Raw genomic sequence first — 55,427 nt, forward strand, 5'->3', positions numbered from 1 at the left:
TGTCGTCGACCAACCGTTGTACCGAGGCGCCTGGCTCGACGCTGCGTTCCAACACGCGGTTGAGCAGGTTCTCCACCGCCCAGGCCAATTCCCCCAACACCAGTGCCCGGACCATGCGACCGCTGCCCTTGAGGGTATGAAAGGCCCGGCGCAGTTCACCCAGGATGCCTTGATCGTCGGGCCGCGCCGTCCACCGGGGCAGGTACTCGCGCAGCACCTCCAGCACTTCCTCGGCTTCTTCGAGGAAGACTTCACGCAGCTCGTCGTCCACCGGATGTTCGTCCACCGGCGGCGGCAACAGGCTACCCGGCGTGCTGCGCGCCGGGGGGTTGACCGCCGAGACCGGACTGGCCAGCACCTCGGCCAGGGACTGCACGGTCTGCGGGTCATCCAGCTCCTGCAAGTCCTGCATGAGCTGCGCCTCGTTGGGGCTCAGCACATCGTCGAGCAATGGCACCCGGGCTTCGTCGGGGAAATAACCGAGGACCGCCAGGCTTCGCTCCACCTCATCGAGCAGCGACTCACCGGGATTCTGCGGGTCGTCGTTCAAGCGCTCCAGATAGTATTCGAGGCCACTGATCACATCGGCCAGGTGGTCGAGTTCTTCCCACCCCGGCTGGGCCCGTTCCAGCAGCAGATGATCGCGGATGAAACCGTTGCAGGCTTCCACCAGGCCCGCTGCGCGCCCCAGGGGAATCATCGCCAGCGCGCCACGGACCTGAGTGAGCAGGGCGGGCAAGCCCTGTAGCTGCTCGCTGTTCCAGTCGGCCTCGATGTAGTCGACGATCATGTCCTTGGCCTGTTGCAGGCAGGTGTGGGCTTCCTTGATGACGATCTGGTGGATCTGGGTCAGGTCGATGGTGGGCAGCGGGTTGTCTTCCGGGCTTTCGGGCTCGACGGTGCCGACCATGCCGGCCAGGGTGGCCTCGACGTAGAGCAAGGCGCCGGCGACGTCCATGAGGGTCGCGTCATCGGGTTCGCGCTGACCTTGGGCGAGGCTCAGGACCACCGCCAACTGATCGATGATGACCTTGCGCGGCTGACCGAAACCGAGCACCGCCAGGGTATCGGCGATCTGCCTCAGGGGCGCCAGCAGGCTGTCCAGCTCCGAGGCGTGCTGGCGGTCGCTGCGCACGAACAGGTCCAGCCGCTCCTTGACTCGCACCAGTTCTTCACAAAGTGCGGTGAGCACGGAACGCATGGCATCGCGGTCAGGGCCGGCCAGGCGCGCGCGTTCTTCGTCGACCATGGCGCTGTCGGGTAGCGCGTCTTCCAGTGAGTAGCGTTCTTTCATGATCTGCATCTGCCCGCTGGGATGTTCAGCCTTGGCAATATAGAACAACAAGCTCTTGAGCAAATGGGGCGGCGCCGGTTGATTGATGCCCGGCATGCCCTGCTCCAGCAGGCGCTTGAGCTCCTTGTCGGTTTCCTTGAGCAGGCTGCGCAGCGCCGGGCTGTTGGCGATGCGCCCCTCGCGCATGCCTTCGACCAGCGCCGAGGCCACCTGCCACAATGCATTGAGCGGCGCTCCGGCGCACAGCCCTTCCAGGCGGTGGAAGACTTTGGTCAGGTAGCCCAGGTGTGTGGCGTCGTCCTGTTCGCGCAACAGGCCCACCAGGGCCATCTGCAGGGTCTGGCGCAGCTTGCGTAACGTGTTGGGCAACTCCGGCGGTTCGAGCCGCTTCAGGGCCGCGTCGCTCAGTGGTGCGATTTCCGGCAGCTCGGGACTGAACAGGCTGGTTTCCGACAGCAGGCCCTCGCCCCGGGCGCTGCGCAGGTCGTTGATCAGCGGCAGCACCACCAGCGGCAAATCGCGACGAGCGCCCTGGACGCGATCCAGGTACGTCGGCAATTGCCCGAGGGCCTGGCTCAACAGGCTGATGGCCTCGTCGCGATGGGCAATGCGGTTGTCGCGCAAGGCGGCACACAGTTGCTCCATCTCTTCGGCCAGCAAGGCCGCGCCATAGAACTCGACCATCTGCAGGCCGCCATGCACCTGGTGGATGCAGGCAAGACAGTGTTCCAGGGCATCCACCGCCTGCGGATCGTCCACCAGCCGGTTGAGGGCCAGATGGGCCTGTTTCAGCGTTTCGGCAATCTCGCCCTTGACCCATTCCAGGGCCACGTAGTCGTGCCGATCACCCATAACCACTCCCAATCGACAGAACCGTCACACCTTGTCCTCGTCCACCTCGGGCGCTGCCGGCAAGGTGAAGCCCGACACCGAGCGACGCAGCTGACTGGCCATCTTCGCCAGGTTGCCGATGCTCTCGGCGGTAGCAGTGGAGCCGGACGATGTCTGCGTGGTGATCTGCTGGATCACGTTCATCGTCAGGGAAATCTGCCCCGCCGAGGTAGTTTGTTGCCGCGCTGCGTTGGAAATGCTCTGGATCAGCGCCGCGAGGGTCCTGGACACGCCTTCGATTTCCTCCAGGGCCACTCCGGCATCCTGGGCCAGGCGGGCGCCGCGCACCACTTCGCTGGTGGTCTGCTCCATGGAAATCACCGCTTCGTTGGTGTCGGCCTGGATCGCCCGCACCAGCGTTTCGATCTGCCGGGTTGCTGCGGAAGAACGCTCCGCCAGCCGCTGCACCTCGTCGGCCACCACTGCGAACCCGCGCCCGGCGTCGCCGGCCATGGACGCCTGGATGGCGGCGTTGAGGGCCAGGATGTTGGTCTGGTCGGCGATGTCGTCGATCAGGCTGACAATGTCGCCGATTTCCTGAGAAGACTCGCCCAGACGCTTGATGCGCTTGGCGGTGTCCTGGATCTGCTCGCGGATATTGTCCATGCCATGAATGGTGTTGTGCACCACCTCGTTGCCCTTGTTGGCGATCTCCACGGAGCGCTCGGCCACCGCCGACGACTCGGCGGCGGTGGCCGAGACCTGGTCGATGGACTGAGCCATTTCATTGATTGAAGTCGAAGCTTCGCTGATTTGCTGGGCCTGGTGTTCGGAAGCCTGGGCCAGGTGCATGGCGGTGGCCTGGGTTTCCTGGACCGCCGCGGCGACCTGGCCGGCGGTGAGATTGATGGTGGCGACCAGGTCACGCAGCTGGTCCACCGAATAATTGATGGAGTCGGCGATGGTACCGGTGAAGTCCTCGGTGACCGACGCCGTGACAGTCAGGTCGCCGTCGGCCAGATCAGCGATTTCGTCCAGAAGACGCATGATCGCGTTCTGGTTGCGCTCGTTCTTCTGCGCGGTTTCGTGCAGTTGGCGATTGGTTTCCCGGACCATGACCAGGCCGATCAGGATGATCGACGTCAGCGCCAGCAGGCCCAGCACGTAGCCACCGATGGTGTGGACGGAGCGACCTGCGGCGAGGTTCTCCAGCGCCGTGGTCAAGTGCGAAGCTTCGTCGAGCAGGGTCTGTGACAGGTTGAAGATGTTGCCTGCCGATTCGCGGACCTTGAACAGCTCCGGGGAGGTTTCGAGGATTTCGTCCACCGAGCCCGAAACGAACTCGAACAGCTCGCTGATTTCAGTGAGGCGTGCCCGGGCGTCGCGGTCCTGGACCTGAGAAATCTTCAAGGTCGGATCACCTTGCAGCATGCCGTTGAGTACCTGGCCGAAACGTGCGGCATCGCGGCCGAAGGTGTCGGCGGCCTGGCTGGCGTTCTCATCCCCCGCCAGTACGGTGTTCACTGCGCCAAGAATGCGTTCGGCCAACAGCGACTGGCGCTGGGCCATGGCCACTTGGCCAGCCGGCGCGCCACGTTGCAACAGGATCTCGACGACTTTCTCGTACTCGACCTGCAACTGCGGCACGGTTTCGGCCAGGGTCGCCGCCACCTGGTGCAACGACAGCACGGTCTGCTCGCTGGACAGAATGGCGTCGGTGTTCTTGAGCAGGCGCTCCCAGTCCAGTTGTACGGCGCGCAATTGGGGCCGCAGGGTCGAGGGCGCCGGCGGCAGTCCGGTCACCGGGTCGCCTTGCTTGAGATAACCCCAGCGCTGGGCGAAATCGTTGCGGGCGTCGCTCAGCAGCTTGAATGCCGCTGCCTTGCCGGCGGCGGCCTCGGTGGCGTTTTTGGCAATGCGCTGGGACAGCACGCGCAACTCGCCGGCATGGCCGATGTACTGCTTGTCGTAGGTCGACTGGGTATTGAGGTAGGCGAAATTGGCGAACAACAGCATGATGAAGACGATCAGCGCGACGAACAGCACGATGATCTGCGATCGACTGCGCGACGCTTCCAGTGGCTTGCCTGTGCTTGCTTTGATCATCGGTTCTCCAACTCACCACTGCTTTTTTGTGGGAGCAAGCTCGCTCCCACAGGAGGCTGCGCTGTGTCTGTTAAATCGCCACATCCATGAACCCCGCCGACCGCGTCAACGCGAAAGGACTGAACACCTGCCACTGCCGCTCGCCGCGAAACCGGCCCTTGACGAAAACCGCTTCCGGCCCGTCGAGATCGCCAACAGGCGTGGGCTCCAGGCTGTCCTGGGCGAAATGCTGCAGCCCGAGGACTTCGTCCACTAGCAACCCGGCAAATATCTCGTCGTGATCCACCACCAGCACCCGCCTTTGCTTGCGCACGGTCGACAGTTCATGACCGAAAAAACCGCACAGGTCCATCAGGGGCAACAGTCGGCCACGCAGGTTGGCCACGCCGCGCACCCATGGCTTGACCCCGGGCAGATGCGTATGGCGCGGCTCATGCAGCACTTCGCTGACTTCATCCATGGGGGCCACGTACCAATGCTCGCCCAGGCGAAAGCCGATGCCACTCCAGCTGTGGCGCAGGATCGGCTGGGACGGCAGGTCCGCGGCCAGCGACCGGCAGCGCCGGTCAATCTGCGCCAGCAGTTCGAACGCGGTCAGGGATGGGCTCATGGCCGCAGCGTCAACCCGCCAGTACGTTGTTGAGGGTCTTGATCAGGGTGTCTTCATCCACCGGCTTGGTCAGGTAATCCTTTGCACCCTGGCGCGTGCCCCAGACCTTGTCGGTGTCCTGGTCCTTGGTGGTGATGATGATCACCGGGATATGGCCGGTTTCCGGGTCCTTGGTGAGCTGGCGTGTCGCCTGGAAACCATTGAGGCCCGGCATGACGATGTCCATCAGCACAGCGTCGGGCTTTTCCTGGCGAGCCAGGGCCACGCCGTCGGCACCGTTCTCGGCTTTCAGGACCTGATGGCCGTGCTTTTCCAGCATGCCGGTCAGCTTGTACATTTCGGTCGGCGAATCATCGACGATCAGAATTCGTGCCATGGTGTTCCCCATTCTTGTCGACCCCAGGCCCAACGGCCGAGCGTCATTTAATGTGCCTGGTGCGACTGGGCGGCGGCAAAGCCCGGGACATGGGCCTGTATCGCGCCCAGCAGTTCTTCCCTGCTGAAAGGCTTGGTCAAAAACTGATCGGAACCGACGATGCGTCCCTTGGCCTTGTCGAACAGGCCATCGCGGGACGACAGCATGATCACCGGCGTGGCCTTGAACGCACTGTTGTTCTTGATCAGGGCGCAGGTCTGATAACCGTCCAGACGCGGCATCATGATGTCGACAAAGATGATGCCCGGATGATGGTCGGTAATCTTGGCCAGGGCATCGAAGCCGTCGACAGCCGTGATCACTTCGCAACCCACGTTGCGCAGTAAAGTTTCGGCGGTGCGGCGGATGGTCTTCGAGTCGTCGATGACCATGACCTTCAAGGCGCTGGGTTGCTGTTGCGTAAGATGCTCTGCCATTGCCACTGCGAACCGGTTTTTAACGCGTAAATGCGACCGACGGCGCAAGCCCTTGATGTTCAAGGCCCGCGCGCCACATGGCAGCCTTTTTAGCACAGTCTCCAGCGCCGGGCTATCGGCCGCTCGGTGCGATGGTTTTTCCTTGACCGCCAATTCGCCGGGCGCCACTCTGACGCCACTTTTTTACATCATTCGTGTCCATCAGATTTCGAGGAACCAAGCCATGAGCGTACGCGTCGGCATTGTCATGGACCCTATCGCCAGCATTTCCTACAAAAAGGATAGCTCGCTGGCCATGCTCCTGGCCGCTCAAAAGCGCGGCTGGGAGCTGTTCTATATGGAGCAGCGCGATCTCTACCAGGCCGAAGGCCAGGCGCGGGCGCGGATGAAGCCGCTGAAAGTCTTCGCCAACCCGGAGAAATGGTTCGAACTGGGCGCCGAAAGCGATGCTTTGCTGAGCGATCTGGACGTGATCCTGATGCGCAAGGATCCGCCGTTCGACATGGAGTTCGTGTACTCCACCTACCTGCTGGAACAAGCCGAAAGCGCCGGCGTGCTGGTGGTCAACAAGCCCCAGAGCCTGCGCGATTGCAACGAAAAGCTGTTCGCCACGCTGTTCCCGCACTGCACGCCACCCACCATCGTCAGCCGGCGCCCGGATGTACTGCGAGAATTCGCCGATCATCACGGCGACGTGATCCTCAAGCCGCTGGATGGCATGGGTGGGTCTTCAATCTTCCGCCACACCGCCGGCCATCCGAACCTGTCGGTGATCCTGGAAACCCTGACCCTGCACGGCCAGCAGCAGATCATGATCCAGGCGTACCTGCCGGCCATCGTCGATGGCGACAAGCGCATCCTGATGATCGATGGCGAGCCGGTGGACTATTGCCTGGCACGCATCCCGGCGGCGGGCGAAACCCGTGGCAACCTGGCGGCCGGTGGTCGGGGCGAAGCGCGCCCGCTGACCGAGAAAGACCGCTGGATCGCTGCCCAGGTCGGCCCGACTCTGCGGGAAAAAGGCCTGCTGTTCGTCGGCCTGGACGTGATCGGCGAACACCTGACGGAAATCAACGTCACCAGCCCGACCTGCATCCGCGAGATCGACAACGCCTTCGGCACCGACATCGGCGGCCTGCTGATGGATGCCATCGATCAGAAGCTCAAGGCTCGTTGATCCGGATCTGATGAAGGAAACCGACATTGCGTTATCATGCCCGGCCTGAAAAAAACGCGATGCTGGTTTCCTTGTCATGACCCTCCCATCCGATCTGCCCCAAGAACTCGCCCATCGTGGCGTGCGCCCGGCCGATCGCCTCGGTTTTACTTTATTCCTGGCAGCGCTGATCCACCTGGCCCTGCTGCTGGGCGTCGGGTTTGCCACGGTCGAGCCCAAGCAGATCAGCCAGACCCTGGAAATCACCCTGGCCACCTTCAAGAGCGAAACCAAGCCCAAGCAGGCGGACTTCCTGGCCCAGGATAACCAGCAGGGCAGCGGTACCCTGGAAAAGAAGGCGACCCCCAAGACCACCGAGATCGCGCCCTTCCAGGACAATCAGGTGCAAAAGGCCACCCCTCCCCCGGCAGCCAAGCCGGAAGTGCAGGAAGCCGCGCCGAAGGCGGCCGTGACCACTGTAGCGCCGAAACCGAAAAAAGCCCCGGTCAAGGAAGAGGTCAAGCCCGATCCCAAGCCCCAGGCACCGGCACCGACCTTCGACAGCGCCCAATTGTCCAGCGACATCGCCAGCCTGGAGGCCGAACTGGCCCAGGAGCAGCAACTCTATGCCAAGCGCCCGCGCATCCACCGCCTGAGCGCCGCCTCGACCATGCGCGACAAGGGCGCCTGGTACAAGGATGAGTGGCGCAAGAAAGTCGAGCGCATCGGCAACCTCAATTACCCCGACGAAGCCCGACGCAAGCAGATCTACGGCAACCTGCGGCTAATGGTTTCGATCAACCGCGACGGGTCCTTGTATGAAGTGCTGGTGCTGGAGTCTTCCGGCCAGCCGTTGCTGGACCAGGCGGCCCAGCGCATCGTGCGCCTGGCCGCGCCGTTCGCGCCGTTCACCGGGGACCTGTCGGACATCGACCGCCTGGAAATCATTCGCACCTGGAAATTTGCCCGGGGTGACCGGCTTTCGAGCAACTGACCCACCGCAAAACCTTTGTGGGAGCGGGCTTGCCCGCGAAGACGGTGGCCCAGTCACAAGATAGCCATCGACTGTACTGACCCCTTCGCGAGCAAGCCCGCTCCCACAGCGGGATGAGGACCCACTGCTGCATTTCCTGCACATCCCCAGCTTGTCAGTTCCGCCCTGCACCGCCACACTAGCGCCTATGAAAAATGTCAGCCCCACCTACCTCAAGCATCATTTCCTGATTGCCATGCCGCACATGGCCGATCCGAACTTTGCCCACACCTTGACCTATATCGTCGAGCACACGGCCAATGGCGCCATGGGGCTGGTGGTCAATAGGCCGCAGGAGCTCAACCTGGCGGACATTCTCGAGCAGTTGCGCCCCGATGTAGAGCCGCCATTATTGTGCCAGCACGTCCCGATTTTCATCGGTGGCCCGGTACAGACTGACCGCGGCTTCGTGCTCCATCCGTCGGGGCAGAGTTATCAGGCCACCGTGGAGCTTGATGGCATATCGCTTTCCACCTCCCAGGACGTACTGTTTGCCATCGCCGATGGTGTCGGCCCGGAAAAGAGCCTGATCGCCCTTGGTTATGCCGGTTGGGAAGCCGGGCAACTGGAAGCCGAACTGGCCGACAACGCTTGGCTGACCTGCCCGTTCGACGCCGACATCCTGTTCAATACCAGCAGCGAACTGCGCCTGGAAGCGGCGGCGAGCCGGCTGGGTATCAACCTCAGCCTGCTGACCAGCCAGGCAGGCCACGCCTGATGGCCCTGCGTTTGCTGCTGGGCTTCGATTACGGCACCAAACAGATCGGCGTCGCGGTCGGCCAGGTCGTTACCGGTCAGGCCCGCGAACTGTGCACGCTGAAGGCGCAGAACGGAGTGCCGGACTGGAATCAGGTCGAAGCGCTGATCAAGGAGTGGAAGCCCGATGCCGTGGTGGTCGGCCTGCCGCTGAACATGGACGGCACGCCCAGCGACATGTGCGTACGCGCCGAAAAGTTCGCCCGCCGGCTCAACGGCCGTTTCAACCTGCCTTTCTATACCCACGACGAGCGTCTCACCACGTTCGAAGCCAAGGGCGAGCGCCAAGAGCGCGGAGGGCAGAAAGGCAGTTACCGCGACAACCCGGTGGACGCCATCGCCGCCGCTCTGCTGTTGCAGGGCTGGCTCGACGCCAATACCGCCCTGTTCGACACCTGATTTTTGAAAGCGCCGCCAAGGCGCTTTCTTTTAGCGATGAACCGCGCCACTCACACCGGCCCGGAAACCTGAAGGAGCCAGCATGAGCCTGCCCAATCCTGCCGAACTGATCAGTCAGATGGCGATCCGTCTCAAGGCACACCTGGAACAACGCGGCATCAACGAGCCGCGCTATATCGGCATCCGCACCGGTGGCGTTTGGGTCGCCCAGGCCTTGCTCGAAGAATTGGGCAGCCAGTCGCCCCTGGGCACCCTGGACGTATCCTTCTACCGCGACGACTTCAGTCAGAACGGCCTGCATCCGCAAGTGCGTCCTTCGGCGCTACCCTTCGAGATCGAGGGCCAGCACCTGGTGCTGATCGACGACGTGCTGATGAGCGGCCGAACCATCCGCGCCGCCATGAACGAATTGTTCGACTATGGCCGCCCGGCCAGCGTGACTCTGGTCTGCCTGCTGGACCTGGACGCCGCCGAACTGCCGATTCGCCCGAACGTGGTCGGCGCGACGCTGACGTTGGCCGCCCACGAGCGGGTCAAGCTCTTGGGCCCGGCGCCGCTGCAACTCGAACTGCAAGACCTCGCCCTTTAACTGCCCTTGTAAGAGTCCATCGCGATGACGCCTCTCGAAACCAAGCGCCCGCTGCAGCTCAACGATCAGGGCCAGCTGCGGCACTTCCTGTCCCTCGACGGCCTGCGCCGCGAGCTGCTGACGGAAATCCTCGACACTGCCGACTCGTTCCTTGAGGTCGGCGCCAGGGCGGTGAAGAAAGTCCCGTTGCTGCGCGGCAAGACCGTGTGCAACGTGTTCTTCGAAAACTCCACCCGCACCCGCACCACCTTCGAGCTGGCCGCCCAGCGGCTGTCGGCGGACGTGATCACCCTCAACGTGTCCACGTCTTCGGCGAGCAAGGGTGAAACCCTGCTCGACACCCTGCGCAACCTCGAAGCCATGGCTGCGGACATGTTCGTCGTGCGTCACGGTGATTCCGGGGCGGCGCACTTCATTGCCGAACATGTCTGCCCGCAGGTGGCGATCATCAACGGCGGCGACGGCCGTCACGCCCACCCGACCCAGGGCATGCTGGACATGCTGACCATCCGCCGCCACAAGGGCGGCTTCGAGAATCTCTCGGTGGCCATCGTCGGCGACATCCTGCACTCCAGGGTGGCCCGCTCCAACATGCTGGCCCTCAAGACCCTCGGCTGCCCGGACATCCGGGTGATTGCGCCCAAGACCCTGCTGCCCATCGGCGTCGAGCAATACGGCGTGAAGGTCTACACCGACATGACCGAAGGCCTCAAGGACGTGGACGTGGTCATCATGCTGCGCCTGCAACGTGAGCGCATGACCGGCGGCCTGTTGCCCAGCGAAGGCGAGTTCTACCGCCTGTTCGGCCTGACCACCGCCCGACTGGCCGGGGCCAAGCCCGATGCCATCGTCATGCACCCGGGACCGATCAACCGCGGCGTGGAGATCGAGTCTGCGGTGGCCGACGGCCCGCATTCGGTGATCCTCAACCAGGTGACCTACGGCATCGCCATTCGCATGGCCGTGCTCTCCATGGCCATGAGCGGACAAACGGCCCAGCGCCAATTCGACCAGGAGAACGCCCAGTGAAACTCAGCATTCTCGGCGCACGCGTGATCGATCCGGCCAGCGGCCTGGATCAAGTGACCGACATTCATATCGATGCCTGCAAGATCGCCGCCCTTGGCGCCGCACCGGCAGGCTTCACTGCCGCCCAGACCCTCGATGCCAGGGGCCTGGTGGCCGCGCCCGGCCTGGTGGACCTGAACGTCGCCCTGCGCGAGCCCGGCTACAGTCGCAAAGGCACCATCGTCAGCGAGACACACGCTGCCGCCGTCGGTGGCGTGACCAGCCTCTGCTGCCCGCCACGGACCAAACCAGTCCTGGACACGTCGGCCGTGGCCGAACTGATCCTCGACCGCGCCCGCGAAGCCGGCAACACCAAGGTGTTCCCCATTGGCGCCTTGAGCAAGGGCCTGGAAGGCGAGCAACTGGCCGAACTCATCGCCCTGCGTGACGCCGGTTGCGTGGCCTTCGGCAACGGCTTGAACAACTTCCGCAACACCCGCACGCTGTGTCGCGCCCTGGAATACGCGGCGACCTTCGGCCTGACGGTGATCTTCAACTCGCAGGATAATGACCTGGCCGACGGTGGGCTGGCCCATGAAGGCCCGACCGCCAGTTTCCTCGGCCTGCCCGGCATTCCGGAAACCGCCGAAACCGTGGCCCTGGCCCGGGACCTGCTGCTGGTGGAACAAAGCGGCGTACGCGCCCACTTCAGCCAGCTCACCAGCGCTCGTGGCGCGGCGCTGATCGCCCAGGCCCAGGCCCGTGGCCTGTCGGTCACCGCTGATGTGGCGCTGTACCAGTTGATCCTGACCGACGAAGCGCTGATCGACTTCAACAGTGTCTATCACGTCCAACCGCCCCTGCGCACGCGCGCCGACCGGGATGGCCTGCGTGAAGCCGTGAAGTCCGGCGTGATCTCGGCCATCGCCAGCCATCACCAGCCCCACGAGCGCGATGCCAAGCTGGCGCCGTTCGGTGCCACTGAGCCTGGCATCAGCAGCGTCGAACTGTTGCTACCGCTGGCCCTGACATTGGTGGAAGACGGTTTGCTGGACCTGCCGACCCTGCTGGCTCGCCTGAGCACCGGCCCGGCCCAGGCGCTGCAGCTGCCGGCTGGCAAACTGGCCGTCGGCGCGGCGGCGGACCTGGTGCTGTTCGACCCGTCCGCATCGACCGTGGCCGGCGAAGCCTGGCGCTCCAAGGGTGACAACTGCCCGTTCCTGGGCCATAGCCTGCCGGGTGTGGTGCGCTATACCTTGATGGATGGACGCATTACCCACCAGGCCTGATACCGCGTCGCCTGCTTCGCGAGCAAGCCCGCTCCCACATTTGATCATAGGGTGCTCACAAGATATGTGATCACTGAAGATCCAGTGTGGGAGCGGGCTTGCTCGCGAATAAAGGCGACTCGGTCTTCCCGCCTTACTGAAAAGCCCCTCGCTTCTGCGCATTACGAATCGACACCTGATCGTTCAGCGTCCAGAAGTCATACAACACCCCCAGGAAGAACACCCCGCCGGTCAGCAGGTAGACGATACCGCTGAGCCACTTGCCCTGATACATGCGGTGCACACCAAAAACACCGAGAAACGTCAGCAGGATCCACGCCACGCTGTATTCGATCGGCCCCGGAGTGAAGCGCAGGTCCGCTTCGCGGTCCATGGACGGTATCAGGAACAAGTCGATCAGCCAGCCAATGCCCAGCAAGCCCAGCGTGAAGAACCAGATCGTGCCAGTCACCGGCTTGCCATAGTAGAAGCGGTGGGCACCGGTGAAACCGAAAATCCAGAGCAGATACCCGATGACTTTGCTGTGGGTATCGTGCGCTGTGCCCTGCTGATAGCTGTTCATGAATGGCCTCTTTTGCCTCGATAGATAAATTTGTTGGGACTTTTTGTGACTTTTTCGTGTCGAGCCGACAAGCGGTGCCTGATGATGCGCGTCGGCGAAAGCCCCGGAATACGGGGGTTCTGTCGGACAATCCGTACAAAGTGCCGCAATTACCCGCTTTTTAGCGTCCTTTTGAATCGACAAACGGCCTCGGAATCGCAAAAAAAGCTGTTATAAAGTTGCGCGCTAACCTTTATGAGCCCTGCCTAATGCGTCCATTTTTCAAGACATGGCTGACCCTTTGCCTATTATTGCCCCTGGCCGCCCACGCCACCAACCGTGAGCAACGTCTTCCCAACATCAATGGCTTCACACCCAAATCCCATGTTTCTGCTCCGTCGAGCAAGAACCGGCAGAACACCCAGCGTGTGAGCACCGCCAACAGCAAGCTGGTGCCGCCCATGGCCGCCAAGACAAGCAGCAATGTCCTGAGCCGCGCCGTGAACGTGCTTGGCACCCCTTATCGCTGGGGCGGCAGCAGTCCGAGCAAGGGTTTCGATTGCAGTGGATTGGTGAAATACGCCTTCAACGATGCCACCTTCGACCTGCCACGCACTTCCAATGCAATGGCCAGCGGGCATGGGGAGAAAGTCGATCGCAAGGACCTCAAGCCCGGCGACCTGATTTTCTTCAAGCTCAAAAGCCGCCGGGTCAATCACGTAGCGATCTACCTGGGCAACGACCGCTTTATCCATGCGCCGCGTCGTGGCAAGTCGGTGACCATCGATACCTTGAACAAGCCGTACTGGGACACCCATTACGTGGTGGCCAAGCGGGTCTTGCCGAAAGAGCCGGCGGGAATGCGGGTGGTCCAGCGCTGATTCCCCCCTTTGTGGCGAGGGGATTTATTGTGGCGAGGGGATTTATCCCCGCTGGGCTGCGAAGCAGCCCCCAAATGGCGAGCTGGAAAAAGGTGTAAGCCTTTGCATTGTTGGGGGCGCTTCGCGCCCCAGCGGGGATAAATCCCCTCGGCACAGCAAGCGCGCCAGCCCCCTTAGAAATTATCCGGCGTGCGCGCCCTCTCCCGCGCATGCTCCCGGCTGATCAGCCCCTTGCTCACCAGATCCTTCAAGCACATGTCCAGGGTCTGCATGCCCAGCGAGCCGCCGGTCTGGATGGCCGAGTACATCTGCGCCACTTTGTCTTCACGGATCAGGTTACGGATCGCCGCCGTGCCCAGCATGATTTCATGGGCCGCGACGCGGCCGCCGCCGATCTTCTTGATCAGCGTCTGGGAGATCACCGCTTGCAGCGACTCCGACAGCATCGAGCGAACCATGGATTTTTCATCACCCGGAAACACGTCCACCACCCGGTCGATGGTCTTGGCCGCCGAAGTGGTGTGCAGGGTGCCGAACACCAGGTGCCCGGTTTCAGCAGCGGTCAGCGCCAGGCGGATGGTTTCCAGGTCGCGCATTTCCCCCACCAGGATCACGTCCGGATCTTCCCGCAGGGCCGAGCGCAGAGCCGTGGAAAAACCCTGGGTATCGCGGTGCACTTCCCGCTGGTTGATCAGGCATTTGCGCGGTTCGTGGACAAATTCGATGGGGTCTTCGATGGTGAGGATGTGATGGTGCTTATGGGTGTTGAGGTAATCGATCATCGCCGCCAGCGTGGTGGACTTGCCCGAACCGGTTGGCCCGGTCACCAGAACCAGTCCCCGGGGCGCTTCGGTCACCTTGCGAAACACATCGCCCATCCCCAGGTCTTCCATGGTCAGGACTTTCGACGGAATGGTCCGGAACACCGCTCCCGCCCCACGATTCTGATTGAAGGCATTGACCCGAAACCGTGCCACACCTGGTACTTCGAAGGAAAAATCGGTTTCCAGAAGCTTTTCGTAATCGACTCGCTGCCGGTCGTTCATGATGTCGTAGATCAGCTCGTGGACCTGTTTGTGGTCCAGCGCCGGTAGGTTGATCCTGCGCACATCGCCGTCGACGCGGATCATTGGCGGCAGCCCGGCAGACAGATGCAGGTCCGACGCCCCCTGTTTGGCGCTGAACGCCAGCAGTTCGGTGATATCCATAGCGCTCCTCAATTCCAGTAGAATGCCGCGAACCTCAGACCCGCTGGCGCTTCTTTATGTCCACCATAGCAGACAACATCGCCCAGGTAGTTTCACGGATCCGCGCCGCGGAACAAGCCGCTCAACGTGCCGAACACAGCGTTCAGCTGCTGGCGGTAAGCAAGACAAAACCCGCCCAGGCCCTGCGGGAAGCCTATGCCGCCGGCTTACGGGACTTCGGCGAGAATTACCTGCAAGAGGCACTGGGCAAGCAGGCCGAACTGACCGACCTGCCCTTGATCTGGCACTTCATCGGCCCCATTCAGTCGAACAAGACGCGCGCTATTGCTGAACATTTCGCCTGGGTGCACTCCGTGGATCGCCTGAAAATTGCCCAACGCCTGTCCGAACAGCGCCCGGCCGAGTTGCCGCCGCTGAACATCTGCATCCAGGTCAACGTCAGCGGCGAAGCCAGTAAATCCGGCTGCACCCCAACGGACCTGCCAGCCCTCGCCGACGCCATCAGCGCGTTGCCGCGCCTGAGACTGCGCGGACTGATGGCCATTCCTGAACCCACCGAAGATCGCACGGCCCAGGACGCTGCCTTTGCCGCCGTCCAACGCCTGCAAGCCAGCCTCGACCTGCCACTGGACACCCTGTCCATGGGCATGAGCCACGACCTCGAATCCGCCATCGCCCAGGGCGCTACCTGGGTCCGTATCGGCACGGCCCTGTTCGGCGCCCGCGATTACGGCACCCGCTAACCCATGCCGACTCAACTCTTCAATCAAGGACCTGTCATGAGCAACACGCGTATTGCCTTCATCGGCGCCGGCAACATGGCCGCCAGCCTGATCGGCGGCCTGCGGGCCAAGGGTCTGGATGCCTCGCAGATCCGCGCCAGCGATCCCGGTGACGAGACCCGCGCCCGAGTGAGCGCCGAGCACGGCATCGAAACCTTCGCCGACAACGCCCAGGCCATCGACGGCGTCGACGTCGTCGTGCTGGCGGTCAAGCCACAGGCGATGAAAACCGTGTGCGAAGCCCTTCGCCCGAGTCTCAAGCCTCATCAATTGGTGGTATCGATTGCCGCCGGCATCACCTGCGCCAGCATGAACAATTGGCTCGGCGCCCAGCCGATCGTACGTTGCATGCCGAACACCCCGGCGTTACTGCGCCAGGGCGTCAGCGGCCTGTTCGCGACCCCGCAGGTCTCTGCCGGACAACGCCAGCAGGCGGAAGAACTGTTGTCGGCTGTGGGCCTGGCGCTGTGGCTGGAGACAGAACAGCAACTGGACGCGGTCACCGCCGTATCCGGCTCGGGCCCGGCGTATTTCTTCCTGCTGATCGAAGCCATGACCGCCGCCGGCGAGAAGCTTGGCCTGCCTCGGGAAACCGCCGCCCGGCTGACCCTGCAGACCGCCCTTGGCGCCGCGCATATGGCCGTGTCCAGTGATGTGGACGCCGCCGAGCTGCGCCGTCGCGTGACTTCGCCCGCCGGCACCACCGAAGCGGCGATCAAATCGTTCCAGGCCGGGGGCTTTGAGGCCCTGGTGGAAAAAGCACTCGGCGCCGCCGCGCATCGCTCGGCCGAGATGGCCGAACAACTGGGCCAATAAAGGAGCCATTCATGATCGGATTGAACACCGCAGCGGTCTATGTGCTGCAAACCCTTGGCAGCCTGTACTTGTTGATCGTGCTGCTGCGCTTCGTGCTGCAGCTGGTGCGCGCCAACTTCTACAACCCGCTGTGCCAGTTCGTCGTCAAGGCTACCCAGCCGCTGCTCAAGCCGCTGCGTCGGATCATTCCGAGCCTGTTCGGCCTGGACATGTCGTCGTTGCTGCTGGCGATCCTGGTGCAAATGGCGCTGATGGCCCTGACCCTGCTGTTGACCTACGGCACCACTGGCAACCCCCTGCAGCTGCTGATCTGGTCGATCATTGGCGTGACCGCATTGTTTCTGAAGATCTTCTTCTTCGCCCTGATCATCAGCGTGATCCTGTCGTGGGTCGCGCCGGGCAGCCACAACCCGGGCGCCGAGCTGGTGAACCAGATCTGCGAGCCGGCCCTGGCACCGTTCCGTCGCATCGTGCCAAACCTCGGCGGCCTGGACATCTCGCCGATCCTGGCGTTCATGGTGCTCAAGCTGATCGACATGCTGGTGATCAACAACCTGGCGGCGATCACCATGATGCCGGAGATCCTGCGCGTCCTGATCTGATGGGGCGCACCTCCTCTGTGGCGATGGGATTCATTTGTGGCGAGGGGATTCATCCCCGTTGGGCTGCGTAGCAGCCCTGAAACCTGTGGTCTCGGTGTGTCAGGCTGACTGCGTTCTTCTAAGGGCCGCTTCGCGGCACAGCGGGGATGAATCCCCTCGCCACAGATTAATACCCGTGCAAGAAGACACACCCCCGCCTTTGCTTGCCGCTAACCCCAGCGGTCTTTAGACTTACGCCTCATTTCAACGAGAGCAGGGTCGATGCCAGCTGTCTTTCCCCCCGATTCCGTTGGTCTGGTGACGCCGCAAATGGCGCATTTCAGCGAGCCCCTGGCCCTGGCCTGCGGCCGTTCGTTGCCAGCCTATGACCTGATCTACGAAACCTACGGCAGCCTCAACGCCACGGCCAGCAATGCCGTGCTGATCTGCCATGCCTTGTCGGGTCATCACCACGCCGCCGGCTACCACAGCGTCGACGACCGCAAGCCTGGTTGGTGGGACAGTTGCATCGGCCCCGGCAAGCCCATCGACACCAATCGATTCTTCGTGGTGAGCCTGAACAACCTCGGCGGCTGCAACGGCTCCACCGGTCCCAGCAGTATCAATCCGGACACCGGCAAGCCCTTCGGGGCCGAATTCCCGGTATTGACGGTGGAAGACTGGGTGCATAGCCAGGCCCGTCTGGCCGATCGGCTCGGCATCGCCCAGTGGGCCGCCGTCATCGGCGGCAGCCTGGGTGGCATGCAGGCCCTGCAATGGACCATCACTTACCCGGACCGCGTGCGCCATTGCCTGGCAATCGCCTCGGCCCCCAAGCTGTCGGCGCAGAACATTGCCTTCAACGAAGTGGCGCGCCAGGCGATCCTCACCGACCCGGAATTCCACGGCGGCTCCTTCCAGGAACATGGTGTGATTCCCAAGCGCGGGCTGATGCTTGCACGGATGGTCGGGCACATCACCTACCTGTCCGATGACTCCATGGGCGAGAAATTCGGCCGGGGCCTCAAGAGCGAGAAGCTCAACTACGACTTCCACAGCGTCGAGTTCCAGGTCGAAAGCTACCTGCGCTATCAGGGCGAAGAGTTCTCCGGGCGTTTCGATGCCAACACCTACCTGTTGATGACCAAGGCCCTGGACTACTTCGACCCGGCGGCAAACTTCAACGACGATCTGGCGAAAACCTTCGCGGGCGCCACCGCCAAGTTCTGCGTGATGTCATTCACCACCGACTGGCGCTTCTCCCCCGCCCGCTCCCGGGAACTGGTGGACGCGTTGATGGCTGCGCGCAAGGACGTCTGCTACCTGGAAATCGACGCTCCCCAGGGCCACGACGCCTTCTTGATCCCGATCCCGCGCTATCTGCAGGCGTTCGGCAACTACATGAACCGTATTACGCTGTGAGGACGCCATGAGAGCCGATCTGGAAATCATCCAGGAATGGATCCCCGCCGGCAGCCGTGTGCTCGACCTGGGTTGCGGCAACGGCGAACTGCTGACCTGGCTGCGGGACAATAAGCAAGTCACCGGCTATGGCCTGGAAAACGACCCGGACAACATCGCCGAATGCGTGGCCAAGGGGATCAATGTCATCGAGCAGGACCTGGACAAGGGCCTGGGCAACTTCGCGAGCAACAGCTTCGACATCGTGGTCATGACCCAGGCGCTGCAAGCGGTGCACTACCCGGACAGGATCCTCGACGAAATGCTGCGGGTCGGACGCCAGTGCATCATCACCTTCCCCAACTTCGGGCACTGGCGCTGCCGTTGGTACCTGGCGAGCAAGGGCCGCATGCCGGTGTCGGAGTTCCTGCCCTACACCTGGTACAACACACCGAATATCCATTTCTGTACCTTCGAGGATTTCGAGGAGCTGTGCCGCGAGCGCCAGGCCAAGGTCATCGACCGCCTGGCGGTGGACCAGCAACACCGCCATGGGTGGGCCAGTAAGCTATGGCCTAATCTATTAGGTGAAATAGGCATTTATCGGGTCAGCAGCCCAGGCCTCACCGACCACCAGGTCGCGGTGTAACCCCCGTCTGATCAGGAGCACGACATGAAACGTCTAGCGTTGTTTCTCATTACCGCCTGTCTGAGCATTGGCGTCATGGCGGCGGATATCATCAAGCCCGACCGCAAGGAAGTGTTCGGTGACATCACCGTGCACTACAACACGTTTAACTCGACTTTCCTGACGCCGGACATCGCCAAGGCCGCCGAGCTGATCCGCAGCAAGAATCAGGGCGTCATCAACGTCTCGGTACTCAAGGGCGGCAAACCTCTGTTGGCACAGGTCAGCGGCTCAGTCAAAGACCTCACCAGCAGCAGTGTCCCGCTGAAATTCAAGCAGGTGACCGAGCAAGGTGCGATCTACTACATCGCCCAATATCCGGTGAACCTGCAGGAAGTCCGCACCTTTGAAATCAAGGTGCAGACCGGCGACAAGATCAACACCCTCAACTTCAACCAGGAACTGTTCCCCGGCCAATGATGAACCTCAGCCAACTCGTACTGGCCAGCCATAACGCCGGCAAACTCAAGGAACTCCAGGCCATGCTCGGCGGGTCGGTGCAGTTGCGCTCGATCGGCGAATTCAGCCAGGTGGAGCCTGAAGAAACCGGTTTGTCGTTCGTCGAGAACGCCATCCTCAAGGCCCGCAACGCGGCGCGTATTTCCGGCCTGCCGGCACTCGCCGACGACTCCGGGCTGGCGGTGGATTTTCTCGGCGGAGCGCCGGGCATCTATTCGGCGCGCTATGCCGATGGCAAGGGCGATGCGGCAAACAACGCCAAACTGCTCGAAGCCCTCAGGGACGTGCCTGAGGCCGAACGCGGCGCGCAGTTCGTTTGCGTGCTGGCCCTGGTACGCCATGCCGAGGACCCACTGCCAATCCTCTGCGAAGGCTTGTGGCACGGGCGCATCCTCACCGAGGCCAGCGGCGAACACGGATTTGGCTATGACCCGCTGTTCTGGGTGCCGGAGCGCAACTGTTCCAGCGCCGAGCTGGGTCCGGTTGAAAAAAACCAGCTTAGCCACCGCGCCCGCGCCATGGCCCTGCTGCGTCAACGCCTGGGTCTGCAATGACCAACGACTCCCCCGCACCGCTGATACACGGCGGTGCACAAGCGCCCAGGGCGCCGCTACCGGTGCTGCCACCCTTGGCGCTGTACGTTCACATCCCGTGGTGCGTGCGTAAATGCCCGTATTGCGATTTCAACTCCCACGCCGCCAGCGCACAGCTGCCGGAAGAGGAGTACATCGACGCCCTGCTGGCCGACCTCGATCAGGACCTGTACGCAGTACACGGCCGACAACTGAGCTCGATCTTCTTTGGCGGCGGCACTCCAAGCCTCTTCAGCGCCCAGGCCCTGGGGCGGCTGCTCGAAGGCGTGGCAGCGCGGATACCCTTCGCCCCGGACATCGAGATTACCCTGGAAGCCAACCCCGGCACCTTCGAGCAGGAGAAGTTCGTCGCGTACCGGGCCTTGGGCATCAATCGCCTGTCCATTGGCATCCAGAGTTTCCAGCAGGCCAAGCTCGAAGCCCTGGGCCGGATCCACAACGGTGACGAAGCCGTGCGGGCCGCCGGCATGGCCCGCCAGGCCGGGTTCGATAACTTCAACCTGGACCTGATGCACGGCCTGCCCGACCAATCCCTCGACGACGCCCTGAGCGACCTGCGCCAGGCCATCGCCTTGAAGCCGACGCACCTGTCCTGGTACCAGCTGACGCTGGAGCCGAACACGGTGTTCTGGAACCAGCCGCCAACGCTGCCGGAAGACGACACCCTGTGGGACATCCAGGAGGCGGGGCAAGCACTGCTGGCCGAACAGGGTTACGCACAGTACGAAGTCTCCGCCTATGCCCAGCCCGGCCGGGCGGCACGGCACAACCTCAATTACTGGAGCTTTGGTGACTTCATCGGCATCGGTGCCGGCGCCCATGGCAAGCTCAGCCATCCGGACGGGCGCATCGTGCGCACCTGGAAGACCCGCTTGCCTAAAGACTACCTCAACCCGGCCAAGCGCTTTCTGGCTGGCGAAAAAGTCCTGAGCAACGAAGAGCTGCCCTTCGAGTTCCTGATGAATGCCCTGCGGCTGACCGAAGGCGTAGAGGCACGGCTGTATCCGCAGCGTACCGGGTTACCCTTGGAAAGCCTGGCCGAAGGCCGGCGCGAGGCCGAACAAAGCGGGTTGTTGCAGGTCGAACCGTCACGTCTGGCGGCGACCGAGCGCGGACAGCTGTTTCTCAACGACTTGCTGCAGAAATTTCTGAGCTGATCAACACAAGGAAATCGAATGGATCTGGTACTCGACCTGCTCGCCACCGTGTCCCGCTGGAGCCGCAGCAACCTGTCGGAAATTTCCCTCGCATTGGTAGGCTGCCTGCTGGTGCTGTTTGGTGCGGATATCAAGGGTTGGATCGAGCAACGCCTGGGTAGCATCGCCGGTGCCCTGCGCGTCCCCTTGATCGCCCTGCTGTGCATGATCGGCAGCGGCGCGGCCCTGATCTACGCCACGCCGTGGGTGGTCCGCGGGTTGAGCCAGTTCAACAACTACAGCCTGGCGCCGGTATTGTTGGTGGTGCTGGTGTTGATTGGGGTGGTGGCGGATCGGCGCTGATCCGAAGGATCACCAAAAACAAATGTGGGAGCGAGCCTGCTCGCGATGAGGCCATCACATCCAACAATGATGTTGACTGTCAGGCCGCCATCGCGAGCAAGCTCGCTCCCACAGAGGATCCCATTGCAACAGGATCTTTTGTTAATTACGCCAACTTCTCGAACTTCAAATCCCAAACCCCATGCCCGAGCTTTTCGCCCCGGCGTTCGAACTTGGTGATCGGCCGCTCGGCCGGACGGGGGATGTATTTGCCGTCTTCGGCCAGGTTGCGGTAACCCGGCGCGACATTCATGACTTCCAGCATGTACTCGGCATAGGGCTCCCAGTCGGTGGCCATGTGCAGTACACCGCCGACCTTCAATTTGCTGCGCACCAGCTCGGCGAATGAGGCCTGGACGATACGGCGCTTGTGGTGACGGCTCTTGTGCCAAGGGTCTGGAAAGAACAGCATCAGCCGGTCGAGGCTGTTATCGGCCACACAACGGTTGAGGACTTCGATGGCGTCGCAATCGTAGACCCGCAGGTTGGTCAGCCCCTGGGTGAGCACGCCGTTGAGCAACGCGCCGACACCGGGCCGGTGCACTTCCACGCCGATGAAATCCTGGTCCGGCGAGGCGGCGGCCATTTCCAGCAGCGAATGCCCCATGCCAAAGCCGATTTCCAGCGAGCGCGGGGCCGAGCGGCCGAACACCTGGTCGAAATCCACCGGGCCATCGGCCAGCGGCAGGACGAACAGCGGTGCGCCCTGCTCCAGGCCACGCTGCTGGCCTTCGGTCATGCGCCCGGCGCGCATCACGAAACTCTTGATGCGGCGGTGCTGGCGCTCTTCGCCTTCTTCCGGCAGGACAGGCGTGTCGTTCGATTCAGTCATCAATAACTCTTACTTGATCAGACCATCCAGCGGCGAGGAGGCGCTGGCGTAAAGTTTTTTCGGCATGCGGCCGGCGAGGTACGCCAGGCGGCCGGCCACAATGGCGTGCTTCATGGCTTCGGCCATCAGCACCGGTTGCTGAGCGTGGGCGATGGCGGAGTTCATCAACACGGCTTCGCAACCCAGCTCCATGGCGATGGTGGCGTCGGAGGCGGTGCCGACACCGGCATCCACCAACACCGGAATCCTGGCTTCTTCCAGGATGATCTGCAGGTTGTAGGGGTTGCAGATCCCCAGGCCCGTACCGATCAGGCCGGCCAGCGGCATCACCGCGATGCAACCGATTTCCGCCAATTGACGGGCAATGATCGGGTCATCGCTGGTATACACCATCACGTCAAAACCTTCCTTGACCAGGGTTTCGGCGGCCTTGAGGGTTTCGATCACATTGGGGAACAGGGTTTTCTGGTCCGCCAGCACCTCCAGCTTCACCAGGTTGTGACCATCGAGCAGTTCACGGGCCAAGCGGCAGGTGCGCACGGCTTCGACGGCATCGAAGCAGCCGGCGGTGTTGGGCAGGATGGTGTAGCGATCCGGCGGCAGGATATCCAGCAGGTTCGGTTCGCCCGGGTTCTGGCCGATATTGGTCCGGCGCACGGCCACGGTCACGATTTCGGCGCCCGAGGCTTCGATGGCCAGGCGGGTTTCTTCCATATCGCGATATTTGCCGGTGCCTACCAGCAAGCGCGACTGGTAGGTACGACCGGCCAGGACGAAGGGCTTGTCGCTACGAACGATGCTCATGGGAAATCCTCTGTAGGGGTGAGGTTCTTGCGAAATGCTGTGAAGCCGCCGTGATCAGCCGCCGCCGATGGCATGGACCACTTCGACGCTGTCACCGTCGTTCAGCGTGGTGTCGGCATGCTGGCTGCGCGGGACGATATCCAGATTGAGCTCCACCGCGACGCGACGTCCGGCGAGATCCAGACGGGTCAGCAGGGCCGCAACGGTTTCACCGTCGGGCAGTTCAAAGGGTTCGCCGTTCAACTGAATGCGCATGCCGCATGCCGCCATCATTTTTAGGGGCTGGCATTCTAGCCCGATCCGTCAGGGCGACCCAAGTCCCTTGGTCAGGGAGCCCTGCAAGCGGCAGGATTCAAGCGGCAAGTTGAAGCCGCCAGGCCGCAAGCCCCAGGCAGAGCCAGCCGATCAGGAACGCTACGCCACCGAACGGGGTGATGATGCCGAGTTTGCTGATCCCCGTCAGCGTGAGCAGGTACAGGCTGCCGGAGAACAGGACGATGCCGACCACGAATGAGATTCCGGCCCAGGTCACGATCCGACCCGGAATATGCGTCGCCAGCAGCGCAACGCCCAGCAGTGCCAGCGTATGCACCAGTTGATAAGTAACCCCGGTGTGGAAAATCGCCAGGTATTCGGCGCTGAGACGATTTTTCAGGCCATGGGCGGCAAATGCCCCCAGCGCCACGCCTGTGAAGCCGAAGAAAGCGGCCAGCATCAGAAAGTTACGCAGCATGAGAACTCCAGTCAGACTCGGTGGGCAGGGTCTGTATAATGGCCCGCTCGACCGGTTCGGCCAAGCTTATCCCTATGCTGCGTTCATTACTTCGACGATTCGTTAAAGCCTCGCTCTGGTTCGCCATCGGCAGCGTTGTGCTGGTGCTGTTGTTTCGCGTGGTGCCGCCACCGTTCACCGCGCTGATGATCGAACGCAAGGTCGAATCCTGGTTTGGCGGGGAACCGATTGACCTGCAGCGCACCTGGCAACCCTGGGATCAGATTTCCGACAACCTCAAAGTCGCGGTCATCGCCGGCGAGGACCAGAAATTCCCTGAACACTGGGGTTTCGACATCAGCGCGATTCAGGCCGCATTTGCCCACAACGGGCGCGGCGGTTCGATTCGCGGTGCCAGCACCCTCAGCCAGCAAGTGTCCAAGAACCTGTTCCTGTGGTCGGGTCGCAGTTGGCTGCGCAAGGGGCTGGAAGCGTGGTTCACCGCCCTGATCGAGGTGTTCTGGCCCAAGCAGCGGATCCTCGAGGTGTACCTCAACAGTGTCGAGTGGGATAGCGGCGTGTTCGGCGCCGAAGCCGCGGCGCGACATCATTTCCGCGTCGGCGCCGACGCACTGTCCCGCCAACAGGCGAGCCTGCTGGCGGCAGTCTTGCCCAATCCCCGTAAATGGAGCGCCAGTCGGCCAAGTCCTTATGTACTGCGGCGGGCGAGCTGGATTCGTCAGCAGATGAGCCAGTTGGGTGGAGACAGCTATCTGCTGGGGCTGAACCATGCACGCCGGGCGCCTTGGGCCCAGTAGCCACAACGTCATAGACTCTTTATGGAAGATTCCTTGTGGGTCGGCAGTGGAGTCAAATGTCGGGCACAAACAAAAACGCCCCGATCATCGCTGATCGGGGCGTTTTTTGTCGTTACTGCCAGTCAGGCCGCAATCGACACCTTGAGCTTGTTCATCGCGCTTTTCTCAAGCTGGCGAATCCGCTCGGCCGACACGTTGTACTTCTGCGCCAGGTCGTGCAGCGTGGCTTTTTCCTCGGCCAGCCAGCGCTGGTAGAGAATATCGCGGCTACGCTCGTCCAGCACTTCCAGGGCTTCGTGCAGGTTGGTGTTGGAGTTATCGCTCCAGTCGGCGTCTTCCAGTTGACGCGCCGGGTCGTACCGGTGGTCTTCCAGGTAATTGGCCGGCGATTGGAAGGCACTGTCGTCGTCGGCTTCGGCAGCCGGGTCGAAGGCCATGTCCTGGCCGGTCAGCCGGCTTTCCATCTCGCGCACTTCCCGAGGCTCGACGCCCAGGCTTTCGGCGACGCGATTGACTTCGTCGTTGTTCAGCCAGGCCAGGCGCTTCTTCTGGCTGCGCAGGTTGAAGAACAACTTGCGCTGAGCCTTGGTGGTCGCGACTTTCACGATGCGCCAGTTGCGCAGGATGAACTCGTGGATTTCCGCCTTGATCCAGTGAACCGCGAACGACACCAGGCGAACGCCCATTTCCGGGTTGAAACGCTTGACCGCCTTCATCAGGCCAACGTTGCCTTCCTGGATCAGGTCGGCCTGGGCCAGCCCGTAGCCGGAATAGCTGCGGGCGATATGTACGACAAAACGCAGGTGGGCGAGCACCATTTGCCGAGCCGCCTCAAGATCCTGCTCATAGTAGAGACTCTCGGCCAGTTCACGCTCCTGCTCGGGTGTCAGCAAAGGGATGCTGTTCACCGTATGCACATAGGCCTCCAGGTTCGCACCCGGGACCAGAGCATACGCAGGTTGCAAAGAAGTGGTCATACGAAAAAACCTCCGACTCACATAACTCGTGCAGTTCAGCACTGCGAAAATTGACCGGGAACCCTGAAACTAGTTCCCACAAAAACTGAAAGGTCAATACGCGCAAAAAACACTATTTTGGCGCAAGCTCACGCAAGTGGCGTGCGACCGCAATCCATGCACCGATATAACCCAACAGCACCGCGCCAAGCAAGAGCGACAGACCGTCGGCGACCGGCACTCCGGCCAACGCGAAATCACTGCCGTACAAACCGGCCAGTCCCACCACCGCATCGTTCAGCCAGTCCAGGCCGAACGCCAATACGCCCCAGGACAGGATCCCGGCACCGAAGCCATACAGCGCGCCCATATAGAGGAAGGGCCTGCGCACATAACTGTCCGTGCCGCCGACGAGTTTAATCACTTCTATCTCGGTGCGGCGGTTTTCAATATGAAGACGAATGGTATTGCCTATCACCAAAAGTAATGCAGAAACCAGAAGCACCGTCAGACCGAAGACAAACCGGTCGCCGAGCTTGAGGATCGCCGCAAGACGCTCGACCCAGACTAGATCAAGTTGCGCCTGTTGTACCTTCGGAAGTTCGGAAAGTCTTTGTCTTAATGCTTCAAGGGTCGGCTTATCGACCTCCTTCGGCGTCACCAGGACCACGCCCGGCAGCGGGTTCTCCGGCAGTTCCCTGAGCGCCTCGCCCAGGCCGGACTGCTGCTGGAACTCCTCCAGTGCCTGTTCGCGGCCAATGTATTCGGCATCGGCAACGCCCGGCATGGCTTTGATCTGCTCGCGCAACGCCTCGCCCTCGGCCGGCGTCGCCTCCAGTTGCAGGTAAAGGGAAATCTGCGCCGCGCGCTGCCAGGAGCCCCCGAGACGCTCCACGTTGCTGAGTAATAATGACAGGCCCATCGGCAGGCTCAGGGCGACCGCCATGACCATGCAGGTAAAGAAACTGCCGATCGGCTGCTTGCCCAGGCGGCGAAGGCTGTCGAGCAGGCTGGCGCGATGGCTTTCAATCCAGGCATGCAACAACGTGGCGAAGTCCGGACCGTCGTCATCGTGCTTTTTCTTTTGCGGCGCAGGCTCGGAGGCTTTCGGAGCCACGCGCTCGGCCACTTTGGGGCTACGGGTTGCGCTCATACGCCAGCCTCCCCGTCACCGATCAGGCGGCCACGCTGCAAGGTGAGCATGCGATGGCGCATGCGCGCGATCAGGGCCAGGTCGTGACTGGCGATCAGCACACTGGTGCCCAAACGGTTGATGTCTTCGAATACGCCCATGATTTCCGCCGCCAGACGCGGGTCGAGGTTACCGGTGGGTTCGTCCGCCAGCAGCAAGGCCGGGCGGTGTACGATGGCGCGGGCGATGCCGACGCGCTGTTGCTGGCCGGTGGACAGGTCGCCGGGGTACAGCTCGGCCTTGTCCGACAAGGCCACGCGTTCCAGGGCCGAATCCACACGCTTGCTGATCTCGGCTTTGGACAACCCCAGGATCTGCAGCGGCAAGGCCACGTTATTGAACACAGTGCGATCGAACAGCAATTGGTGGTTCTGGAAAACCACGCCGATCTGCCGCCGCAGGAAAGGAATCTGGGCATTGCTGATGGTGCTCAGGTCCTGGCCGGCCAGCAGCAGCTTGCCGCTGGTGGGGCGCTCCATCGCCAGCAGCAGGCGCAGCAAGGTACTTTTACCGGCACCGGAATGGCCGGTGACAAACAGAAACTCCCCCCGACGCACCCGAAAGCTCAGTTCATGCAAGCCGACGTGACCGTTCGGGTAGCGTTTACCGACCTGTTCGAAACGAATCATGAATGCTCCCGCTCGGCAAACAGTGCCTGGACAAAGGGCTCGGCTTCAAAGGTGCGCAAGTCGTCGATGCCTTCGCCCACGCCGATGTAGCGGATAGGCAGGCCAAATTGCTTGGCCAGGGCGAAAATCACCCCGCCCTTGGCGGTGCCGTCGAGCTTGGTGAGGGCCAGGCCTGTCAGTTCGACGGTCTGGTTGAATTGCTTGGCCTGGTTAATGGCGTTCTGGCCAGTGCCGGCGTCCAGCACCAGCAGCACCTCATGGGGCGCGTCGGCATCGAGCTTGCCGATGACCCGTCGAACCTTTTTCAGTTCTTCCATCAGGTTGTCTTTAGTGTGCAGGCGACCGGCCGTATCGGCGATCAACACATCGATGCCACGGGCCTTGGCGGCCTGTACGGCGTCGAAGATCACCGAAGCGGAGTCGGCGCCGGTGTGCTGGGCGATCACCGGAATTTTGTTGCGCTCGCCCCAGACCTGCAACTGCTCGACCGCGGCGGCACGGAAGGTATCGCCGGCAGCGAGCATGACCTTCTTGCCTTCCAGTTGCAGCTTCTTCGCCAGTTTGCCAATGGTGGTGGTCTTGCCGGCGCCGTTGACGCCCACCACCAGAATCACGAACGGCTTGTTCTGCGCAGCGATCACCAATGGTTGTTCCACCGGCTTGAGCAGGTTGCCCAGCTCGCCTTGCAGGGACTTGTACAACGCGTCGGCATCGGTCAGCTGTTTACGGGCGACCTTCTGGGTCAGGTTCTGGATGATCAGCGACGTCGCCTCGACGCCGACGTCGGCGGTCAACAGTCGGGTTTCGATGTCGTCCAGCAATTCGTCATCGATGACTTTCTTGCCCAGGAACAGGCTGGCCATGCCTTCGCCGATACTGGCGCTGGTCTTGGACAGACCTTGCTTGAGGCGGGCGAAAAAACCGACCTTGCCTGGCTCGGGGGCGGGCATCGGCTCGTCGAGGACCGGTGCTTCAGGCGAAACGGGGCTCGGCTCCGGATCTGGCAGGGGGGCAGCGGATGCTTCAGCGACCGGCTCCACGACCGGGGCCGGGGCCGGGATTGGTGGCGTGATATGGGGTGCCTGCACATCTTCCACCAGCCCTACCGGCTCCTCCGCCACCGGCAGGGTCAGCCAGGGCGTTTGCCCGGCGGGGGGCGTCAGTGGCAGCTCGGCCACCGGCTCGGCAGCGGGCTCGGTCTGAGGCTCGACCGGTTGCAGCACCGGTTCGGCCAATGGCAGAACGATGGGCGCGGCTTCTTCGACCGCTGCCTCGGCGGCAGGCTCGGGTTGCGGTTGTTCGACGACGGTTTCCTGCGGCTTCTTGCGCAGCCATCCGAACAGGCCTTTTTTCTCGCCAGCCGCAGCTGGGGTCTTCTTGTCGTCGTTGGAACCAAACATGGAGGACGGCTATCTCACGGTAGCGACGCGCCACAAGGGCGCCTCGGTGATCAATATTCGATGCTGAACAGACTGCGTTTCATCCAGCTTGTTCACGTGCAACATTTTGTCCAAGTGTTCCAGGAACACCTCGACCTTGATTTTTTCGAAGGACTGGCAAGGCATCGTCGGCGAAAACGCCGCGATCAACGAGCCAAACCGACACTTCGTCGGTACGTCTACCCGACAAAAGGCCCGATAGGCGTGGCCGCCAGTAAAACGGACCAGTATCCTAGCACCCTCTCGCCCGCCGACGCTAAGACATGGCGGGCAACCCAACAGGTTTAAACACGAATGAATGCTCTCGCCCGCCGCGCCGCAGGCCTGCTGCTCAGCGCAGTCTGCCTGCCCTTTTCAGCCTTGGCTGCCGATCCACAACCGACTCATGAATTTACCCTGGACAACGGCCTGAAGGTCGTGGTGCGCGAAGATCACCGGGCGCCGGTGGTGGTTTCCCAGGTCTGGTACAAGGTCGGCTCCAGTTACGAAACACCGGGGCAGACCGGTTTGTCCCACGCCCTGGAGCACATGATGTTCAAGGGCAGTGAAAAAGTCGGACCAGGCGAAGCCTCGCTGATCCTGCGGGACCTGGGGGCCGAAGAGAACGCATTCACCAGCGATGACTTCACCGCGTATTACCAGGTGCTGGCCCGCGATCGCCTGGGCGTGGCCTTCGAACTGGAAGCCGATCGGATGGCCAGCCTGCGCCTGCCGCCGGAGGAGTTCAGTCGCGAGATCGAGGTCATCAAGGAAGAACGTCGGATGCGCACCGACGACAAACCGATGTCCAAGGCTTATGAGCGCTTCAAGGCCATGGCCTATCCGGCCAGCGGCTACCATACGCCCACCATCGGCTGGATGGCCGACCTGGACCGGATGAAAGTCGAGGAACTGCGTCACTGGTATGAGTCCTGGTACGCCCCGAACAACGCAACCCTGGTGGTGGTCGGCGACGTGACACCGGACGAGGTCAAGTCCCTGGCCCAGCGCTATTTCGGCCCGATTGCACGGCGCAACGTACCGGTGGCGAAAATCCCCCTGGAGCTGAGCGAACCCGGCGAGCGCCAGATCACCCTGCACGTACAGACCCAACTGCCCAGCGTCATGATGGCGTTCAATGTACCCGGCATCGCCACTGCAACCGACAAACGCTCGGTCAACGCGTTGCGGCTGATCTCGGCACTGCTGGACGGCGGCTATAGCGGACGGATCCCGACCCAGTTGGAGCGCGGCGAAGAGCTGGTTTCCGGCGGCTCGTCGAGCTACGACGCCTACACCCGGGGCGACACGCTGTTCACTTTGTCGGCGACCCCCAATACCCAGAAGAACAAGACCCTCGCCCAGGCCGAAGCGGGCTTGTGGCGCTTGCTTGAACAGCTGAAAACCACCCCGCCGACCGACGACGAACTGGAACGCGTCCGCGCCCAGGTCATTGCCGGCCTGGTGTATGAGCGCGATTCGATTACCAGCCAAGCCACCGCCATGGGCCAGCTGGAAACCGTCGGTTTGTCCTGGAAGCTGATGGACACCGAGCTCGCCGAACTGCAAAGCGTGACCGCGCAAGATATCCAGAAGGCAGCCCAGCTGTATTTCACCCGCTCGCGCCTGAGCGTCGCGCACGTCCTGCCCGAGGAGAAAGCCCATGAGTGAACGCAAACCATCCCGTCTGCTGCTGATCGGCGTGGTGTCGTTCGCCCTGATCGGCGCGCTGGCTTTTTATCTGTCGCCATCGAGCAGCACGGACGCCAGCCAGGCGTTGGACAACGCCAGGTCCGGTAAGAAGCTGCAGTCACTGGCCGAACTCGACGGCAAGGCACCAAGCCACCGTCAACTTGAAGTACAAACCTGGAAAACCGCCGACGGCGCCAAGGTATTGTTTGTCGAAGCCCGGGAACTGCCGATGTTCGACTTGCGCGTGACCTTCGCCGCCGGCAGCAGCCAGGATGGCGACGCGCCTGGCCTGGCGACGTTGACCAATGCCATGCTCAACGAAGGTGTGGCCGGCAAGGATGTCAGTGCCATTGCCCAGGGCTTCGAAAGCCTGGGCGCGGACTTCGGCAACGGCGCCTACCGGGACATGGCGCTGGTGTCGCTGCGCAGCCTCAGTGCAAAGGACAAGCGGGAGCCGGCCCTGAAGCTGTTCGCCGAAGTGGTCGGCAAACCGACTTTCCCCGCCGACTCCTTCGAACGCATCAAGAACCAGCTGCTGGCCGGTTTCGAGTATCAGAAGCAGAACCCCGGCAAACTGGCTGGCCTGGAACTGATGAAGCGTCTCTACGGCGATCACCCGTACGCCCACTCGAGTGACGGCACCGCCGAAAGCATTCCACCGATCACGCTGGCCCAGGCCCGTGCGTTTCACGCCAGGGCCTATGCCGCCGGCAACGCTGTGATTGCCCTCGTGGGGGACCTGTCCCGCGCTGAAGCCGAAGCGATTGCCAGCCAGGTGTCTGCCAGCTTGCCGAAAGGCCCTGCTCTGGCGAAAACACCGTCGCCGGTGGAACCGAAGGCGAGCACCACCCATATTGAATTCCCGTCCAAACAGACCAACCTGATGCTCGCGCAGCTGGGCATCGACCGTGACGATCCGGACTATGCCGCCGTGTCCCTGGGTAACCAGATCCTCGGCGGTGGCGGGTTCGGCACGCGGCTGATGACCGAGGTGCGGGAAAAACGCGGCCTGACCTACGGCGTGTACTCCGGCTTTACGCCGATGCAGGGTCGTGGCCCGTTCATGATCAACCTGCAGACCCGTGCCGAGATGAGCGAAGGCACGCTGAAACTGGTCCAGGACGTGTTTGCCGATTACCTCAGGGACGGCCCCACCCAGAAAGAACTCGACGATGCCAAGCGCGAACTGGCCGGCAGTTTCCCGCTGTCCACGGCCAGCAACGCGGATATCGTCGGCCAGCTCGGCGCCATGGGCTTCTATGATCTGCCACCCAGTTACCTCGAAGACTTCATGCGTCAGTCCCAGGCTCTTACGGTCGAACAGGTCAAGGCAGCGTTGAACAGGCATCTGAGCATCGACAAAATGGTCATCGTCACCGCCGGCCCGACCGTCCCGCAAAAACCGCTGCCAGCCCCCACAGACAAACCCACCGAGCAGCCGCTCGGGGTTCCGGAGCATTAATGGCCCGCCCATCGAATTCCAGCAAGAAACCCGTCCATAACGGGATCAACCAGCTACGCATCATCGGCGGGGAGTGGCGCAGCCGACGCCTGAGCTTTCCAGACGCGCCAGGCTTGCGTCCGACACCGGACCGGGTACGCGAAACCCTGTTCAACTGGCTGGCACCTTATGTGCCAGGCGCCCGGGTGTTGGATCCATTCGCCGGCAGCGGCGCCTTGTTCCTCGAAGCGCTGTCCCGCGGCGCGGCCATGGGCCAGGCGCTGGACGCCAGCAGCCTGGCCGTCTCGAGTCTGAAGGAGCACCTGGGCACCCTGCGCTGCACCGTCGGCCAGGTGCAGACGGCCGACGCATTGCGTTACCTGGAAAGCCAACCGGGCACGCCATTTGACCTGGTATTCCTCGACCCGCCGTTCAACCAGAACCTGCTGCCGACGGTATGCGCCCTGCTCGAAGAACGCCATTGGCTGGCCGAGGATGCCTGGGTCTACACTGAAAGCGAGACCGCTCCATCCACCCTCGGCTTGCCGGGGAACTGGCGCTTGCATCGCGAGCAGAAATCCGGGCGGGTGTATTACGCGTTGTGGCAACGCATGGCCGTTGCCGTTGGCTGAAAGGATGCTCGCTGCATCGAGAACAACAATAATGTCTGCCGTATCAGAACGATTCGTCCCGGCCCCGGGCTTGGGCAACCCGCACCTGCAAACCTTGTGGGGGCCGTTATGGCGCAAGACCCTCCCTATCGATCGCCAACGTGAACGCCTGTGGCTGGAGGACGGCGACTTCCTCGACCTCGACTGGCATGGTCCCCACAGGGCCGAGGCACCACTGGTACTGGTGCTTCACGGGTTGACCGGTTCCTCCAACTCACCCTACGTGGCCGGGCTGCAACAGGCCCTGGGACGCCAGGGGTGGGCCAGCGTCGCGCTGAACTGGCGCGGCTGCTCCGGCGAGCCGAACCTGCTGCCTCGCAGCTATCACTCGGGTGTCAGCGAAGACCTCGCCGCCGCTATCGTCCACGTGCGGGCTCGACGGCCATTGGCGCCTCTGTTCGCGGTGGGCTATTCGCTGGGGGGCAATGTGCTGCTCAAGCACCTGGGAGAGACCGGCAGAGACTGTCAGTTGCTGGGAGCGGTGGCGGTTTCCGTGCCGTTTCGCCTCGACCAGTGCGCCGACCGCATCGGTCAGGGCTTTTCCAGGTTTTATCAGGCGCACTTCATGCGGGAACTGGTGGCCTATGTGCGCAACAAACAACGCCAGTTCAAGCACGACGGGCGCCACGAAGGGCTGGCAGTGCTGTCGGCATTGGGCCCCCTGGAAAACATGCGCACGTTCTGGGACTTCGACGGCCGGGTAACAGCCCCCCTGCATGGGTTTTCCGACGCGTCGGATTACTACCGTCGGGCCTCAAGCCGGTATTTCATGGATGGGATCCGCACACCGACCCTGGTCATCCAGGCCGCCGACGATCCTTTCGTCTTTCCCCACAGCGTGCCCGAACCTGGCGAGTTGTCAGCTTCTACCCGACTCGAGCTGCATGCCCAGGGCGGGCATGTGGGGTTTGTCGAGGGAACCCTGCGCAACCCCGGGTATTACCTGGAGCGGCGCATACCTCAGTGGTTGGCCAGCCTGGGTCACTGATCAATACCCGGCTCGCCCCCACATTGGTCCTGGGCTTGGCGGCTATTCCCCCGTCGCAACGCCACGTTGTGGATCATTGATCCATTCGCTCCACGAGCCAGCGTATAACCGCCCTAACGGGTACCCCGCCAGGCACAAGGCGAACAGGTTATGGCATGCCGTCACACCGGAGCCGCAATAGGCCACCAGCTCGGTCGGTGAACGCCCGCCGAGTTTTTCAGCGAAACGTTCCTTGAGCCGATCCGCCGGCAGGAAGCGTCCATCACCGCCCAGGTTGTCAGTGAACGCCGCGCACTGCGCCCCCGGAATGTGGCCGGCCACCGGATCGATGGGTTCGACCTCCCCCTTGAATCGCGGCAACGCCCGGGCGTCCAGCAAGGTCATGTCCGAGCGACCGAGGCGTTGCTCAAGCTCCCGTGCGCCGAGCAGCAGGGCCGCGTCCGGTGAACCGCTGAAGGCCCCGCGTTGAACAACGGGTGGATCAAGGCTCAGGGGCAAACCGGCTGCATGCCAAGCCTTGAGCCCACCGTCGAGGATGTAGATACCATCGCGTTTGCCCAGCCAGACCAGCAGCCACCAGGCTCGGGCAGCGTAGGCGCCGGGGCCGTCGTCATACAGCACGATATCGCTGTCATGATTGATGCCCCAGGCCTGGAAGCGCTCGATCAAGGCGCTATGCTCCGGCAACGGATGACGCCCGGTCACGCCCTTGGTCACCGGACCGCTCAGGTCCCGTTCGAGGTCCGCGAACGAAGCCCCGGCGATATGCCCCTCGGCGTAACTGCGCTGACCGTAATCCGAATCCTCCAGGGCAAAGCGACAGTCCAGAATCACCAAACCGGGCTGTGTCCTCCTTTGCTCAAGGGCTTGAGGGCTGATGAGTTGCGCGATGGGCATGCTGAAGCTCCTTTGACTGAATCGAGGTCCGAATCCTACTGCCCTTCCTCCAGGGTCTGGGCCAGAGGGACGTAATACTCCTTGAACAATGCGTCCACCGCTTCGCGCGCCTCATCGGTCACGAAGCCGGCCTCCAGCACAAGTACCTGGTACACCCCCCGCTTGATAGCCTGTTCGCTCAGGTGGCTGGAGTTTTCTCGCGTGGTGCACAGAAACCGCACCCACGAGGTGAGGATGATCCAGGCGTTGAGCGTCAGGGACTCGATCTGTACCCGGTCCATCTTCAGGATGCCGGCGGCGACGAAACCTTCATAGATGGCGGTGCCGTGGATCAGACAGCGCTGGGAAAACCGACGATAGCGGGCGGCAAGGTCCGGATCGCTGTCGAGCAGGTGTTCAAGGTCCCGATGCAGGAAGCGGTAGCTCCACATCGCCGACAGCAGTTCCTGCAGGTAGAAACGCTTGTCCTCCACCGTAGCCGCCCGCCCCTGGGGCGGACGCAGGAAACTGTCCACCAGGTTTTCGTATTCGCTGAACAGCACGGCGATGATCGCCTGCTTGTTAGGGAAGTGGTAATAGAGATTGCCAGGGGACATGTCCATGTGGGCGGCAATGTGATTGGTGCTGACGCTGCGCTCGCCCTGCTGGTTGAACAGCTCGAGGCTGTTTTGCACGATGCGCTCGCTGGTTTTCATTCGTGTGGCCATGGCTTGGGCTTTACTTCGACGAAGGCATTGAACGGCATCTTACGATCTATCGTCTCCGGGACAAACCCAAAGCCGTAATGGATGTCATTTGACTTTTTAGAGCATAAGCTCTAAAAAACACCCACTCTAATAATAACCGGGGCCTGCCAATGTCTGCCGACGTCGCTTTTCTGCACGAATCCCAACGAAACCTGGATGAGCTGCAGTCGCTCTTCGATGCCCAGCGCCAGGCCTACGCCGCTCATCCGTTGCCACCCGCCGACCAGCGCCGACAGTGGCTCAAGGCACTGCGGCAGATATTGAGCGACGAACGACAGGCCTTGATCGACGCCATCAGTCAGGACTTCAGCCACCGTAGCGCCGACGAAACGCTGCTGGCGGAGCTGATGCCGAGCCTGCATGGCATCCATTACGCCAGCCGGCATCTGCAGGGTTGGATGAAACCTTCCCGACGCAAGGTAGGCATGGCCTTCCAGCCGGCCTCGGCCAAAGTGGTGTATCAGCCATTGGGCGTGGTCGGGATCATCGTGCCCTGGAATTACCCCTTGTTTCTGGCTATCGGACCGTTGGTCGGAGCGCTGTCGGCAGGCAACCGCGTGATGCTCAAGCTCAGCGAGGCGACGCCGGCGACCGGGTTACTGCTCAAGCAATTGCTGGCCCGGGTGTTCCCCCAGGACCTGGTGTGCGTGGTGCTCGGCGAGGCTGACGTCGGCGTGGCATTTTCCAGGTTGCCGTTCGATCACCTGCTGTTCACCGGTGCCACCAGCATCGGCCGGCATGTGATGCGTGCCGCCGCCGAGAACCTGACCCCCGTGACCCTCGAACTGGGCGGCAAATCACCGGCCATCGTATCCACCGACGTTCCCTTGAAGGACGCCGCCGAACGCATTGCCTTCGGCAAGATGCTCAACGCGGGGCAAACCTGCGTCGCACCGGACTACGTATTGGTGCCGCAGAACCGAGTCGGTGAATTCGTCGAGGCATATCGCGAAGCGGTTCGTGGGTTTTATCCGACCCTGGCTGATAACCCGGACTACACCGCAATCATCAACGAACGGCAGCTTGCACGGCTCAATGGCTATATCAGCGATGCCACCAGCAAGGGCGGGTTGCTGATCGAGCTGTTCGACCAAGGCCAGGGGCGGCGCATGGCCCACAGCCTGTTGCTCAATGTCAATGATGACATGACCGTCATGCAGGACGAGATCTTCGGCCCGCTGCTACCCATCGTGCCCTATGAGCACCTGGACCAGGCGTTTGCCTACATCAATCAGCGGCCGCGTCCGTTGGCGCTCTACTATTTCGGCTACAACAAGGCCGAACAGAGCCGCGTACTCAACGAGACCCATTCCGGCGGCGTCTGCCTGAACGACACACTGCTGCATGTGGCCCAGGATGACCTGCCCTTCGGCGGTATCGGCGCCTCGGGGATGGGGCATTACCACGGGCATGAGGGTTTCCTGACCTTCAGCAAGGCCAAGGGCGTGCTGACCAAACAGCGCTTCAACGCCGCCAGGTTGATTTACCCGCCTTACGGCAGACCGCTTCAGAAATTGATTCAGAAGCTGTTCATCCGCTAAAGCGCGTCTTGCCAGGTAATAACAACAATGACCCCAAGCCTGACCGATATACCCGTCCTGTCACGGCGCGGCCTGCTGAAATTCAGCGTCGGCGCCAGCCTTTTCCTGAGTGCCGCTGGCCTCGCCGGTTGCTCGCCAAGCCAACCGGGCCAGGGCCTGACGGCCGTGCGCGACAGCGATCTGCCATTTCTGCGTGCCGTTATTCCAGTGATGCTGGAAGGTGCGGTGGCCGTTGAGCAACTGCCCGCCGCTACGGCCGCCACCCTGCAAAGCCTGGACACGGGCTTGGCTCATCTTTCCCCGGCCATGCTCAAACTCGCCCACCAACTGTTCGACGTGCTCACGCTGGGCATCACCCGAGGGCCACTGACCGGCGTCTGGGGCACGTGGGAAAACGCCAGCGCCGATGACATCCGCCAGTTTCTCGATCGGTGGGAAAACAGCTCCCTGAACCTGCTTCGCCAGGGCCACTCCTCCTTGCTTCAAATGGTGATGATGGCCTGGTACAGCACGCCCGAGGCCTGGGCTCACTGCGGTTACCCGGGACCGCCTACCGTTTGAAAAAATTCAAGCAGGCCCCCTGTGGGAGCGAGCCTGCTCGCGATGGCGGTCCATCAGGCAACATCTGTATTGACTGACACACCGCTTTCGCGAGCAAGCCCGCTCCCACAAGGAGGTCTGCAAAAGTCCCTTACAACAAGAGAATCCTGAGATGCCCGTACCCGACCCGTTCCGCGAAGGCATGGCCCGCGGCTGGACCACCTACAACGGCGCGCAGTTGACCCAGGACCTGGTCCTGGAAGCGGATGTGGCGATCATCGGCAGCGGTGCGGGCGGCGGCACCACGGCGGAAATCCTCAGTGCCGCCGGCTACAAGGTCCTGCTGATCGAAGAGGGCCCGCTCAAGAGCAGCGACGACTTCAAGTTGCTCGAGGATCAGGCCTACACGAGCCTGTACCAGGAAGGCCTCGGGCGCATGAGCAAGGATGGAGCCATCACCATTCTTCAAGGGCGGGCGGTGGGTGGCACGACGTTGATCAACTGGACGTCCAGCTTTCGCACACCGGACCAGACCTTGGATCACTGGGCCTCGGAACACAACGTCCAGGGACACAGTCCCGCCGAAATGGCCCCCTGGTTCGAGCGCATGGAGCAGCGCCTGGGCGTGGCGCCGTGGTTGATCCCGCCCAATGCCAACAATGACGTGATCCGCAAAGGCTGTGAACGGCTGGGCTACGGTTGGCACGTCATCCCGCGCAACGTGCGGGGCTGCTGGAACCTGGGCTATTGCGGCATGGGCTGCCCCACCAATGCCAAGCAGTCCATGCTGGTGACGACCATTCCGGCCACGCTGGACAAGGGTGGCGCGCTGCTCTACCTGGCGCGGGCTGAACGCCTGACGCTACACAATGATGCGGTTGTCGATCTGCAATGCGTGGCAATGGACGAACGCTGCGTGGCGCCGACCGGGCGGCGCATTACCGTCAAGGCACGGCACTACGTACTGGCCGGCGGCGGCATCAACAGCCCGGCCTTGCTGTTACGCTCCGATGCACCAGACCCACACCAGCGCTTGGGCAAGCGTACCTTCCTGCATCTGGTGAATATCTCGGTCGGGCAGTTCGACGACGTCATCAATCCGTTCTACGGGGCGCCGCAGTCGGTCTATTCGGATCATTTCCAATGGCAGGACGGAACCACCGGCAAAATGTCCTACAAGCTTGAGGTCCCACCCTTGCATCCCGCCCTCGCCGCCACGTTGCTGGGCGGCTTCGGCCAGGAGAATGCCGGATATATGGCGCAACTGCCTCACACCCACGCCATGCTGGCCTTGCTGCGTGACGGTTTTCATCCAGACAGCCATGGCGGCAGCGTTGAATTGCGCAGCGACGGCACGCCGGTGCTCGATTATCCGGTATCGCCCTACGCATGGGACGGTGTGCGCCGGGCGTTCCACAGCATGGCCGAAATCCAGTTCGCCGCAGGCGCCCGGGCGGTCATGCCGGTCCACAGCGATGCGCGCTACGTAAAAACCCTGGCCGAAGTCCGGACGCTGATCGATGAACTGGACCTTTCCCTGTTCCGCACCCGCCTGAGCAGCGCGCACGTCATGGGCGGTTGTGCCATGGGGGAAGATCCTAGAATGGCCGTGACCGACAGTCTTGGCCGTCATCATCAGTTGAGTAACCTGTCGATCCACGACGGTTCACTGTTCCCCACCAGCATTGGCGCCAATCCGCAGTTATCGGTATATGGCCTGACGGCACAACTGGCGAATTCGCTGGCCGAACGGCTGAAAAACTCATGAATACCCGGATGATTCGTACCGTCTATAGTGCTTTCTTATCCCACAGCCGACTTGGCCGACCGAGTAGGCTGCGATACCATCCGACTCCCCAACGGACTCCCGCCAGGACGACGCGATGAACCGAGTGTTGTACCCAGGTACCTTCGACCCTATTACCAAGGGCCATGGCGATCTGGTCGAACGCGCCTCGCGCCTGTTCGATCATGTGATCATTGCCGTCGCCGCCAGCCCGAAGAAAAACCCGCTGTTCCCCCTGGAGCAACGCGTGGAACTGGCCCGCGAGGTCACTAGGCACCTGCCCAACGTGGAAGTAGTCGGCTTCTCGACGCTGCTGGCGCAATTTGCCAAGGAAAAGAACGCCAACGTGTTCCTGCGTGGGCTACGTGCCGTCTCGGATTTCGAATACGAATTCCAGCTGGCCAACATGAACCGCCAGTTGGCGCCTGACGTGGAAAGCCTTTTCCTGACGCCGTCGGAGCGCTACTCGTTCATTTCGTCGACTCTGGTGCGGGAAATCGCAGCCCTGGGCGGCGATATCAGCAAGTTCGTCCACCCGGTCGTGGCCGATGCGCTGACCCAGCGCTTCAAGAAGTAACCCGCTGGCTGCGACCCGCTTCGCAGCCGCGCCCTTGCCCCATGGTGCAGTCTATCGCGCCCGCGTGCACTGAGCCCGCCAATGCGGCACAATTGAGCACATCCGTTTTCAGATGCCCGGGCCCAACGCCCCGGCAGGAGCTTGCATGTCCCTGATCATCACCGACGATTGCATCAACTGCGACGTCTGCGAACCCGAGTGCCCGAACGAGGCGATTTCCCAAGGCGAAGAGATCTACGTCATCGATCCGAACCTGTGCACCCAGTGCGTCGGCCATTACGACGAACCCCAGTGCCAACAGGTCTGCCCGGTGGATTGCATCCCACTGGACGAAGCCCATCCGGAAACTGAAGAGCAGTTGATGGCCAAGTACCGCAGGATTACTGGCAAGGGTTGAGCCAGAAGGTTCTGTAGTGCCTGTACCGGCTCTATCGCGAGCAGGCTCGCTCCCCCAGGGATCTGCAGTGTCTGCAGAATTTGCGTCCTGAGCGGCCCTCCTGTGGGAGCGAGCCTGCTCGCGATGAGGCCATCAGCCATACCACAAAGCCAGCGGCCTTCACTCCTGCCGCTCAAACCCCTCCCCAATACACCCCAGACACCGCACGAACGTGGCCTTGGCCGGGTCCACAACCAAGGCCTTCCCCGCATCGCCAACCCCACCGCCCAGCGCGGTAAAGGGCAACGACACGACGAATGCACCGGCCCCAATCACGGTAGCGGCGAGCAGGAGCGGACGGGCGATCAGCAGGTCGCCGATCATGGCGTAGGCCGGCGGATTCTGGATGGTGTAGCGCGGGTCACCGCTGCCGGTGTTCGCCAGCGCAGGCAAACCGACACTCAGCAGCAGCGCAAGAACGACGGGGCGAAGCAGATTCATGGGTCGGTCCTTCGGCTAGACAGTATGACTACTGACTATAGACCGTAGGAGAAATCACCTCTGACAGCGAGGACACCAGACACTCGCACGCTGGCCCAGCCGAATTTCCCGCAGCCCCGTTCCACAAACCTTGCACAGCTCACCGCCCCGGCCATACACGAACAACTCCTGCTGGAAATACCCCGGCTGACCATCGCCCCCGATAAAGTCCCGCAACGTGGTGCCGCCGCGTTCGATGGCATGGGCAAGAATGCGTTTGATCTCGATGGCCAGTTTCAGGTACCGGGCTCGGGAAATACCCCCGGCTTCCCGGCGCGGGTCGATCCCGGCGGCGAACAGCGCTTCGGTTGCATAAATGTTGCCCACGCCTACCACCACCGCGTTATCCATGATGAACGGCTTGACCGCCATGGAACGCCCACGGGAAAGCTGGAACAAGCGTTCGCCGTCGAACAGATCAGTCAGCGGCTCCGGCCCGAGACGGATCAGCAGTTCGTGGTTGAGCGGATCAAGACTCCAAAGCATCGCGCCGAAACGTCGAGGATCGGTGTAGCGCAAGGCCAGGCCGGACTCCAGCTCGATGTCCACATGCTCGTGCTTGCCAGCCGGCATACCCACCTCCACCAGACGCAGGTTGCCGGACATGCCCAGATGACTGATCAACGTGCCCACTTCGGCATTGATCAGCAGGTACTTGGCGCGCCGCTCCACTTGCACGATCCGCTGACCAGAGAGCCGCACATCGAGGTCTTCCGGAATCGGCCAGCGCAGGCGACGATCACGCACAATCACGCGGCTAACCCGCTGTCCTTCAAGGTGTGGCGCAATCCCGCGACGGGTGGTTTCGACTTCCGGCAGTTCTGGCATGGTGTTCTCGAATGAGCAATGTTCGGTGCTATCGGGTTTCAGCGAGTGGCAAGGTCGCGGATTTCCTGTTTCTGGGTCTGGAAGTCATATTCCGACAAACCGATGTATTCGAGCACCAGCTCGCCGACACACGCCCATTCGTGGTCCTCGGCCTGGTTGCCCAGCACCCGGTACGACGCACAGATGTGTTCGGACATCTTCAGGATCGCCAGCAGGTTCTTCAGTTGACTGTTGTTGCGTGAAGACTCGTCGCTGAAAATCGCCAGAGCGTTATGGTGGTTGGCGATGGCCTGGCTGACGTGGTCCGGCAAGCGCCATGACTTGGAGGTGTAGTAACCGACCACCGCGTGGTTGGTATTGAATACGCGATTCTCGGTGTCCACCACCCGGCATTCGGCGCTGGCATTGGCATACGCCTCCTCCAGCACGCTCATGTAATTGGGGAACTGCTTGAGCATCAAGGGCACGCCGCAATCATGGAACAACCCAAGGGCATAGGCTTCGTCGCCATTCTCCAGGCCGACGCGCTTGGCCAAAGTGAGGCAGGTCATCGCCACGTCTTGAGCCGTATCCCAGAAGCGGTTCAGGGTGACAATGGTGTCGTCGTGCAACTCGCCCTTGATCGACTGGGCGTTGATCAGGTTGATGATCGAGCGACTACCCAACAGATTCACGGCCCGCTGGATCGAGGTGATCTTGTTACGCAGGCCGTAATACGGCGAGTTGACGATTTTCAACAAAGCCCCGGACAGGCCAGGGTCCTGGGAAATCAATTTGGCGATGGTCTCCAGGTCCGGGTCGGGCATGTACTGCTCCATCTGAAGATCCACCATGATCTGCGGCTGGGGCGGGACACTGATGCCTTGCAGGGCTTGTTGGATCTGTTCGGCGGAAAGTTCTTGGGACATGAGTACATACTCTGGGCACAGGCGGCGATTCTAACCCTTAAAGATGACTCCGAAACACCGCCGGCGCGGATCGGGGAAACTTTCATTCATCGCCCACCGAGCCCGCCTGTCACCGCGACGCGGTATACTCCCGCTCTTTTTTCCGGAGCGACCTCATGTCCCTGCCCAGCCTGCGCCTCAAAGCCAATGCCGACCGCCGCCTGCGCGCCGGTCATCTGTGGGTCTACAGTAACGAAATCGACGTAGCCGCCACGCCGCTGCACGGTTTCAAGGCCGGCGACCAGGCGATCCTCGAGGCCGCCGGCGGCAAACCGCTGGGCGTTGTCGCAATGAGCCCGAACAACCTCATCTGCGCGCGCCTGCTGTCGCGCGATGCGAAGCTGCCACTGGACAAATCCCTGCTGGTACACCGCCTCAACGTGGCGCTGTCCCTGCGTGAGCGGTTGTTCGACAAACCGTTCTATCGCCTGGTCTACGGCGATTCGGACCTGTTGCCTGGCCTGGTGGTCGACCGTTTCGGCGACATCCTCGTGGTACAAATCGCATCCGCCACCATGGAAGCGCACAAAGACGACGTCATCGCCGCTCTGACCCAGGTACTCAAGCCCAGCGGCATCCTGTTCAAGAACGACTCCGCCGCCCGTGACGCCGAGGGCCTGGAACGCTACGTCGAAACGGTTTTCGGCCTGGTGCCTGAATGGGTAGCCCTGGAAGAGAACGGCGTGAAGTTCGAAGCGCCGGTCATGGAAGGCCAGAAAACCGGCTGGTTCTATGATCACCGCATGAATCGCGCACGCCTGGCGCCCTATGCCAAGGGCAAACGCGTGCTGGACCTGTTCAGCTACATTGGCGGCTGGGGCGTGCAAGCCGCCGCATTCGGCGCCAGTGAAGTGTTCTGCGTCGACGCTTCGGGCTTCGCCCTCGACGGTGTCGAACGCAACGCGGCACTCAATGGCTTTGCTGAAAAGCTGACCTGCATCGAAGGCGATGTGTTCGAAGCCCTGAAGGAACTCAAGGCCAGTGAAGAACGCTTCGACGTGATCGTCGCCGACCCTCCGGCCTTCATCAAGCGCAAGAAAGACCTCAAGAATGGCGAAGGCGCCTACCGCCGCCTCAACGAACAAGCCATGCGCCTGCTCACCAAGGACGGCATCCTGGTCAGCGCTTCGTGCTCGATGCACCTGCCTGAGGATGATCTGCAGAACATCCTGTTGACCAGCGCCCGCCATTTGGACCGCAACATCCAGCTGCTTGAACGCGGCGGTCAGGGGCCAGACCACCCGGTACACCCTGCCATTGCCGAAACCCGCTACATCAAGAGCATCATCTGCCGGCTGTTGCCCAACAGTTGAGTTTCACGACGGGGCCGACGCTTCGGCTCCGCACTCGCTTACATTCCAATCGCAGCCCAGGCTGCGATTTTTTTGTCTGAAAAATCACCTTATGCCGTCGTTAATAACGACACCCATAAATTCTGTACGAACTCTCCCACATTATTACTGGAGCTTTCCTACTCAATATCCGCTTGCCAATCATTCATTAAAAATTAATTATTTGAACGTCACTTCGAAAGTGACTCCACTGGAAACACAACACCTATCAAAAACAAAGGAGCTGTATCATGAAAGCAATCAATCTGGAAGCTGACAAAATCGCAAACCTGGCCGGTCTGATTGTTCCAAAAGCCGTCGCCAAATAAGTACGTAAGCGGGTAGAAACAGGGCTGGGGAACGCCGGCGCCCTGGCCCTTTCCTGGCCCTTCGTATAAGCGGAATCAGCCCCGATGCATATAAACCCTTGCCTGTTCATCCTTGCCCGCCCACCCCATCAGGTCGTTTGGAACTATGAACAACATACTCAATTCGAACTGGAACTTGATTACTCGACACGACTTGCAAAACTCATACAAGACCCCTCTCGATTCGATATACATAACGCCATTGATGTGGATCTGCTGAATGCCGACATAATTATCGAAAAAGAAAGAGAACCCGCTCATTGGAAGTGGGATGAGCTCTCCAGAATCTTTCATCTCGGCACAAAAAACATTCCGTACGCAAACATTCCTCAAGATGTAAATGAATGGGCGAACCTGTATCTGCAACATTGCGACGAAGTGCTTTCTTCGCCCAGGCCTCCCGCCAGGATCAAACACGATTCCGCCGCCCGAGTGGCCCTGTCGCCCCCTCTATTGGCCGACTTGCATGACGCTTCGCTGGCGCGAGCCCTGATCGACCGGAAAACGTCGCGTTCATTCCACGAACAGCCAATATCAATCGAGCAAGTCAGCACACTGCTTTACCTGACCCTGGGTTACCTGAGCGAACGTCAGGGCGCCCGTGAGGGTGCCTGTCCGGAATCATTGGGCGCCAGGCGCAGCAGCCCGTCAGGGGGCGGCCTGAATGCCTGCGAGGGTTATCTTTACGTCCGCAACGTGACCGGGCTGACACCGGGCCTCTATGCCTATCATCCTGACGAACACGCCCTGAGTCTGGTCGGCCCCCTGCCGGATGCGCCCTTGGGTCGAATGCTTTGCGGCCAGCACTTCATCAACCCTTTGCCGTTCGGGTTGTTCATCACCTCGCGCTTCGACAAGCTCTGGTGGAAATACGAGCACTCCCGCGCCTACCGCATGGCTTTCGTCGAAACGGGCCATGTTTCCCAGACGTTCCTGATGGTCGCTACTGCCCTCGGTCTCGACACCTGGCTGACCGGGGCGCTGAGCGACCAAGAGGTCGAGCGGCTGCTGGGGCTTGAGGACTCCTGCGAACAACCCCTGTTTTTTGTCGGCTGCGGCCATGGCGACGGACAGGTGCACTGTAAAGAACTGATGGCCCTGATCGAACGCCAGGATGCTGCGTCATGACCGGCGCCACCTTCATGCAATTGCCGCGCTACACCTTGGGCGACTGGGACAACAAGGCTGCGGTGCGTACCCGTCGGGATCACTACCGTCTGCCCGACGACCTGGAACAGCAACTTTCAATCCGGGACTGGTTTCCGCCAGCCTTCATTCCCTATGTCGAACATCCATTGGTCCACCGCGCAGGCCGCGCCGTCGCCCAGCGTCTGGCGGCTAATCACCTGGTGTACTTCCTCGACTACACGACCTTGCTCGAACACCGGGTCGTCAATCGCTCGGTCGAGACCATCGTGCATGGTGAACTGGCCGTGCCTATCCCAGGACAGATGAAAACCGCGGCCCTGCAGCTTTATACCGATGAGGGCTATCACGCACTTTTTTCCAATGAGGTGGCCGAGCAGATCGCGGCCCTCTACGGTATCGAGGATCGCCAACCGCCCAGGCGCATCAACCGGCTATTGGCCATGATCGAAGCCACTTCGCCTACGGACCGTCCCCTGGCCTGGTTCCTGCTGGGGTTCGTCTCCGAAACGATCATTGCCAGGGAGCTGCTCGCCGTTACCCGCCATACCCTGGTTTGCACGGTGTACCGCATGCTCCGGAACCACCTCGAAGACGAGGCGCGCCACAGCCGCTACTTCAGCCAGGTGTTCCAGTACCTGTGGTCAGCCCTGGACGCCACTCAACGCGACCTCGCCGCCGGGATGCTGCTGCGTATCATCGGGCTCTATTTCGAGCCGGACGAGCCCTGGTTGCTGCGCAGTCTCGCCAGTGCCGGCTTCGAGGAACAATCCTCACGACAGATCATTTTCGCTCTCCTGCAGCCAGGTGCTCATGCCCAGCGCGTTCGTTCCGGCGCGGTATCGACGTTTACCGCCATGCGCAACGCAAGCCTCTTCGATAACGACCACTACCGGATGGTTTTCACCCAAGCGGGATTCATCGATGGCTGATACCAGGCGTTCACCCCACCCCCATAAGCCAGCCGCAGTCGGTTTACTGCTCACGCTGACCTTGCTCGGCGTGTTCCCGATCGATGTGGTGCTGCCCTCGTTCCCTGCGCTGTCCGAGCACTTCGGGCACTCATCATCCGACATCGCCCTGTCCGTCAGTCTGTTCGCGGTGGGCATCGCCCTCTCGCAACTGCTGGTGGGCCCTCTCTCCGACGCCCTGGGCCGCAAAGCCCTGTTGCTGGTTGGCATCACGGTCGCGGCGATGGGCGCGATCGGGTGCGTCATAGCCGATAACTACGGGGTCTTTCTGTTTTTCCGAGTCGTCCAGGCTCTGGGATGCGGCTGTTTTGTCCTTTCCCAAGCCTTGATCCAGGACCTCTTTGACGGAAGGGAACAGCAACGACTGCGAATATTCCTGGTGACCTGCGGCGGTATATTCATTTCGATTTCCCCCTTGGCCGGCACCGGCCTGCAAAGCTGGATGGGCTGGCAGGGCAGCTTCCTGGTATTTGTCGCCCTGGCTATCGGGGCATTTACAAGTGCCTGTCTTTTACTCCCATCTTCCGCGACGACCCAACCTGTGGAACACCTGAACTTCATCGAGGCGTATCGAAAGGTCTGCAGTGACTTCAGCTTCATGGCCTATTGGCTGACCTCTGCGCTGGCTTTTTCCTGTCACTTTTCCTTCGTCGTCATCTCGCCACTGGTTTTCATCGATCAGTTGAAGCTTTCGCCCGAGGCATTTTCGCTGACCCTGCTGGGCTACGGATTGGCCTATATTGGCGGCGGGGCGATGGCAACGGTGTTGAGCAACCGGATCGACTCGCAGACACAAATCGTCTCCGGCCTGGGCCTGATCCTGACGGCTGGGATACTGATGTTCGGACTCTCCAGTCAGCTGGGCCTGTCCATCACCACCTTGCTGCTGCCCATGATTGTCTGCACCGCCGGAACCACCATTGCCCGCGCTGCAGCCCACACTCGGGCCATGAACCTGTTTCCAGAGCAGGCCGGCACGTCGGCATCGGCCGGCAGCGTACTGATCTTCATCGTCGGCGGGCTGACCAGCGCCACGATCAGCCTCACCCCGCTGGACCTGCAAACCACGTTGGCTCTTTGCCTGGTATTACTCAGCCTCCTGGGACTGGCGCTCAACGGCCTGGTCCGGCATCGCCACAAAGTTCTGTTGCCCGGTTGAACGCCCCCTGTCGTTCCGTACGGCATTGGCATCCATTCGGCGATTTGCGTCATTTCATCCTGACGCCAGCGGTGTAGAATCAGGGCATTCATCGCCATTCATCCCCGGCGGGTTTATGAGCTCATGCTGAGGCGCGCAGTGATCCTGCAAAGTCATCGGTCGCTTCTGGACACACAGCCACTCTCGAGTGCTCCAGAACATCAACAGAAGCTCACTTCCCATTGATATCTGATTTGTACCTGATTAGCCGCCCGGAGTGTTCCATGCCCGAATACCGCTCGAAAACATCCACCCATGGCCGCAATATGGCCGGCGCCCGTGCTTTGTGGCGCGCCACGGGGATGAAGGATGACGACTTCAAGAAGCCGATCATCGCCGTTGCCAACTCCTTTACCCAGTTCGTACCCGGCCACGTTCACCTCAAGGACCTGGGCCAACTGGTAGCCCGCGAGATCGAACGCGCCGGTGGCGTCGCCAAGGAATTCAACACCATCGCGGTGGACGACGGCATCGCCATGGGCCATGACGGCATGCTCTATTCGCTGCCGAGCCGCGAGATCATCGCCGACTCCGTCGAATACATGGTCAACGCCCACTGCGCCGACGCCATCGTGTGCATCTCCAACTGCGACAAGATCACCCCCGGCATGCTCATGGCCGCCCTGCGCCTGAATATCCCGGTGATCTTCGTTTCCGGCGGCCCGATGGAAGCCGGCAAGACCAAGTTGGCCAGCCATGGCCTGGACCTGGTAGACGCCATGGTGATCGCCGCCGACTCCAGCGCCTCCGACGAAAAAGTCGCCGAGTACGAGCGCAGCGCTTGCCCGACTTGCGGTTCGTGCTCCGGCATGTTCACCGCCAACTCCATGAACTGCCTGACCGAAGCCCTGGGCCTGGCCCTGCCGGGCAACGGTTCGACCCTCGCCACCCACAGCGACCGCGAGCAGCTGTTCCTGGAGGCCGGCCGTACCATCGTCGAGCTGTGCAAGCGTTACTACGGGGAGAACGACGAGTCGGTATTGCCGCGCAACATCGCCAGCTTCAAGGCATTCGAAAACGCCATGACCCTGGACATCGCCATGGGCGGCTCCACCAACACCATCCTGCATTTGTTGGCGGCGGCCCAGGAAGCCGAGGTCGATTTCGACCTGCGTGACATCGATCGCCTGTCCCGCAACGTGCCTCAACTGTGCAAGGTCGCGCCGAACATCCAGAAGTACCACATGGAAGACGTGCACCGAGCCGGCGGCATCATCAGCATCCTCGGTTCCTTGGCCCGTGGCGGCCTGCTGCACACCGACCTGCCGACCGTGCACAGCAAGACCATGGCCGATGCCATCGCCAAATGGGACATCACCCAGACCAACGACGAAGCCGTGCACCACTTCTTCAAGGCCGGCCCGGCGGGCATTCCGACGCAGACGGCATTCAGCCAGTCGACTCGCTGGGAAACCCTGGACGACGACCGTGAAAACGGCTGCATCCGTAGCGTCGAGCACGCCTACTCCAAGGAAGGCGGCCTGGCTGTGCTCTACGGCAACATTGCTCTGGACGGCTGCGTGGTGAAAACCGCTGGCGTCGACGAGTCGATCCATGTGTTCGAAGGCAACGCCAAGATCTTCGAAAGCCAGGACAGTGCGGTACGCGGCATCCTCGCCGATGAAGTGAAGGCCGGCGATATCGTGATCATTCGTTACGAAGGTCCGAAAGGCGGCCCGGGCATGCAGGAAATGCTCTACCCAACGTCCTACCTGAAATCCAAAGGGCTGGGCAAAGCCTGCGCCCTGCTGACCGACGGCCGTTTCTCCGGCGGCACCTCGGGCCTGTCCATCGGCCACGCTTCGCCGGAAGCCGCCGCAGGTGGCGCCATCGGCCTGGTGCGCGACGGTGACAAGATCCTGATCGACATTCCGAACCGCTCGATCAACCTGCTGATCAGCGATGAAGAACTGGCCGAGCGCCGTGCGGAACAGGACAGGAAAGGCTGGAAGCCGGCGGAAGTTCGTCCGCGCAAAGTGACCACTGCGCTCAAGGCTTATGCCCTGCTCGCCACCAGCGCCGATAAGGGTGCGGTGCGTAACAAAGCGATGCTGGACGGGCTGTAAGCGTCCATAACCGCTCACAAAAAAACCCGTCTAGTGCGGGTTTTTTTGTCTGATATCCCGGGACGATCAATGATCCCCTGTGGGAGCGAGCAGGCTCGCTCCCACAGGGGGTTGTCGAAGCTGATCTGGAGCTGGGATTACTGGATGTCTTCCGGCTTCACGATCACCCAGTTCTTGTCCGCCGTGACCGGCAGCCCTTCCTTGGCCTGGGCAGCGGCGTGCTTGGCCATCATGCCGTTGATCTGGGCCATGTACTTGTCCTTGCGGTTGACCCACAAATGGATCCCACCCTTGGCCACGTCCACATCGTGGAACAGCATGTAGCCGTCGCTGCTGGGCGTATCACCGGCTACCAGCACCGGTTTCTTCCATTCGTCGATGTAGGTCAGGATTGCCGCGTGCTTGCCGGCCATCCAGGTCGCCGGGGTCCACAGATAAGGTGTGTATTCCAGGCCCAGGTTGGCTTTCTCGTCATACTTGCCGGCGGTGATCTGTTTACGGGCGGTGGTCAGCTCGCCAGTCTTGCGGTCCTTGAGCAGCGTGGTCACGCCGATGACGTTCTGCGGCTTGAGGTTGTACCCGTACTTGGGATCGGAAGCGACCATGCGCACCAGCTCTTCGGAAGCGGCGGTCATGACATAGACCTCGATGCCGTTTTCCATCAGCTTGTTGTAGAGCTCGGCCTGGCCGGTGAAGACTTTGGGTGGGTTGACGTTGTATTCGACTACCTTGTCGCCATCGTAATAGGTGGTAGGCACCGGTTTTCCGGAAGCCATCAGCTCGTCGACGTAGCCCTTGAGCTCCTTGAGGGTAAAGCCGGAAAACACTTGGGCAACCCATGGATAGCAGACCATGTCGTCCACTTCGCACAGGCGATAGTAGTAACTGAACAGGCTCTCCTTGTGGTCGGCAGTGTCCTTGAACGGCATCAGCTTCAGGGACGGGTCCAGGGTTTCACGGGTGATGAGGCCCTTGTTTTCCATGAACGGCAGCAACGACTCTTCAAGGTCATAGCGGTAGCTGGTGTTATCCATATCGAACACCGCGTAATTACCCTTATTGGCGTTGGCTGCAATCATCGCCTCCAACGCCTTGGCCTGCTCCGCCGGCCAATGCTTGAGTTCAGTGGCAAACACCTGGCTGGCAAGGCCAAGACCCACGGCGACAGCGAGAAAACGAGGTACGAGCTTCATCGGCATTTCTCCCAGGGGTTCAAAGAGCTCGACGCTAACAAATGCCCGTGACAGTCCTCGCCTACCCGCGACCGCTTGCGTCTTGATCACGCCAGCGACATACCTGCAAACGCCAGCTCCTTATTCCATAAACGACATTCAACATGCCTTTTTAGTATTAATTCTTTAGTAATCAGACTGTTAGGCTCCCCGGTTCGCGGTCGCGGCTTGAAGCGACCGGCACTGTCTTTTCGGAGTCCTTTTTGATGAATCTGCCGCTGATCCTCAATCTGCTGGTGTTCCTCGCCTTGCTGTTCGGTCTGGCGCAAACGCGCCATGGCACTTGGAGTCTGGCAAAAAAAGTGCTGCTGGCACTGGTCCTGGGCGTGGTCTTCGGCATCGTCCTGCACACCATCTACGGCGCCGGCAACCCGGTGCTCAAGGCGTCCATCGGCTGGTTCGACCTGGTGGGCAATGGTTATGTGCAATTGCTGCAGATGATCGTGATCCCTCTGGTCTTCGCCTCGATCCTCAGCGCCGTGGCCCGCCTGCATAACGCCTCGTCCCTGGGCAAGATCAGTTTCCTGACCATCGGCACGCTGCTGTTCACCACGGCCATCGCCGCCCTGATCGGCATCGGCTTGACCAACCTGTTCGGCCTCACCGCCGAAGGCCTGGTGGCCGGGACCCAGGAGCTGGCCCGACTGCAAGTGATCCAGAGCGACTACGCCGGCAAGGTCGCCGACCTGAACATCCCGCAGTTGCTGCTTTCGTTCGTCCCGCAGAACCCGTTTGCCGACCTGGCCCGGGCCAAACCGACCTCGATCATCAGCGTGGTTATTTTTGCAGCCTTCCTGGGCGTCGCCGCGTTGCAGTTGCTCAAGGATGACGCGCAGAAAGGTCAGAAAGTGATCAATGCCATCGACACCCTGCAAAGCTGGGTAACCCGCCTGGTGCGCCTGGTGATGAAGCTGACTCCCTACGGCGTGCTGGCATTGATGACCAAGGTAGTGGCCGGTTCCAACCTGCAGGACATCGTCAAGCTCGGCAGTTTTGTCGTGGTGTCATACCTGGGGCTGGGCCTGATGTTCGTGGTCCACGGCCTGCTGGTCTCTGCCGCCGGGATCAACCCGCTGCGTTTCTTCCGCAAGATCTGGCCGGTGCTGACCTTTGCCTTCACCAGTCGCTCCAGTGCCGCGACCATCCCGCTGAGCATCGAGGCCCAGACCAGCCGCCTCGGTATCCCGCGCGCCATCGCCAGCTTCTCCGCTTCGTTCGGCGCCACCATCGGCCAGAACGGTTGCGCGGGTCTCTATCCGGCCATGCTGGCGGTGATGGTCGCGCCGACGGTGGGTATCAACCCACTGGATCCGCTGTGGATTGCGACGCTGGTGGCAATTGTGACCTTGAGTTCGGCCGGGGTGGCGGGTGTCGGTGGCGGCGCGACGTTCGCGGCGCTGATCGTGCTGCCGGCCATGGGCTTGCCGGTCTCGCTGGTGGCGTTGCTGATTTCCGTCGAGCCGTTGATCGACATGGGCCGCACGGCATTGAACGTCAGCGGCTCGATCACCGCCGGCGCCATTACCAGCCAAGTGATGCAGCAGACTGACAAGGCCGTGCTGGAGGCCGAGGAGCATGCTGAGTTGGTGCATGCCTGATAGACCGCTATCGCGAGCAGGCTCGCTCTCACAGTTGACCGAGGTCTGTCTGACAAAACTCGGCTGACTGTGGGAGCGAGCCTGCTCGCGATGCTCTTAAAGCTTTTCCCACACCTCAAAACTGTACGCCGGCTTATCCCCTTCGGCCGGATTCGGCTGGTTCGAGACCAATTTCCACTGGCTCTCATCGAACTCCGGGAACCACGCATCCCCATCCGGACTCAGCGCCACACGGGTCAGATACAGCCGATCAGCCTGCTCCAGCGCCTGGGTGTAGAGTTGGGCGCCACCTATCAGCATCAACTCATCAACGCCCTGCTCCGCTGCCCAGGACTCAGCTCGCGCCACGGCGGCTTCCAGCGAGGAAAAGACCTCCGCCCCCTCCAGCACCAGGCCGGGCTGGCGGCTGACCACGATGTTCAGGCGTCCAGGCAGCGGTCTGCCCAGCGAGTCCCAGGTCTTGCGCCCCATGATGATCGGCTTGCCCAAGGTGGTGGCCTTGAAGTATTTGAAATCCCCGGGCAGGTGCCAGGGCATGCTGTTGTCGATGCCGATCACGCGGTTTTCACCGAGGGCTGCGATCAGGCTGAGAGGGAGAGTTTTTTTCATGACGGCGAGGATACCAGAGCCCCGACGTACCCCGACAGGCGCCGCAGCGGTTATCCTCAACGTTCATTTGCGACGGAAGCGCCCGTGACTGGACCCCTGACTGAATTGCAAAGCCTCTGGCTGACCGAGACGATACGCCTGCGTGAAGAGCATGCCGGCCCGCTGCAAGACCAGGAAGCCAACCGCCTGGCCCGTACGGCGGGCGGCGATTTATCCAGCCGCATCCGCCACCGTGCCCTGCGCCTGGCCGAGCGCGACGGTCTGACCCAAGCCCTGCGCCACTGGTTGCAAGGGGCGCGCCTGGCCGTGCTGGTATTGACCGTGCTTGCCATCGCCTGCGGTGCCGGCCTGGGATTCGCCGCGCTGGGTGACGGACAGACCCCGGTCAACGTGTTCTGGGCCCTGGGCAGTCTGCTGGGACTGAACCTGATCCTGCTCGTCGGCTGGGCCCTGGGCCTGGTATTTGTCGGTGAGCAGGGCGCGACGCTGGGGCGCCTGTGGCTGTGGCTCAGTGAAAAACTGGCCCGGGATACCAAGGCCGCGCAACTGGCGCCCGCGTTGCTGGTGTTGCTGCAACGGTACAAGCTCAATCGCTGGGCCCTCGGCGCGCTGGTCAACGGCCTGTGGTTGCTGGCAATGCTCAGCGCGCTGGTCATCGTCTTGATGCTGATGGCGACCCGGCGCTATGGCTTCGTCTGGGAGACCACCATTCTCGGCGGCGAGACCTTCGTCGCCCTGACCCGAACCCTCGGCGCCTTGCCGGCTCTGTTGGGGTTCAGTGTGCCGACCATAGACATGATCCGAGCAAGCGGCGACGGAGCCCTCAATCTGGAGACCGCACGCCAGGCCTGGGCCGCTTGGCTGGTCGGCGTGCTGCTGGTCTACGGGGTGTTGCCGCGCCTGTGCCTGGCGTTGCTCTGCCTGTGGCGCTGGCGACGTGGCCGGGCGCGGCTGTGTCTGGACTTGAACCTGCCGGGCTACGCTCAATTGCGCGAGCATCTGATGCCCAGCAGCGAGCGGCTGGGCATCAACGACGCCGCACCCGCGCAGTTGCATCGGGTCGAGCCGGCAGCCGGTGCGGCGCAAAGCGACGGCGCGCTGTTGGTAGCCGTCGAGCTGGACGATCGCCCCTGGCCTCCGAAACTACCGGACACGGTGAAGAACGCCGGTATCCTCGACAGCCGCGAGTCCCGCAACAAGCTCCTGGAACAACTGTCGCGCTTCCCACCCGCGCGACTGGCGATTGCCTGCGACCCTCGGCGCTCACCGGACCGCGGCAGCCTGGCGTTGATCGCCGAGCTGGCCCGCAGCGCCAGCGCCACCCGCGTCTGGCTGTTGCAGGCGCCGCCCGGCGAAGCGCTGGACGCGGAGCGTCTGGGGGATTGGCACACGGCGCTGCAACAGTTGCAACTGCCCTTCGCCGATTGCGCGCCGTTGAACTGGTTGGAGAGCGGCCATGACTGATCCGATTAAACCGCTCAAGTTGGCCGTGGTCGGTCATACCAATGTCGGCAAGACCTCCCTGTTGCGCACACTGACCCGTGACGTCGGCTTTGGCGAAGTCTCCCACCGTCCGAGCACCACCCGCCACGTCGAAGGTGCGCGCCTGTCGGTAGACGGCGAAGCGCTGCTGGAGCTGTACGACACGCCGGGCCTGGAAGACGCTATCGCCCTGCTCGATTACCTGGAACGCCTGGAGCGTCCGGGCGAACGCCTCGACGGCCCGGCGCGCCTGGTTCGTTTCCTCGAAGGCAGCGAAGCCCGGCAACGTTTCGAGCAAGAGGCCAAGGTGTTGCGACAACTGCTCGCCAGTGATGCCGGACTGTATGTCATTGATGCCCGGGAACCGGTGCTGGCCAAGTATCGCGACGAATTAGAGGTACTCGCCAGTTGCGGCAAGCCGCTGCTGCCGGTGCTGAATTTTGTCAGCAACGCCAACCATCGCGAGCAGGCCTGGCGCGAAGCGTTGGGGCGGCTGGGGCTGCATGCCCTGGTGCGCTTTGACAGCGTGGTCCCGCCGGAGGATGGCGAGCGCCGCCTGTATGAGAGTCTCGCGCTGTTGCTCGAAGGCGCTCGTGGGCAACTGGAGCGGCTGGTCGCCGATCAACAGGCCCAACGCCAGGCCCGCCAGCAGAGCGCGGCGCGGCTGATCGCCGAATTACTCATTGACTGCGCCGCCTGCCGCCGCAGTGTCGCCAGCGATCCCGAACTGGAACGCCAGGCCATCAGCGAGTTGCGTAGCGCAGTCCGTCAGCGCGAACAGCGTTGCGTCGAAGCCTTGCTCAAGCTGTTCGCTTTCCGAGCCCAGGACGCGGCGGCCAGCGATCTGCCGCTGCTGGACGGGCGCTGGGGTGACGATCTGTTCAATCCCGAAACCCTCAAACAACTGGGGGTGCGCGTCGGCGGCGGGATCGCGGCGGGTGCCGCGGCCGGTGCCGGCGTGGATTTGCTGGTGGGAGGCCTGACCCTGGGTGCCGCCGCGCTGGCTGGCGCCATCGCCGGCGGCGCCGTGCAAACCGCCCGCGGCTACGGCAACCGGCTGCTGGGCAAGCTCAAGGGCCAGCGC

General features: G+C 62.0%; 57 protein-coding genes (2 of these 57 running past the window's edge). 35 read left to right on the top strand and 22 right to left on the bottom strand.

Going from position 1 to position 55,427, the window contains the following annotated elements; genetic code table 11:
• The 5 genes from EGM97_RS03260 to EGM97_RS03280 form a co-directional block, all read right to left on the bottom strand.
• Positions 1-2,146, bottom strand: partial view of an Hpt domain-containing protein gene (locus EGM97_RS03260; protein WP_238960716.1) — the beginning only. The gene continues 3,761 nt to the left of window position 1, outside the view; the window shows 2,146 of its 5,907 coding nt (coding positions 1-2,146); it begins with the start codon at positions 2,144-2,146; its stop codon lies beyond the left edge, outside the window.
• Positions 2,147-2,170: 24 nt separating this feature from the next.
• Positions 2,171-4,231 (bottom strand): methyl-accepting chemotaxis protein, encoded by a 2,061-nt coding sequence (locus EGM97_RS03265; protein WP_238960715.1) that lies wholly within the window; start codon positions 4,229-4,231, stop codon positions 2,171-2,173.
• A gap of 70 nt (positions 4,232-4,301) precedes the next feature.
• Positions 4,302-4,841, bottom strand: coding sequence for a chemotaxis protein CheW (locus EGM97_RS03270; protein ID WP_238960714.1), 540 nt, complete (start codon positions 4,839-4,841; stop codon positions 4,302-4,304).
• Between the two features lie 10 nt (positions 4,842-4,851).
• Positions 4,852-5,217 (bottom strand): twitching motility response regulator PilH, encoded by a 366-nt coding sequence (pilH, locus tag EGM97_RS03275; protein ID WP_238960713.1) that lies wholly within the window; start codon positions 5,215-5,217, stop codon positions 4,852-4,854.
• A gap of 47 nt (positions 5,218-5,264) precedes the next feature.
• Positions 5,265-5,693: a response regulator gene (locus EGM97_RS03280; RefSeq protein WP_238960712.1), complete on the bottom strand. Its 429-nt coding sequence runs from the start codon at positions 5,691-5,693 to the stop codon at positions 5,265-5,267.
• 223 nt (positions 5,694-5,916) lie between these two features.
• On the opposite strand from EGM97_RS03280, the gene gshB reads away from it, so the two are divergent.
• The 7 genes from gshB to EGM97_RS03315 all read left to right on the top strand — a co-directional run bounded on the left by gshB (position 5,917) and on the right by EGM97_RS03315 (position 11,923).
• Positions 5,917-6,870 carry a glutathione synthase gene (gene gshB / locus EGM97_RS03285; protein ID WP_232776763.1) on the top strand — a complete coding sequence of 318 codons (954 nt, stop codon included), beginning with the start codon at positions 5,917-5,919 and terminating at the stop codon, positions 6,868-6,870.
• 76 nt (positions 6,871-6,946) lie between these two features.
• A complete protein-coding gene (locus EGM97_RS03290) occupies positions 6,947-7,843 on the top strand; it encodes an energy transducer TonB (protein WP_238960711.1) in 897 nt (298 codons plus the stop codon).
• Positions 7,844-8,030: 187 nt separating this feature from the next.
• Entirely contained in the window at positions 8,031-8,600 is a 570-nt protein-coding gene (locus EGM97_RS03295) for a YqgE/AlgH family protein (protein WP_238960710.1), read from the top strand.
• Positions 8,600-9,037 carry a Holliday junction resolvase RuvX gene (gene ruvX, locus EGM97_RS03300; protein WP_238960709.1) on the top strand — a complete coding sequence of 146 codons (438 nt, stop codon included), beginning with the start codon at positions 8,600-8,602 and terminating at the stop codon, positions 9,035-9,037. The genes EGM97_RS03295 and ruvX overlap by 1 nt, the downstream gene beginning before the upstream one ends.
• Before the next feature lie 82 nt (positions 9,038-9,119).
• Positions 9,120-9,626 carry a bifunctional pyr operon transcriptional regulator/uracil phosphoribosyltransferase PyrR gene (gene pyrR / locus EGM97_RS03305; RefSeq protein WP_238960708.1) on the top strand — a complete coding sequence of 169 codons (507 nt, stop codon included), beginning with the start codon at positions 9,120-9,122 and terminating at the stop codon, positions 9,624-9,626.
• Between the two features lie 24 nt (positions 9,627-9,650).
• Positions 9,651-10,655: an aspartate carbamoyltransferase catalytic subunit gene (locus EGM97_RS03310; protein WP_238960707.1), complete on the top strand. Its 1,005-nt coding sequence runs from the start codon at positions 9,651-9,653 to the stop codon at positions 10,653-10,655.
• Complete coding sequence (locus EGM97_RS03315; RefSeq protein WP_238960706.1) at positions 10,652-11,923, top strand: dihydroorotase; 1,272 nt, start codon at positions 10,652-10,654, stop codon at positions 11,921-11,923. Before EGM97_RS03310 ends, EGM97_RS03315 begins: the two co-directional genes overlap by 4 nt.
• A gap of 133 nt (positions 11,924-12,056) precedes the next feature.
• Here EGM97_RS03315 and EGM97_RS03320 read toward each other — a convergent pair whose 3' ends face one another.
• Positions 12,057-12,485: an NINE protein gene (locus EGM97_RS03320; protein ID WP_053148238.1), complete on the bottom strand. Its 429-nt coding sequence runs from the start codon at positions 12,483-12,485 to the stop codon at positions 12,057-12,059.
• A 248-nt stretch (positions 12,486-12,733) separates the two neighbouring features.
• Here EGM97_RS03320 and EGM97_RS03325 point away from each other — a divergent pair, with 248 nt between their 5' ends.
• Complete coding sequence (locus tag EGM97_RS03325) at positions 12,734-13,345, top strand: C40 family peptidase (protein WP_238960705.1); 612 nt, start codon at positions 12,734-12,736, stop codon at positions 13,343-13,345.
• A gap of 173 nt (positions 13,346-13,518) precedes the next feature.
• Here EGM97_RS03325 and EGM97_RS03330 read toward each other — a convergent pair whose 3' ends face one another.
• Positions 13,519-14,553 carry a type IV pilus twitching motility protein PilT gene (locus tag EGM97_RS03330; RefSeq protein WP_053148242.1) on the bottom strand — a complete coding sequence of 345 codons (1,035 nt, stop codon included), beginning with the start codon at positions 14,551-14,553 and terminating at the stop codon, positions 13,519-13,521.
• Positions 14,554-14,609: 56 nt separating this feature from the next.
• Here EGM97_RS03330 and EGM97_RS03335 point away from each other — a divergent pair, with 56 nt between their 5' ends.
• From EGM97_RS03335 to EGM97_RS03375, 9 genes are all read left to right on the top strand, one after another.
• Positions 14,610-15,296: a YggS family pyridoxal phosphate-dependent enzyme gene (locus EGM97_RS03335; RefSeq protein ID WP_238960704.1), complete on the top strand. Its 687-nt coding sequence runs from the start codon at positions 14,610-14,612 to the stop codon at positions 15,294-15,296.
• Between the two features lie 36 nt (positions 15,297-15,332).
• Complete coding sequence (gene proC, locus EGM97_RS03340; protein ID WP_238960703.1) at positions 15,333-16,151, top strand: pyrroline-5-carboxylate reductase; 819 nt, start codon at positions 15,333-15,335, stop codon at positions 16,149-16,151.
• An 11-nt stretch (positions 16,152-16,162) separates the two neighbouring features.
• Positions 16,163-16,753 (top strand): YggT family protein, encoded by a 591-nt coding sequence (locus EGM97_RS03345; RefSeq protein WP_238960702.1) that lies wholly within the window; start codon positions 16,163-16,165, stop codon positions 16,751-16,753.
• Positions 16,754-17,014: 261 nt separating this feature from the next.
• Positions 17,015-18,154, top strand: coding sequence for a homoserine O-succinyltransferase MetX (gene metX, locus EGM97_RS03350; RefSeq protein WP_238960701.1), 1,140 nt, complete (start codon positions 17,015-17,017; stop codon positions 18,152-18,154).
• A gap of 7 nt (positions 18,155-18,161) precedes the next feature.
• Complete coding sequence (gene metW, locus EGM97_RS03355) at positions 18,162-18,782, top strand: methionine biosynthesis protein MetW (RefSeq protein ID WP_053148252.1); 621 nt, start codon at positions 18,162-18,164, stop codon at positions 18,780-18,782.
• Between the two features lie 24 nt (positions 18,783-18,806).
• Positions 18,807-19,241, top strand: coding sequence for a DUF4426 domain-containing protein (locus EGM97_RS03360; RefSeq protein WP_238960700.1), 435 nt, complete (start codon positions 18,807-18,809; stop codon positions 19,239-19,241).
• Entirely contained in the window at positions 19,238-19,834 is a 597-nt protein-coding gene (gene rdgB, locus EGM97_RS03365) for an RdgB/HAM1 family non-canonical purine NTP pyrophosphatase (RefSeq protein ID WP_238960699.1), read from the top strand. The genes EGM97_RS03360 and rdgB overlap by 4 nt, the downstream gene beginning before the upstream one ends.
• Entirely contained in the window at positions 19,831-21,030 is a 1,200-nt protein-coding gene (hemW, locus tag EGM97_RS03370; RefSeq protein ID WP_238960698.1) for a radical SAM family heme chaperone HemW, read from the top strand. Before rdgB ends, hemW begins: the two co-directional genes overlap by 4 nt.
• A gap of 18 nt (positions 21,031-21,048) precedes the next feature.
• A complete protein-coding gene (locus tag EGM97_RS03375; RefSeq protein ID WP_053148260.1) occupies positions 21,049-21,372 on the top strand; it encodes a DUF3392 domain-containing protein in 324 nt (107 codons plus the stop codon).
• Positions 21,373-21,517: 145 nt separating this feature from the next.
• Here EGM97_RS03375 and trmB read toward each other — a convergent pair whose 3' ends face one another.
• The 4 genes from trmB to EGM97_RS03395 form a co-directional block, all read right to left on the bottom strand.
• Complete coding sequence (gene trmB / locus EGM97_RS03380; protein WP_053148261.1) at positions 21,518-22,243, bottom strand: tRNA (guanosine(46)-N7)-methyltransferase TrmB; 726 nt, start codon at positions 22,241-22,243, stop codon at positions 21,518-21,520.
• A 9-nt stretch (positions 22,244-22,252) separates the two neighbouring features.
• Positions 22,253-23,047: a thiazole synthase gene (locus tag EGM97_RS03385; RefSeq protein ID WP_053148263.1), complete on the bottom strand. Its 795-nt coding sequence runs from the start codon at positions 23,045-23,047 to the stop codon at positions 22,253-22,255.
• A 54-nt stretch (positions 23,048-23,101) separates the two neighbouring features.
• Complete coding sequence (thiS, locus tag EGM97_RS03390) at positions 23,102-23,302, bottom strand: sulfur carrier protein ThiS (RefSeq protein WP_053149652.1); 201 nt, start codon at positions 23,300-23,302, stop codon at positions 23,102-23,104.
• A 97-nt stretch (positions 23,303-23,399) separates the two neighbouring features.
• Entirely contained in the window at positions 23,400-23,780 is a 381-nt protein-coding gene (locus EGM97_RS03395) for a DUF423 domain-containing protein (RefSeq protein ID WP_238960697.1), read from the bottom strand.
• A gap of 74 nt (positions 23,781-23,854) precedes the next feature.
• Between EGM97_RS03395 and mtgA the strand changes: the two genes are divergently transcribed.
• On the top strand, positions 23,855-24,577 hold the full coding sequence (gene mtgA / locus EGM97_RS03400) for a monofunctional biosynthetic peptidoglycan transglycosylase (RefSeq protein WP_238960696.1): 723 nt from the start codon (positions 23,855-23,857) through the stop codon (positions 24,575-24,577).
• 122 nt (positions 24,578-24,699) lie between these two features.
• On the opposite strand, the gene rpoH is transcribed toward mtgA, so the two are convergent.
• From rpoH to ftsY, 4 genes are all read right to left on the bottom strand, one after another.
• Positions 24,700-25,554 (bottom strand): RNA polymerase sigma factor RpoH, encoded by an 855-nt coding sequence (gene rpoH, locus EGM97_RS03405; RefSeq protein ID WP_053148269.1) that lies wholly within the window; start codon positions 25,552-25,554, stop codon positions 24,700-24,702.
• A gap of 112 nt (positions 25,555-25,666) precedes the next feature.
• Positions 25,667-26,686 carry a permease-like cell division protein FtsX gene (gene ftsX, locus EGM97_RS03410; RefSeq protein ID WP_238960695.1) on the bottom strand — a complete coding sequence of 340 codons (1,020 nt, stop codon included), beginning with the start codon at positions 26,684-26,686 and terminating at the stop codon, positions 25,667-25,669.
• Entirely contained in the window at positions 26,683-27,354 is a 672-nt protein-coding gene (gene ftsE / locus EGM97_RS03415; protein WP_053148274.1) for a cell division ATP-binding protein FtsE, read from the bottom strand. The genes ftsX and ftsE overlap by 4 nt, the downstream gene beginning before the upstream one ends.
• Positions 27,351-28,754, bottom strand: coding sequence for a signal recognition particle-docking protein FtsY (gene ftsY / locus EGM97_RS03420; protein ID WP_238960694.1), 1,404 nt, complete (start codon positions 28,752-28,754; stop codon positions 27,351-27,353). Before ftsY ends, ftsE begins: the two co-directional genes overlap by 4 nt.
• Before the next feature lie 333 nt (positions 28,755-29,087).
• Between ftsY and EGM97_RS03425 the strand changes: the two genes are divergently transcribed.
• From EGM97_RS03425 to EGM97_RS03440, 4 genes are read left to right on the top strand one after another with little or no spacing between them, the layout of a single operon-like run.
• The gene (locus tag EGM97_RS03425) at positions 29,088-30,443 is read left to right on the top strand and encodes a M16 family metallopeptidase (RefSeq protein ID WP_238960693.1); all 1,356 of its coding nucleotides are present in this window, start codon (positions 29,088-29,090) and stop codon (positions 30,441-30,443) included.
• On the top strand, positions 30,436-31,926 hold the full coding sequence (locus EGM97_RS03430) for a M16 family metallopeptidase (RefSeq protein ID WP_238960692.1): 1,491 nt from the start codon (positions 30,436-30,438) through the stop codon (positions 31,924-31,926). The genes EGM97_RS03425 and EGM97_RS03430 overlap by 8 nt, the downstream gene beginning before the upstream one ends.
• Positions 31,926-32,537 carry a 16S rRNA (guanine(966)-N(2))-methyltransferase RsmD gene (gene rsmD, locus EGM97_RS03435; RefSeq protein WP_238960691.1) on the top strand — a complete coding sequence of 204 codons (612 nt, stop codon included), beginning with the start codon at positions 31,926-31,928 and terminating at the stop codon, positions 32,535-32,537. The genes EGM97_RS03430 and rsmD overlap by 1 nt, the downstream gene beginning before the upstream one ends.
• A gap of 31 nt (positions 32,538-32,568) precedes the next feature.
• Entirely contained in the window at positions 32,569-33,564 is a 996-nt protein-coding gene (locus EGM97_RS03440; protein WP_238960690.1) for a hydrolase, read from the top strand.
• A gap of 42 nt (positions 33,565-33,606) precedes the next feature.
• On the opposite strand, the gene EGM97_RS03445 is transcribed toward EGM97_RS03440, so the two are convergent.
• Complete coding sequence (locus EGM97_RS03445; protein WP_238960689.1) at positions 33,607-34,461, bottom strand: sulfurtransferase; 855 nt, start codon at positions 34,459-34,461, stop codon at positions 33,607-33,609.
• A 35-nt stretch (positions 34,462-34,496) separates the two neighbouring features.
• Positions 34,497-35,168 (bottom strand): TetR/AcrR family transcriptional regulator, encoded by a 672-nt coding sequence (locus EGM97_RS03450; RefSeq protein ID WP_053148287.1) that lies wholly within the window; start codon positions 35,166-35,168, stop codon positions 34,497-34,499.
• A gap of 149 nt (positions 35,169-35,317) precedes the next feature.
• Between EGM97_RS03450 and EGM97_RS03455 the strand changes: the two genes are divergently transcribed.
• The 5 genes from EGM97_RS03455 (at position 35,318) to EGM97_RS03475 (ending at position 40,048) form a co-directional block, all read left to right on the top strand.
• Complete coding sequence (locus EGM97_RS03455) at positions 35,318-36,748, top strand: coniferyl aldehyde dehydrogenase (protein ID WP_238960688.1); 1,431 nt, start codon at positions 35,318-35,320, stop codon at positions 36,746-36,748.
• Between the two features lie 27 nt (positions 36,749-36,775).
• Positions 36,776-37,309 (top strand): twin-arginine translocation pathway signal protein, encoded by a 534-nt coding sequence (locus EGM97_RS03460; RefSeq protein ID WP_238960687.1) that lies wholly within the window; start codon positions 36,776-36,778, stop codon positions 37,307-37,309.
• A gap of 151 nt (positions 37,310-37,460) precedes the next feature.
• Positions 37,461-39,056 carry a GMC family oxidoreductase gene (locus EGM97_RS03465; RefSeq protein ID WP_238960686.1) on the top strand — a complete coding sequence of 532 codons (1,596 nt, stop codon included), beginning with the start codon at positions 37,461-37,463 and terminating at the stop codon, positions 39,054-39,056.
• A 115-nt stretch (positions 39,057-39,171) separates the two neighbouring features.
• Complete coding sequence (gene coaD, locus EGM97_RS03470; protein WP_053148295.1) at positions 39,172-39,651, top strand: pantetheine-phosphate adenylyltransferase; 480 nt, start codon at positions 39,172-39,174, stop codon at positions 39,649-39,651.
• Positions 39,652-39,796: 145 nt separating this feature from the next.
• Positions 39,797-40,048 carry a YfhL family 4Fe-4S dicluster ferredoxin gene (locus EGM97_RS03475; RefSeq protein WP_003249063.1) on the top strand — a complete coding sequence of 84 codons (252 nt, stop codon included), beginning with the start codon at positions 39,797-39,799 and terminating at the stop codon, positions 40,046-40,048.
• A 159-nt stretch (positions 40,049-40,207) separates the two neighbouring features.
• On the opposite strand, the gene EGM97_RS03480 is transcribed toward EGM97_RS03475, so the two are convergent.
• Genes EGM97_RS03480 through EGM97_RS03490 form a run of 3 tightly spaced genes read right to left on the bottom strand, consistent with a single transcriptional unit; the run spans position 40,208 to position 42,303 of the window.
• Positions 40,208-40,528 (bottom strand): hypothetical protein, encoded by a 321-nt coding sequence (locus tag EGM97_RS03480; RefSeq protein WP_053148297.1) that lies wholly within the window; start codon positions 40,526-40,528, stop codon positions 40,208-40,210.
• A gap of 54 nt (positions 40,529-40,582) precedes the next feature.
• On the bottom strand, positions 40,583-41,395 hold the full coding sequence (mutM, locus tag EGM97_RS03485) for a bifunctional DNA-formamidopyrimidine glycosylase/DNA-(apurinic or apyrimidinic site) lyase (protein WP_238960685.1): 813 nt from the start codon (positions 41,393-41,395) through the stop codon (positions 40,583-40,585).
• A 38-nt stretch (positions 41,396-41,433) separates the two neighbouring features.
• Positions 41,434-42,303 (bottom strand): HDOD domain-containing protein, encoded by an 870-nt coding sequence (locus EGM97_RS03490; protein ID WP_238960684.1) that lies wholly within the window; start codon positions 42,301-42,303, stop codon positions 41,434-41,436.
• Between the two features lie 155 nt (positions 42,304-42,458).
• Here EGM97_RS03490 and EGM97_RS03495 point away from each other — a divergent pair, with 155 nt between their 5' ends.
• The 5 genes from EGM97_RS03495 to ilvD all read left to right on the top strand — a co-directional run bounded on the left by EGM97_RS03495 (position 42,459) and on the right by ilvD (position 49,422).
• Positions 42,459-43,655: a class I SAM-dependent rRNA methyltransferase gene (locus EGM97_RS03495; RefSeq protein ID WP_053148303.1), complete on the top strand. Its 1,197-nt coding sequence runs from the start codon at positions 42,459-42,461 to the stop codon at positions 43,653-43,655.
• A gap of 431 nt (positions 43,656-44,086) precedes the next feature.
• Positions 44,087-45,169, top strand: a complete 1,083-nt coding sequence (locus tag EGM97_RS03500) for a SagB family peptide dehydrogenase (protein WP_238960683.1) — start codon at positions 44,087-44,089, stop codon at positions 45,167-45,169.
• Positions 45,166-46,119: a diiron oxygenase gene (locus EGM97_RS03505; protein WP_238960682.1), complete on the top strand. Its 954-nt coding sequence runs from the start codon at positions 45,166-45,168 to the stop codon at positions 46,117-46,119. Before EGM97_RS03500 ends, EGM97_RS03505 begins: the two co-directional genes overlap by 4 nt.
• Positions 46,112-47,317, top strand: coding sequence for an MFS transporter (locus EGM97_RS03510; RefSeq protein ID WP_238960681.1), 1,206 nt, complete (start codon positions 46,112-46,114; stop codon positions 47,315-47,317). Before EGM97_RS03505 ends, EGM97_RS03510 begins: the two co-directional genes overlap by 8 nt.
• Before the next feature lie 263 nt (positions 47,318-47,580).
• Positions 47,581-49,422, top strand: a complete 1,842-nt coding sequence (gene ilvD / locus EGM97_RS03515; RefSeq protein WP_238960680.1) for a dihydroxy-acid dehydratase — start codon at positions 47,581-47,583, stop codon at positions 49,420-49,422.
• 137 nt (positions 49,423-49,559) lie between these two features.
• Here ilvD and EGM97_RS03520 read toward each other — a convergent pair whose 3' ends face one another.
• Positions 49,560-50,615 carry an HAD family hydrolase gene (locus EGM97_RS03520; protein ID WP_238960679.1) on the bottom strand — a complete coding sequence of 352 codons (1,056 nt, stop codon included), beginning with the start codon at positions 50,613-50,615 and terminating at the stop codon, positions 49,560-49,562.
• Between the two features lie 245 nt (positions 50,616-50,860).
• On the opposite strand from EGM97_RS03520, the gene EGM97_RS03525 reads away from it, so the two are divergent.
• On the top strand, positions 50,861-52,252 hold the full coding sequence (locus tag EGM97_RS03525) for an L-cystine transporter (protein WP_238960678.1): 1,392 nt from the start codon (positions 50,861-50,863) through the stop codon (positions 52,250-52,252).
• Positions 52,253-52,348: 96 nt separating this feature from the next.
• Here EGM97_RS03525 and EGM97_RS03530 read toward each other — a convergent pair whose 3' ends face one another.
• Entirely contained in the window at positions 52,349-52,861 is a 513-nt protein-coding gene (locus EGM97_RS03530) for a dihydrofolate reductase (protein ID WP_238960677.1), read from the bottom strand.
• Positions 52,862-52,957: 96 nt separating this feature from the next.
• Here EGM97_RS03530 and EGM97_RS03535 point away from each other — a divergent pair, with 96 nt between their 5' ends.
• Complete coding sequence (locus EGM97_RS03535) at positions 52,958-54,325, top strand: DUF2868 domain-containing protein (protein ID WP_238960824.1); 1,368 nt, start codon at positions 52,958-52,960, stop codon at positions 54,323-54,325.
• Positions 54,318-55,427: the 5' portion of a GTPase/DUF3482 domain-containing protein gene (locus tag EGM97_RS03540; protein WP_238960676.1), read on the top strand. The gene runs 264 nt beyond the window's last position; only the first 1,110 of its 1,374 coding nucleotides appear in the window; it begins with the start codon at positions 54,318-54,320; its stop codon lies off the right edge, out of view. Before EGM97_RS03535 ends, EGM97_RS03540 begins: the two co-directional genes overlap by 8 nt.

Source organism: Pseudomonas sp. AF32, from assembly GCF_022342325.2.
Classification (GTDB): Bacteria; Pseudomonadota; Gammaproteobacteria; order Pseudomonadales; family Pseudomonadaceae; genus Aquipseudomonas; species Aquipseudomonas uvaldensis.

Coding starts and splice junctions, on each gene's coding strand:
- EGM97_RS03280 (WP_238960712.1), bottom strand. CDS start 5,693: ATGGCAGAGCATCTTACGCAACAGCAACCCAGCGCCTTGAAGGTCATG.
- pilH (WP_238960713.1), bottom strand. CDS start 5,217: ATGGCACGAATTCTGATCGTCGATGATTCGCCGACCGAAATGTACAAG.
- ruvX (WP_238960709.1), top strand. CDS start 8,600: ATGGCCCTGCGTTTGCTGCTGGGCTTCGATTACGGCACCAAACAGATC.
- EGM97_RS03430 (WP_238960692.1), top strand. CDS start 30,436: ATGAGTGAACGCAAACCATCCCGTCTGCTGCTGATCGGCGTGGTGTCG.
- EGM97_RS03330 (WP_053148242.1), bottom strand. CDS start 14,553: ATGGATATCACCGAACTGCTGGCGTTCAGCGCCAAACAGGGGGCGTCG.
- proC (WP_238960703.1), top strand. CDS start 15,333: ATGAGCAACACGCGTATTGCCTTCATCGGCGCCGGCAACATGGCCGCC.
- hemW (WP_238960698.1), top strand. CDS start 19,831: ATGACCAACGACTCCCCCGCACCGCTGATACACGGCGGTGCACAAGCG.
- EGM97_RS03480 (WP_053148297.1), bottom strand. CDS start 40,528: ATGAATCTGCTTCGCCCCGTCGTTCTTGCGCTGCTGCTGAGTGTCGGT.
- EGM97_RS03460 (WP_238960687.1), top strand. CDS start 36,776: ATGACCCCAAGCCTGACCGATATACCCGTCCTGTCACGGCGCGGCCTG.
- thiS (WP_053149652.1), bottom strand. CDS start 23,302: ATGCGCATTCAGTTGAACGGCGAACCCTTTGAACTGCCCGACGGTGAA.
- ftsE (WP_053148274.1), bottom strand. CDS start 27,354: ATGATTCGTTTCGAACAGGTCGGTAAACGCTACCCGAACGGTCACGTC.
- EGM97_RS03425 (WP_238960693.1), top strand. CDS start 29,088: ATGAATGCTCTCGCCCGCCGCGCCGCAGGCCTGCTGCTCAGCGCAGTC.
- EGM97_RS03465 (WP_238960686.1), top strand. CDS start 37,461: ATGCCCGTACCCGACCCGTTCCGCGAAGGCATGGCCCGCGGCTGGACC.
- metX (WP_238960701.1), top strand. CDS start 17,015: ATGCCAGCTGTCTTTCCCCCCGATTCCGTTGGTCTGGTGACGCCGCAA.
- EGM97_RS03505 (WP_238960682.1), top strand. CDS start 45,166: ATGACCGGCGCCACCTTCATGCAATTGCCGCGCTACACCTTGGGCGAC.
- coaD (WP_053148295.1), top strand. CDS start 39,172: ATGAACCGAGTGTTGTACCCAGGTACCTTCGACCCTATTACCAAGGGC.
- rsmD (WP_238960691.1), top strand. CDS start 31,926: ATGGCCCGCCCATCGAATTCCAGCAAGAAACCCGTCCATAACGGGATC.
- EGM97_RS03525 (WP_238960678.1), top strand. CDS start 50,861: ATGAATCTGCCGCTGATCCTCAATCTGCTGGTGTTCCTCGCCTTGCTG.
- EGM97_RS03325 (WP_238960705.1), top strand. CDS start 12,734: ATGCGTCCATTTTTCAAGACATGGCTGACCCTTTGCCTATTATTGCCC.
- ilvD (WP_238960680.1), top strand. CDS start 47,581: ATGCCCGAATACCGCTCGAAAACATCCACCCATGGCCGCAATATGGCC.
- ftsY (WP_238960694.1), bottom strand. CDS start 28,754: ATGTTTGGTTCCAACGACGACAAGAAGACCCCAGCTGCGGCTGGCGAG.
- EGM97_RS03510 (WP_238960681.1), top strand. CDS start 46,112: ATGGCTGATACCAGGCGTTCACCCCACCCCCATAAGCCAGCCGCAGTC.
- mtgA (WP_238960696.1), top strand. CDS start 23,855: ATGCTGCGTTCATTACTTCGACGATTCGTTAAAGCCTCGCTCTGGTTC.
- EGM97_RS03265 (WP_238960715.1), bottom strand. CDS start 4,231: ATGATCAAAGCAAGCACAGGCAAGCCACTGGAAGCGTCGCGCAGTCGA.
- EGM97_RS03440 (WP_238960690.1), top strand. CDS start 32,569: ATGTCTGCCGTATCAGAACGATTCGTCCCGGCCCCGGGCTTGGGCAAC.
- EGM97_RS03360 (WP_238960700.1), top strand. CDS start 18,807: ATGAAACGTCTAGCGTTGTTTCTCATTACCGCCTGTCTGAGCATTGGC.
- EGM97_RS03335 (WP_238960704.1), top strand. CDS start 14,610: ATGTCCACCATAGCAGACAACATCGCCCAGGTAGTTTCACGGATCCGC.
- rdgB (WP_238960699.1), top strand. CDS start 19,238: ATGATGAACCTCAGCCAACTCGTACTGGCCAGCCATAACGCCGGCAAA.
- ftsX (WP_238960695.1), bottom strand. CDS start 26,686: ATGAGCGCAACCCGTAGCCCCAAAGTGGCCGAGCGCGTGGCTCCGAAA.
- pyrR (WP_238960708.1), top strand. CDS start 9,120: ATGAGCCTGCCCAATCCTGCCGAACTGATCAGTCAGATGGCGATCCGT.
- EGM97_RS03320 (WP_053148238.1), bottom strand. CDS start 12,485: ATGAACAGCTATCAGCAGGGCACAGCGCACGATACCCACAGCAAAGTC.
- gshB (WP_232776763.1), top strand. CDS start 5,917: ATGAGCGTACGCGTCGGCATTGTCATGGACCCTATCGCCAGCATTTCC.
- trmB (WP_053148261.1), bottom strand. CDS start 22,243: ATGACTGAATCGAACGACACGCCTGTCCTGCCGGAAGAAGGCGAAGAG.
- EGM97_RS03290 (WP_238960711.1), top strand. CDS start 6,947: ATGACCCTCCCATCCGATCTGCCCCAAGAACTCGCCCATCGTGGCGTG.
- EGM97_RS03520 (WP_238960679.1), bottom strand. CDS start 50,615: ATGAAGCTCGTACCTCGTTTTCTCGCTGTCGCCGTGGGTCTTGGCCTT.
- EGM97_RS03385 (WP_053148263.1), bottom strand. CDS start 23,047: ATGAGCATCGTTCGTAGCGACAAGCCCTTCGTCCTGGCCGGTCGTACC.
- mutM (WP_238960685.1), bottom strand. CDS start 41,395: ATGCCAGAACTGCCGGAAGTCGAAACCACCCGTCGCGGGATTGCGCCA.
- EGM97_RS03530 (WP_238960677.1), bottom strand. CDS start 52,861: ATGAAAAAAACTCTCCCTCTCAGCCTGATCGCAGCCCTCGGTGAAAAC.
- EGM97_RS03270 (WP_238960714.1), bottom strand. CDS start 4,841: ATGAGCCCATCCCTGACCGCGTTCGAACTGCTGGCGCAGATTGACCGG.
- EGM97_RS03310 (WP_238960707.1), top strand. CDS start 9,651: ATGACGCCTCTCGAAACCAAGCGCCCGCTGCAGCTCAACGATCAGGGC.
- EGM97_RS03495 (WP_053148303.1), top strand. CDS start 42,459: ATGTCCCTGCCCAGCCTGCGCCTCAAAGCCAATGCCGACCGCCGCCTG.
- rpoH (WP_053148269.1), bottom strand. CDS start 25,554: ATGACCACTTCTTTGCAACCTGCGTATGCTCTGGTCCCGGGTGCGAAC.
- EGM97_RS03500 (WP_238960683.1), top strand. CDS start 44,087: ATGCATATAAACCCTTGCCTGTTCATCCTTGCCCGCCCACCCCATCAG.
- EGM97_RS03455 (WP_238960688.1), top strand. CDS start 35,318: ATGTCTGCCGACGTCGCTTTTCTGCACGAATCCCAACGAAACCTGGAT.
- EGM97_RS03375 (WP_053148260.1), top strand. CDS start 21,049: ATGGATCTGGTACTCGACCTGCTCGCCACCGTGTCCCGCTGGAGCCGC.
- EGM97_RS03295 (WP_238960710.1), top strand. CDS start 8,031: ATGAAAAATGTCAGCCCCACCTACCTCAAGCATCATTTCCTGATTGCC.
- metW (WP_053148252.1), top strand. CDS start 18,162: ATGAGAGCCGATCTGGAAATCATCCAGGAATGGATCCCCGCCGGCAGC.
- EGM97_RS03445 (WP_238960689.1), bottom strand. CDS start 34,461: ATGCCCATCGCGCAACTCATCAGCCCTCAAGCCCTTGAGCAAAGGAGG.
- EGM97_RS03475 (WP_003249063.1), top strand. CDS start 39,797: ATGTCCCTGATCATCACCGACGATTGCATCAACTGCGACGTCTGCGAA.
- EGM97_RS03450 (WP_053148287.1), bottom strand. CDS start 35,168: ATGGCCACACGAATGAAAACCAGCGAGCGCATCGTGCAAAACAGCCTC.
- EGM97_RS03395 (WP_238960697.1), bottom strand. CDS start 23,780: ATGCTGCGTAACTTTCTGATGCTGGCCGCTTTCTTCGGCTTCACAGGC.
- EGM97_RS03490 (WP_238960684.1), bottom strand. CDS start 42,303: ATGTCCCAAGAACTTTCCGCCGAACAGATCCAACAAGCCCTGCAAGGC.
- EGM97_RS03345 (WP_238960702.1), top strand. CDS start 16,163: ATGATCGGATTGAACACCGCAGCGGTCTATGTGCTGCAAACCCTTGGC.